The organism is Streptococcus sp. CSL10205-OR2 (assembly GCF_025660655.1).
Lineage (GTDB): Bacteria > Bacillota > Bacilli > Lactobacillales > Streptococcaceae > Streptococcus.
Map to the genome: position 1 here is coordinate 1 of NZ_JAOTIN010000006.1, position 57,671 is coordinate 57,671.

Below are 57,671 nucleotides of genomic sequence, written 5' to 3' on the forward strand. Positions count from 1 at the left end.
GGCAATAAGGGTGTTTTGTGGTAGAATAGTTAATGGACATGTTCATCTTTCCTTTATACTGTGTTTTGCGACTTTAGTATAACAGATGAATATGTCTTTTTTGTTGCACTTCATTTTACAACTGGGCGAAATAAGAAAAATCACCTATAAGGTGATTTTTTTGATGGAACAAAGTTTTAATAATAAAATATTACAAAACGTTACAGAAACATTACATAATTATTTGAATTAGATGACAAAGAGGTGTATAATAATGATAGAAAAAAGATTAGGAGATTTATCATGAAAAAAACAGGTATTATTTTTAGTGTAATCTTAGGATTAATTATTTTAGTCGTTTTTACTCTCTTTTTGTTAACACCCTCTAAAACAAAGAAACAAGAGGCAAAAAAAGTGACTGATAACACCGTTCAGACAACTAAACAAAAGGATAAAGCATCAAAAGTGACAACAAAAGAGTCTAAGACTACTAATAAAGAAACGAATTTAGACACTGAAAAAAATCCTGTGACAATAAAAGAAGAAGCAAAAGTAGAAAACCCAACTAATACAGATAAAAGTCTTTCTAATATTAATTTAGAAGCTATTTCAAATGGTGATTTTTCAAGTATTGCAGGAACTTGGGAAAATTATAGTGGTCAAGCTATTATCTTTGATAACAAGGGTGTAGTGGCAATCATATATTATAATGATGATGGTAAGAAAATTGTTAATGATACTTACGACATTCAAATTTCTAGAATAGAAAATAATATATTAAAAGCTGGTATTTATTCAAGAGAGTCACTGATAGGAGGGGCTAGTTTAGCCATTGTTCCTACTGGCACAAAGACATCTGGTGAAAAACTTATTTATGAACAGGATGCTATTCTCATTGGTCAAAGTAGTAAGGCTGAGTATGAGCCTTATTACAAAGTCTCTGATGATACCACAGCTCCTGAATCAGTGGTGACGATTGAGGAGTTTGATCAAGAAGACGAATAAAAAAGTTAAAGTCGTTTATTCCCTCATTATTAGACTCTTTCTGAAAGTATTTTGTTATAATACGATTAAAGAAGTCAGATGAAAGGAGAAAAGAAATGACAATCTTGTTGCTTAGAAAAAAAGAAGATGTCAGATCAGAAGCGCCCTTAGATGTGATTATTAATGGTCAGTCTGTAGAGGAATTCAAAGAATATCATCGCAAACAATCTTATGAGTTACCTGCAAAAGAGGTAACACTACAAGTTAGAGATTTTAAAACAGGTTTAAAAAGTTCTACCATTACGGTTTTTGATGGGGAAACCATTAAAATAAAAGAAAGTTTTTATTTAAAATATAATTGGCTATTCATGCTACTGATGTTTTTGATGCTATATTATCCTTTTGCTAGTGTTGCGCAAAACCTAGCTTTTCCAATCAGACTTTTTTGTGGTTTACTTTTGGTTATTCTTGCTTATGTCATTGATATCTTTTTAAAGAAATTTCCTCATTATAGTTTTGAAAAAATAGAGAATCAATAACATAGTAATTGTCTTTATAATCATAATCAAAGTTAATTATTTATTTTTGTTAATAAAAAGTTACAAAATATTACTAAAATGTTACAAAATTATTTGCATTAGATGACAAATAGGTATATAATAACGGTATAAAAGATATTAAGGAGATCAATTATGAAAAAATCACGTCTTTTATTAGCATCCGTTATTATGTTAGGATTGCTATCCAGTGTTTTATTCATTTTTTTAACTCGTAGCAATCAAAAAGAATCATTATCAAACTCTTTTAATCATAGTGTGAAACAAACGACAAAAACAAGCTCAACAGATAATAAAAAAATTAAAACTAGTCCATCTGAGGTGAAAAACAATTTTGACAAACCAAAAGAAACAGTCAATGAAAATGCTAAACAAGTCCCTCAAGAAAATAGTGTGGCTCAAACCACAACAAGCGTTTTTCCAGAAGCCTTATTAGGCCAGTGGGAAATAAATGATCCTTTCTTAAACTATATCGTCACCTTTAATCCTGATGGGACTGTGACTAGGGAATTTGATGGCAAGGTTTACACGACCAAAATTGATAAGTTGATTTCATTGGGAAATCAGTTATATCGCTATGAAATCGCTTCTGGTACTGATACTACAGCACTTCATTATTCTGGATACGGCGGTCATTACGTTAAATATGATATTGGTATCTTAATTGATGGTGATGCGATTTACCCTCAAGTATGGTCAGTTAGAGCTGATAAAGAGTTTGATTATGCACCAAGTTATTATATGAAGGCAACAAGACCAAACAAAACACCTTCTTTAAAAGATGATACAGTAATAGACACAGATTTATTAGAAAAAACTAGTTTAACAGCAGAAAAAACGATTAGCTGGATAAAAACATTATACTTGTCAGAAATCGTTGATAATAGCGCTTTTGAAGAAAATTATTTAAATTCATTCTATGAAGGGGATGACGGTCTAGTTTACGTGGACATACGTCAAAATGATGATTCAGCTTCTAACAGTGATTCATTGACTGGTCTTTATAGAATTAATGATTCAGATTATCTAGAAAAAAAAGATGATACTTCTGGGACATGGCAAGTCATCAGCAAAACCTATTTTGAATAGTAACAAGACATAAGGCTAGAGAGAAAATATCTAGCCTTTTTAGTATGATATAATAAAGAAGAATGGTAATTATCATCTTTCATTTTTTAACAGGGAGGGGAAAATGGCAATAACACTTACTAGAAAAAAGATGAGTCTGACTATTATAGATACAGCATTTAAAATCTATATAGATGGTGATATTGTCGCAAAGGTTTACGAAGAGGAAACCGTAACAATCCTCCTTACTAAGTCACAAGCAACCCTGACAGTCAAGCCATTTCTTGCGAGAAAAGTTTCTATTAATGTTACAGATGGTGATGATTTAGTTTTGGTCGCCAATCGTTTTAATCGAATGGTTTACCGATCTTTAATTTTTTATTCGATTATTGTTATATTATCTTTTTTTGTCCCAAAACCTAATTTTATTTCAATTATTTTGTTAGTCCTTTTGTTATCAGCTTTTTTATTTCCTGTTTTTGAAATTAAAAAAATAGAAGCCCTTGAAGAATCATAAAAACTTCTTCTCATTTAATGAAATAAAGTCACTTTTTATTTTAATATCATTTAGTAATAATGTAAAATAGTATTTAAATAATTAAGAAAAGGAGACTATCGTGGCAATAACACTGACTCGAAAAAAAATTCAACTGACTAATAATGATATAGCATTTAAAGTTTATCTAGATGGTGATATTGTCGCAAAGATTTATGAAGAGGAAACCGTAACAATTCCCCTTTCTAAATCACAAGCAATCCTGACAGTCAAACCATTTCTTGCGAGAAAAGTTTCTATTAATGTTACAGATGGTGATGATCTAGTTTTGGTCGCCAATCATTTTAATCAATTTGTTTTTCGATATTTTCGATTTTATTGGATGTTTTTAATATTATCTATTTTTATTCCAATACCTAAATTTATTTTAACTATTTTTATTCTGATGTTATTATCCGCTTTTTTATTCCCTATTTTTGATATTAAAAAAATAGAAGCCTCTCAAGAAAATAATCCTATCAAAATAGAGTAAGACAGTTGTCTTACTCTATTTTTTATGCTTTTATTTTTTAGAAAAGCTACGTTTAAGATTTTTAATAAAGCCTAAGTCATCTGTTTGAAGAATGAGACCTGAGTAGGATTTACCAATATAAATAATTAATCCGACAACAGAAGCTAGTAATATTATTAAGGAAATAATACTTTCAGTTGTTGTTGCATAGCCATTGATTAATCTAATCGGCATGAAGAATGAAGATAAAAATGGAATATAAGAACCAATCTTTAAAAGAATGTGATCATAACCTTGTTGTCCTAAAGATAATGCCCCAAAAAATCCTAAGATAACAAGATAAATGGCAGGTTGGACAGCTTTTGAAGCATCTTCAACACGGACAATAAGAGAGCCACAAAGTGCTGCTAATATTACGTAAATAAAGATACCCAACACAACAAATAAAATCGTACTCCAATCAAGATGTTCAAAAACACTTGATAGCAGTGGTTGAATCGATGCCACCATTTCCTTGGTGCCAGAAAATTGAGATAAGCCAAGAAAGCTAAGGTAACCACCTAGAGCGTAAATACCAACGTGAGTGACAATAACGCCTAAAAATCCAATGATACGTCCATAAAAATAAAGGTCTGCAGGAATACTAGAAAAGATAACTTCCATAATTTTGGTTCCTTTTTCATTGGCAATTTCTTGAGCAGTCGTACTAGCATAGGTAATAATGATAATATACATCAGCATGACTAGTCCAAAAAAGGCAATTTGTTTACCACTATTTTCAAGTTGTGCCCCTTCTTTAATGTCTTCTTGTAATTGTGGTTCAGTTGCTAAAAGAGACATTTGTTCCTGTGATAGCTGGGCAGACAAGGTATTTCTAGTTTGCTGAAAACTATTTAAAAGTTGTGTGACAAACCCTTTGTCATAGTCAGATAAGGGATTATCACCGTGATAAACGGCTTTCAATTGTGTTTCACTTGTGTCAACCTCTAAATAGCCAGCAATTTCTTCCTCATCAAGTGCTTTTTGTGCTTTCTGAGTGTCTGGGTAGTCATTACTATAATCTAGTTGACTCATAAAAGCTTCTTCAATCAATTTATCTTCAGTAACAATAGCAACCTGAGTGCCTCTCATCGCAGTACTAGCACCGATATACCCCATGACTGAGGAAAAGAAAATAAAGATAAATGGTGAAATCACCATGAAAAAGAAGGCCCAGGATTTGACTTGTCTAAAATAAGATTCTTTGGCAACTAATAGTAACTGTTTCATAGTGCAACCCCCGATTTCATTTTAAAGATTTCATCAATAGTAGGGGCTTGTTGGTCAAATGTTGTGACATATTGACCATTTGTGATTAATTGGAATAATTCTTGTCCTGCTTTTTCGTCATCTAAGACTAAACGCCAAGTTCCTTGATTAGTGTGATTAACAGAGACAACATGTGGTAATTCTTCCAGTTTCTTTTTATCAAGTTCATCTGAAACAAAGAGACGTGTTTTACCAAATTGATTTCGAATAGCTTGTATACTACCGTTTAAAACAAGACGTCCTTCACTAATCATAATGAGTTCATCACATAGTTCTTCAACATTCGTCATGACATGATCAGAAAAGATAATACTGGCACCACGTTTTTTCTCTTCAAGAATAACTTTTTTAAGTAATGCTGTATTGACCGGATCAAGCCCTGAAAAAGGTTCGTCTAGGATGATGAAGTCTGGTTCATGAATTAAGGTGATAATCAATTGAATTTTTTGTTGATTCCCTTTTGAGAGACTCTTAATTTTATCCGTTAATTTTCCTTTAACCTCTAAACGCTCCATCCACACAGGTAATTTTTTAGCAATGTCTTTTGTCGACATTCCTTTTAAAGTCGCCAGATAACGCACTTGTTCAAAAACTGTTAGCTTGGGCATAAGACTTCTTTCTTCTGGCAGATAGCCAATGTGTTTATAATCTTTTGTCGACAAGGCATGATTTTCCAAAAGGATATTGCCCTCATAAGTGACAAAATTTAAAATGGAATGAAAGAGTGTTGTTTTCCCTGATCCATTTTTACCAATCAAACCACAAATGCTACCAGAAGGGATATCAAACGAGATATCTTTTAAAACCTGGTTGTCACCGTAGCTTTTTGATAACCGTGAAATAGTAATCATTTCTAATCCTCCTAACCATTACTAAAAAAATTTTCTTGTTAGTCATTAAAACTAACATAAAATGTATAGCTCGCTTTACAAAATAAGTATAGTTCACTTTACATTTTTTGTCAAGAAATTTAGTATTTTTTTTATTTGCATATTCCCATTTGATTTAGTTTTTGTTAAAATAGTTTTATTAAAAAAGAATATAAAACTGTTAACTTATTTATGCTGTGAATTGGCGCAGCGTCTCTACAAGACACCGTAATGTCTAACAATAAGTGGGCTTTGAGCTTGCTGAGATTTTTCATTAACCAATGAAACTCAAAAAGACTGATAACTCTTATAGAGATTATCAGATCTTGGCAAGCTCTTTTTTTATCTAAAAAGGAGAAGCAATGAAATTATTAGAAGAGCGTATTTTAAAAGATGGTCACGTCATCGGAGAAGGGATTTTAAAAGTGGATAGCTTTTTAACCCATCAAGTTGACTATGAGCTCATGCAAGAAATCGGTAAGTGTTTTGCTAAGCATTATGAGACTTCTGGCATCACAAAAGTAGTGACCATTGAGGCCTCAGGTATTGTACCTGCTATATACACCGCTCAAGCACTTGGTGTTCCAATGATTTTTGCTAAAAAAGCTAAGAATATTACTATGAATGAGGGTGTTTTAACAGCTGAAGTTTTCTCATTCACCAAACAAGTTAAAAGCACAGTGTCAATAGCTAGTAAGTTTTTGAATGCTGATGACGTTGTTTTAGTTGTTGATGACTTCTTAGCCCATGGTCAAGCTGCAAAAGGTTTACTTGATATTATTGGTCAGACAGGAGCAAAAGTAGCAGGTGTTGGAATTGTCATTGAAAAATCTTTTCAAGACGGTCGTTCTTTACTAGAGAATTTGGGAGTTCCAGTGACGTCTTTAGCTCGCATCAAAGCTTTTGAAAATGGTAAAGTTATTTTTGGGGAGGCAGATATTTAAGATGGAATTAAACGAACAAAAACACTCACAAGCAGCTATTTTAGGATTGCAACATCTCTTAGCTATGTATGCAGGTTCAATTTTAGTGCCGATTATGATTGCTAGTGCTCTTGGCTATTCTTCTGAGCAACTGACTTATCTCATCTCAACTGACATCTTTATGTGTGGGGTTGCAACTTTTTTACAATTGCAGTTAAGAAAACAGTTCGGTGTGGGTCTACCGGTTGTTTTGGGTTGTGCCTTTCAATCCGTTGCACCACTATCAATTATCGGTGCAAAACAAGGAACGGGCTATATGTTTGGAGCCCTCATTGTTTCAGGGATTTATGTGATTCTTGTGGCAGGTATTTTCTCAAAAATTGCTAATTTCTTTCCACCAATTGTCACTGGCTCTGTTATAACAACGATTGGTTTGACTTTAATTCCAGTTGCGATGGGTAACATGGGTGATAATTCTCCTCAACCAACTGCTCAATCAATGATTTTGGCTTTAGTGACAATTGCTATTATTTTAGTGATAAATACCTTTGCTAAAGGGTTTATCAAATCCATTTCCATTTTAATCGGTTTAATTGGTGGAACAATCATTGCAGCTTTTATGGGAATTGTTGATGCTTCTGTAGTAGGACAAGCCCCTTTCATTCATGTGCCGCAACCCTTTTACTTTGGGGCACCTCAGTTTGAAATCACCTCAATCATTATGATGTGTATTATTGCTACGGTTTCAATGGTTGAATCAACAGGTGTTTACCTGGCCCTTTCTGATTTAACTAATGATAAGTTAGACAGTCAACGTTTAAGAAATGGTTACCGTTCTGAAGGATTCGCTGTTTTACTTGGAGGTATTTTTAATACCTTCCCTTACACAGGCTTTTCACAAAATGTAGGCTTAGTTCAACTATCAGGCATCAAAACGAGACGTCCTATCTATTACACAGCTCTCTTTCTAGTCATTTTAGGTCTTGTTCCTAAGTTTGGAGCGATGGCACAAATGATTCCAAGCCCAGTCTTGGGTGGTGCTATGCTAGTTTTATTTGGTATGGTTGCCCTACAAGGGATGCAGATGCTAAATGCAGTTGACTTTAAAAACAATGAAAATAACTTTATTATCGCTGCGGTATCCATTGCAGCAGGTGTTGGCTTTAACGGGACAAATATCTTCCATAGCTTACCCAATACACTTCAAATGTTTTTAACCAATGGGATTGTTATCGTTACAATTTTTGCAGTCGTTTTAAATCTTATCTTAAATGGTAAACAGTCAAAATAATGCTATCTTTCGTCTAAGAAAGCTTTTCACATCGGAAAAGCTTTTTTTGTTGGTTTACCACTTTCTTTTTTGTTAGTTTCTATAGCCGTTTTAATAACCATTATCATTGTTAAACATCATCAAAACAGAAAGTGGTAAAAAAAGAACAAAATCTGACAATAAGTATAGAAAAAAATGAGATAATATGTTAATATAACAATGATAAAACGCTTACAGTGATTATTGTTTTATTAGAAAGTAAAAATAGAATGCCAATAATATTTTAGGGAGGTAGTTATGGCGTATCACAGACAAAACAAGGGTGAGAAAAAATATCATTTTTCCATACGTAAAACATCTATCGGGGTTGGATCAGTTGTTGTTGGGATGTTATTTTTTGGCGTATCACCTGTTACAGTTTTAGCAGAAGCTAATCAAGAAACAGTAGTAACGACTACTGATGTGACAGCTGATCAAGCAATAAGTTCTGGGACTGAAACTATTGCTAAACAAGAAAACAGCCAAGTAGAAGCAACAACTAATGTTGAGCTTAATGAAGAAAATGCTATTGAAGCACCGATCATACCAACAGCCACTACAGATAATAATGCTTCAGAAGAGGCTGTGGCAACCGATGTCGAAGTAGCTCCTGATGGTACAGTAGCCTTAGAAAATCAATACACAGCGACACCAGATTTCTCAAAAGAAGAGGTTGATACAGCGGTTACTGATCAAGCCTATCTTGAAAAAGAGTATGTCATTTATCCTACACCTCAAAAAATAACATATGGTGATGGCATTTTACGTCTTGATCAAGGTGTTCATTTGGTGGTTGGTCAAGATGTTGACATCTACACCAGTAATCGTGCGAAAGAAATTCTTCAAGCCAACCAGATTTCTTATACCACATCAAGTACACTAGAGACAACAACACCAAATATCTTATTGGGTATTCGAGGAAAAGACACTTTAGCCAGTCAACACCAAGCTTCGTCACAAATTGATGCCGCTTTATTTGATAAAATCGATGCTTACTCCATTGTGATTAAAGACAATGCCATTTCAGTCCTTGGTAAAGATACAGATGCTGTGTTTTATGGTTTAACCAGTTTGAAACACATGCTAAAAGATAGTGATGTGCCTGTGCTTCGTGAACTCGTTGTTGAAGATTATGCTGATATTAAAAATCGTAGCTTCATTGAAGGCTATTATGGTAATCCATGGTCAAATGAAGATAGAGCAGAATTGATGCGCTATGGTGGCGACCTTAAAATGACACAATATGTCTTTGCGCCAAAAGACGATCCTTATCATAATAGCAAGTGGAGAGAACTTTATCCAGATGATAAGCTAGAAGAAATCAAAATGTTAGCGCGTGTAGGGAATCAATCGAAAACACGTTATGTATGGACCATCCATCCTTTCATGTCAAACCCAGTTCGTTTTGATAAAGATACACAAGGCAACTATCGTTTCTACGAGGATGATTTAAATATTATCAAGGCTAAATTCACACAATTATTAGATGTTGGTGTTCGTGAATTTGGTATTTTAGCTGACGATGCAGCCACTCCAGTTGGAGGCGCAGCAAGTTATAACAAATTAATGACTGATTTAACGCAGTGGTTAACTGAAAAACAAACAGAGTATGCCGGCTTAAGAAAAGAAATGATTTTTGTTCCTCATGAATATTGGGGAAATGGAACAGAAGCTGAATTACGAGCTTTAAATAGCGGTTTACCAGAAACCTCATCGTTAACTTTGACTGGTGGACGTATCTGGGGACAAGTAACCAATCAGTTCCTTAATAATTTAAAAACAAACCTATCAGCAAACGGTGCCACTTACCGTCCTGTTCAACTCTGGATTAACTGGCCAACAACAGATAACTCGAAACAACATCTCATTTTAGGTGGTGGTGAGCAATTCTTACAACCTAATGTTGATCCAAGTCTTATTGCTGGGATTATGTTAAACCCAATGCAACAATCAGAACCTTCTAAAATTGCATTATTCTCAGCAGCAGAATACACATGGAAACTCTGGAAGTCAGTGGCACAAGCAAAAAGTGTTAATGACATGGCCTTTAATTTTGCTGAAAACGGCACTTTTAAAGAATCAGAAACAGCTAATGCCTTTAGAGAATTAGGAAAACACATGATTAACCAAAATATGGATACTCGTGTTGTTAAACTAGAAGAGTCTATTGAACTAGCACCAAAACTCACACGTTTCATCACCAAATTAAAAGCTGGCGAAGATATTTCAGCAGAAAGAGATGAATTGCGCCAAGAGTTCACCAAGCTAAAAACTGCTGCTGAAACATATAAAGCTAATGGCTATAGTCGTATGAAAGATCAGATTATCTATTGGTTAGATAATACTATCGATCAAATGAATGCCTTAGATAAATTGCTGACAGCTACCCAATACATTAAAACAGACAATACAACTCAACTTTGGGAAAATTATAAGTCAGGTTTAGATTTTTATAACACCTCAAAAACTCATCGCTTCTGGTATGTTAGTGGTTACCAAAATGCAGAACTAGGTGTTCAACATATTAGACCATTTATTTTGACACTTTTAGATGAATTATCAAAAGAAGTCGAAAATTCATTAGATCCTAGTCAAGTGCAACAATCATTTATGACAAATCGTGCGATTGCAAGTGGTGACCTCAATAGTATTTTAGATGGTGATTTGTCTACTAAGATTCTCAGCACAACACCAAATAGTATTGCTGTTGGTGATTATGTTGGCCTTGAATTTAGTAAAGCTCAAGCAATCAACTCTCTTATCTTTGCGATGGGAACAAAAGAAAATCTGCGTGATACCTTTAGTCAAGCTAAAGTAGAGTATCTTAATGAAGCAGATGAATGGGTTCAAATTGAAAAAGAAGGACTTGTTGGTAATGAAGCCCTTATCCAATTGGAAGGTCTAGATATCACTGCAAAAGCAGTACGCTTAATCGCCACTGCCGCTAAAGGAAATACATGGTTAGGTGTTCGTGAGATTGCTGTTAATCGTCCATTAGAAGCTAATAAAAATAATAGTGATTTAGCATTAACAGTAACCCACAGCAATAATCTTGTCTATAAACTTGGAAGAAACCAAAATAATATTTTAGATAATGATCCAAACACCGAAGCAATGCTTGCCAATGCCAATAATCAAGATAATACACCTCAAGGTGCATGGGTCCAAGTAAGTGTTGAAAATCCAACAGAAATCACCAAAGTAACAATTACTCAAGGGCAAGGTGACAAGATTGCTAGAGGAGTGATTGAGTACTCTGATGATTTTGTGACCTGGCATAAACTAAGAGATGTTAATGGTGAGAGAAAAATTGAAATAAACACTGGCATTGTTGCGAAAGCTATTCGCATCACTAATCATCAGGCTATGAACAAGTGGTGGCGTATCTCACAATTTATGCTAGAAAGTCATTCAGGAACTCTTGACTATACTGATACCAACGTTGAGTCATTAAAAAATAGCAAAACTTATGTAGAAGACAATCAATACAAACTGATTCTTGAAGGAGCACATCAACTAGCTTCTGGTGACTATATTGGTTTACGTTTAGAACGTCTTCATGAATTGCAAGACATTGCCTTAGAAACATCTGGCGGTGAAACGATTAATACGCCGTTAAGTCTTCTTTATTCACCAAACAATGTTGAGTGGTTTACTAAAGATCAAATCGCAGATCACAATCTAGTCAGATACCTTCGTCTCGTCAACCAAACAAATGAGACACAATCACTTGAAGATTACCACTTGATTTTAGAAACAGTTGAAGTTTTGCCTAATAGTTTAGAATCTACCACAATGGGAATTAATAGCTATTATGGGGCAAATGATGTTCGTAATATCAATAATCTATCAGATCTTTTTGACGGTAAGTTAGATCGCCATGTGGAATTCAGTGATTTCCAAAGACGTGACGGTGAGGTTGTTATCAAACTTGGAACAACAAGAAATATCAAGAAGATAAGAGGCTACATCCAAGATGGTACTCAAAACTACTTGCGTGATGGTAAAATTCAAGTTAGTGAAGATGGTACTAACTGGACTGATGTGGTAACGGTTGGTGATGGTGTCACAAATCCTACTCGAGATAGTTCACTTGATGATGGCTGGACACATGATTCAGAAAATCCTGGAAATCGTTTCATCGAAGGAACTCTTGCATCACCTGTGGCAGCTAATTATTTGAGAATTCTCTTCACAGCTGATTATTTACAACGTTTCATGGCATTTACTGAACTTGTGATAAACGATGGTGAATTTGTTAAGACAGTTAATGATCCAACGGTTGAAACAAAAAATATTGAAACAAGAGCGTCGCTAGCTAATCACATTGTTGATGGCAAAATTTTGACGACCTATCAGTTAGATAACGAAGCAGGTAAGTTAGTCTATCATCTTTCTGAAAATACAAATCACAACCATATCACTATTTTGTCAACAGCGACTTCTCAAGCACCAATAAGAGTACGTGCTAGAGTTGCTGAAAATAGTGAAAACTATGATCAAAATGTTGCAAGTCGCTGGATAAATCTAGATAATCTTCAGTCAAGCTTTAGCAAAGTGATACTTCCAAGTAGTGTTAAACACCTGCTTGATTTAGAATTATCATGGGACAACCATCCTGTTGAAATTTATGAAGTGAAGACTTACTATGATGACATTACTAATGATCGTCTTGTTAAAAATGGTAAGGGAGTCTTTGCAGAAGAATTACCAGAATTTATGGGTAAACTGGAGGAAAAAGTTCCAGATAGAGCACCAAGCTATGAATTACCAGAGTCAGATTTTGTTCCTGAAACAAAAGTTCCAGACACAGCACCAAGTTATGAGTTGCCAGAGTCAGACTTTGTCCCAGAAACTAAGGTGCCAGACACAGCACCAAGCTATGAGTTACCTGAGTCAGATTTTGTCTTAGAAACTAAAGTGCCAAAAACTGCTCCTACTACTGAAGATTTGCCAAGCATTGTTTTTGAAACAGGAAAAGGGACAAGTCATCAATTAGAAGAAGTGACCTTCTTAGAAGAAGCAAAAGAAATTGTTGATTTGAAAACAGGGGTTCGTATTCAGCTGGAAAAAGGTGAACTTTCTCTGATTACAGGTGCTAATGTGGCACATAAAGAAACCTTGGACAAAGAAACGCCTCAAGTTCTTAAAGGATTAGACTATGATCTCTATGATATTGAATTAACAGATGATTCTGGACAAGTCATTAGTCCCCTAAAAAATAGTCTTGTCATTTTACCAATAGACGCAGGAAAAGAAGTTGCTCAAGTCATTTATCTACCAAACAGTGATCAGGCCGAAGCATTAGAATTTGCACCGACAACATTTATCGATGAAAAAGGACAAACTCAGTTTGGAATTATCTTTGTGGCTAAGCATTTTAGTGATTATGGAGTGGTTTATAAAACTCTTCCAAACACAAAAGAGCCATCATCTGAAAAAGGTGCCACTAATGAGCAGGCAATGACAAAAGAGCAAACCAAACAAATGTCTTATGGTTCTTCTTCTGACTCAAGAAAAGAATTACCAAAAACAGGCGATTCTAATGTGACAAGTGTTGTAGGTGGTTTAGCTTTATTATCAGCTCTAAGCTTGTACGGATATGGTAAAAAGAAAAGAGAAATCGACTAATTTTTAATAAAGGACAATTGTTGGTTTATCTGTAGAAGAAACAGCTTAAAAAGAGGGAATTATTTATTTCCTCTTTTTTATTTGCGAGTTCGTTTAAAGCAAGTATTATCAAGCTCAAAGAAAAGATATAATTAAAAATTATAGTCCTATTAAAATAAAATAGTCTAAAAGAGATTGTTTTTTCTACTCTTTATCTATATAATCATAATTAGAAATATGGTTTTATTAATAATAGGACAATTTTATGCTGTTAGAAAAACTAATATGACTACTATAAATAGAACAATTCATTGAATAGTCTGACTAGTCGGCTAATTAAAAAGAATTGTTAATTATTGTTATCAAGGTTGTTAACTACTATTAAGCAATTTAATAGTAAGAAATGAATTCATAAGGAGGCAAAAATGAAACTGATTTTATTTAGCGCAAGAGAAGATGAAAAGGTTGCACTAGAAACCTATCAAGAAATGCACCCAGATATTGAACTGGATATCTATACAGAAGCAATTGATGAAAACACCATGTCTTATATTAAAAAAGGTTACGATGGGTTAATTGCTTCACAAGTTAAAGCTATCCCTGAAAAAGCTTATCATTTGATGAAAGAATCAGGCGTTAAAGTATTTGCTACTCGTTCAGCTGGCTTTGACATGTACAATCTTAAATTATTAAAAGAATTGGGCATTCGTTTTACTAGAGTACCTGTTTATTCTCCATTTGCCATTGCTGAATTTGCTTTTACCAGCGCGATGTATTTTTCACGTGATTTCGATATTATTCATAGAAATGTTCAAGAAGGTGATTTTCGTTGGCAAAATTCTATCACTAGTACTGAAATTCGCCATAAAACAGTTGGAATTGTTGGAACAGGTAATATTGGTCGCCGTGCAGCCAAGTTATTTAAAGAGGCTGGGGCCACTGTTATAGGCTACGATCTTTATCCAAATAAAGCATTAGAAGATATTTTGACTTATGTGTCGACTGTTGAAGAATTAGTTGAGAAATCGGATATTATTTCCTTGCATGCTCCAGCAACTGAAGAAAACTATCATTTGTTTAATGCTGATTTATTGAAACATGCCAAGAAAAATCTTATTTTGGTTAATGCGGCGCGAGGTAGTCTAGTTGATACAAAAGCTCTCTTAGATGCTCTTGACAATAATCAAATTCGTGCAGCTGCTATTGATACCTATGAACATGAAGGACCATTCGTTAATCGCAAAGTGTCTTTAGATGAAGTGACTGATGAACTCTTCTTGAGACTCCTCAAACATCCTAAAGTTCTTTATTCTCCACATGTAGCCTTTCACACACACACAGCTATTGAAAATTTAGTTCATATCGCTATTGATGGTGCTAAAGGCATTCTTCTTGGTGAAGAAGTCAAAGAAGAATTGAAACTGGACTAATTTTAAAACATCGGTAGATATCTACCGATGTTTTTTATTGTTTGGGTAAAACTTAATAAAATACATTGAAAATAGTAGTGATAAAATGACAGAAAAAAAGAAGTAGGATATAATGAGAGGAAGATTATTTTGAGGAGTTTTACATGTTTGAACGATTAAAACTATGGTACTACAACCATAAAGCTTGGATATATAACACACAGTATATTTTATACTCTATTGTCTTGGTCAACATTGTGATGTTGGTTGATTTAGGGTATTTTGATGTCAAAGATTATATTCCTTCCATCTTTTACACAAAAGTGTCTCTTGCAAAAACGATTCTAGCAACACTTGCAGGTGCACAATTGACCATCACAACCTTTACTTTTTCTACCATTTTATCTGTCATGTCTAACTACATGTCCAATTTTTCACCGCGCGTGGTTGAAAATTTTGTAGATACTAAAATCACGATGAAAGTGTTAGGCATTTTCTTTGGTGGGTTCTTCTACAGTATCACAGCACTAGTCTTTATGCGCGATGTTTTAGAGGATCAACAAGTCATTGCGGGCTTTGTGTCAGTGGTTTATGCCATTGTTTCTATGATTTATTTCATCATTTTTGTTCAAAATGTTATCAGAAGTTCAAAAAGTGAAAATCTTTTATCCGATATTTACACTGTGACTTTATCCGTTATCGAAAAAGAACTCGATAAACGAGAAGAATATCAAGGCTTCTTTAGTGATATTGAAACACAAGCCATTCAACTATATCCTAATGCTAACGGTTTTTTAAGTGTTATCAACTTTGGTGAAATCTCTGATTTACTAAAAGACCATAATGCAGAGCTCATTGTTGATTGTAAGATTGGAGATTTTATCAATGAAGAAAAACCTCTTGCTCATATTAATAAGGCTGAAAGCACCACTTTTGATGATGATTTAATGTCAAAAATTGCTGATTGCTTTATCTTATCTGAAAATAAAGTTTATGAAAACGACTATAGACACGGTATTGATAAAATAGAAGAAATTGCTGTTCGAGCGCTATCACCAGGTGTTAATGACCCAAACACTGCTATTCAGTGTATTCATAAGATAAGTCTCTTATTAGTGCCAATATCAAAAACAGTCAACAATCATATCATCGTTCAAGAAAATGCTAATGCTAAAATCGCCTACACGGCTTATACATTTGAAGAAGATCTTTATCATTCCTTTAATCAAATTATAAACTATGGTAAAGAAGATATTGATGTCATGTATACAGTTTTAGAAGGACTTGAGACACTTTATTATTCTGCCGTTGCAGCCAATAAAAAGGCTGTTCTTGATCTGGTCAAAGATATGTATGAACATATTATCCCCAAACCAAGTGGTCAACTTAATAAAGAGCGATTAGATTATATCTATCAAAGAATTTTAACGAAAAGTCAAGAAATAGCAGAAGCTTAATTTCATTTCTATTGAATAGCAATGAAAACTATCCCAAATTGTTACTAGTTAGGTAGGAACAGTCTATGAAAATTGTGTTTGCCTCCGATTCTTTTAAAGGGTCTTTATCCTCTGAAAAAATTTCAGAATTATTAGAAGAAGTCACTCCAAAAGTGTTTCCTCACGCACAGATGGTCTCTCTTGCAGTTGCTGATGGGGGAGAAGGAACAATGTCTGTTCTTGTTAAAGCATTAGATGGTAGGGAAAGAAAAATTATTACAGAAAATCCCTTAGGACAACCAATAGAGGCAAGTTATGGACTGCTGTCTAATCAAACTGCCATTATCGAAATGGCAAGAGCGTCAGGATTGCCCTTAATAAATAATGAGGAGCGTCATCCTATGAAAACCAGTTCTTATGGAACAGGACTGTTAATACGTGATGCACTTGACAATAAGGTTAATCATATCCTAATCGCTTTAGGTGGTAGTGCCACAAATGATGGTGGTATGGGAGCTATGTCAGCTCTAGGTTTTCGTTTTTTTGATAAAAATGGTCATCAGCTAAAAGGATCTGGACAAGACTTGTGGCAAGTTAGTGAGATTGATGTCTCTCATGCTCATCAAAGATTAAAAGAAGTCACTATAACGATTTTATCAGACGTCACCAATCCACTTCTAGGTGATAAGGGTGCCACTTATACCTATAGTAAACAAAAAGGTGCAACCAGTAGCATGCAGGAATTATTAGAAGCAGGAATGACTCATTTTGCTAAAATAGTTGAAAAAAAGACCAATAAACAACTAAAAAATAAACCAGGTGCAGGTGCTGCTGGAGGACTTGCCTTTTCACTCATGGCATTTCTTAATGCAGAAATAGCCTCAGGCATTGATACGATTTTAGATATCTTATCTTTTGATAATCTGATTAAAGATGCTGACCTCATCATCACTGGTGAAGGAAGATTAGACAACCAATCTTCTTTAGGAAAAGTTGTTTCTGGTGTTGCTAAAAGAGGACAAAAACAAGGAATCCCTGTTGTTGCTATTGTTGGTGGCTTATCAGAGGATTATGAAACTATTTATGATGACGGCTTATCAAGTATTATAACAACAATAAATAAAATAATGCCTCTTGAAGTTGCTCTAAAAAGCAGTGAACAACTGTATCAAGATGCGGCTTATCGTATGTTATGTGCCATTAAAGTTGGGATGACTATTAGTCAAAAAAATAAGAACTAGAACTTATCATAAGTTCTTTCATTGCTATCATTTTTAGTTTAGTGTAAAATAATAATCAAAAGGAAAAAGGAGTCCAATATGATTTTAATAACAGGAAGTAGGGGACAATTAGGAACTGAATTACGTCACCTACTAGATGAGAGAAATGTTGATTATGTTGCTGCAGATGTTAGTGAAATGGATATTACTAACGAAGAACAAGTAGAGTCCGTTTTTGCTCGAGTAAAACCAACACTAGTCTATCATTGTGCGGCCTATACAGCTGTTGATGCAGCTGAAGACGAGGGAAAAGAATTAGACTATGCTATTAATGTGACAGGAACAGAAATTATTGCAAAGGCTTCTGAAAAATATGGCGCAACCCTTGTTTATATTTCAACAGACTATGTTTTTGATGGTGACAAACCATTAGGAGAAGAATGGCTAGAAACAGATACACCAAATCCAAAAACAGAGTACGGTCGTACTAAACGTCTTGGAGAAGAAGCCGTCGAAAAATTCTCAAGCCAATACTATATTATTAGAACAGCTTGGGTTTTTGGTAACTACGGTAAAAACTTTGTCTTTACGATGCAAGACCTCGCCAAAAAACATTCTCGCTTAACAGTAGTTAACGACCAATTTGGACGTCCAACTTGGACAAGAACACTTGCAGAATTCATGACATATCTAACGGATAATAGAAAAGCATTTGGCTATTATCATTTATCAAATGATGCTGATAAAGAAACGTCATGGTATGATTTTGCTGTCGAAATCTTAAAAGAGACAGACGTTGAAATAGTACCAGTAGACTCTAGCCAATTCCCAGCAAAAGCTAAACGTCCATTCAACTCAACGATGAGCTTAGAAAAAACAAAAGCAACAGGTTTTGTTATTCCTAGTTGGCAAGATGCTTTAAAAGAATTTTATCGCCAAGAAAAAAAATAAAAATACTAACAAAAACAGGCTTTTGCCTGTTTTTTTCTAATCGCCAAAGAAATGAAAATATGATATAATAAAATGATTGTATTGTATAGAATGAGGTTAATTACTTTAATTTTAAAAATCCACATAAATTTTTATAGAAATTTATATACAATACAAATATAATCTTTAATACACAGTCAATAGGAAATTTTAAAATGCAAAAAAATAATAAAAATGTTTTGATAATGATTCCTGCATATAATGAAGAAGAATCGATTGAAAAGGTTATCAATAATCTTATAAAAAATTATCCTCAATATGATTATGTTATCATCAATGATGGTTCAAAGGATAACACATCAAGTATCTCCCATGCAAATGGATATAATATTATTGATTTACCAGAGAACCTTGGACTCTCCGGTGCTCTTCAAACTGGCTTTAAATATGCCTTTAATCATGGTTATAAAAAAGCTATTCAATTTGATGCTGATGGACAACATTTGCCAGAGTATATTGAACAATTAAGCAAAGCTATTGATGAAGGAAATGATTGTGTTATTGGATCTCGTTTTGTTTCCGCTTCAAAACATAAAAGTTTACGAATGTTAGGAAATACATTAATTAGTTTTATTATTAGACTAACAACGGGAAAAAAGATTACTGATCCAACTTCTGGAATGAGAATGTTTAATCAATATTTGATTAAGACTTTTGCTACAAATATAAACTATACTCCTGAACCAGATACCATATCATATTTAATTAGACAAGGATTGAAAGTCAAAGAAGTTCAAGTCAAAATGCTAGATAGGCAAGCAGGTCAATCATACTTAACATTATCAAGGTCAATAAAATATATGTTTCATATGTTTGTATCAATTATTTTAATTCAAAACTTTAGAGAAAGAGGCATTAAATGATTATTGGATTACAAATATTATTAGCTTTAGTTGCCATAACAACGGCTTCACTTATTTTAATAAGCATTAGAAAATCCAACATTCAAATTGAAGATAGTTTTTTTTGGCTAGTTTTCTCTGTCGTGTTGTTAGCTCTATCAATTATTCCTAGTTTATTTGTCTGGATTTCTAATTTTGTTGGATTTGAATCCCCTTCAAACTTTATTTTTCTTCTTATTATTTTTTTACTAATCGTTAATCAGTATCGTTTGACTAAGAAATTATCATTACAATCAATAAAGTTAACGAAACTTATTCAGCATATTGCTTTGGCAGAGAAAGAGAACAAAGATGATGATTTCAAGTAGTAAGAATGTTGCTTCCAATAAAATGAAATTTATTTGGAATATGTTAGGAACGACTTCAACTGCAGCGGTCTCTATTTTATTGCTTATGATTGTTTCCAGATTTCTTACTAAGATTGAAGCGGATATTTTTAGCTTTGCTTATGCGGTTGGTAATCAATTGATAACTATTGCTTTATTTCAAGTAAGAAATCTACAATCAACAGATATTAACCAAAAATATAAGTTTAAAGATTATTTATATACGAGAATAATCACCTGTATTGCTATGCTTGCCATATCAGGAGGCTATATTTATTTTACTGATTATGATATATATAAAGATGTAATTATTTGGATTATTTGTTTATACCGTTGTCTAGATGCTCTCTCTGATGTATTTCAGGGATTTTTTCAGCAAAAAGAACGATTAGATTTTGCTGGAAAATCATTGTTTTATCGAAATAGTTTTGTTTTAATTACTTTTACGTTAACTTTGATTTTTTCAAAAAATCTTATTTTATCCCTGATTCTAATTTGTTTGGTTTCTATTTTTAGTCTCTTTTTATTTGATGTTAAACCTTTACATTATTTTAAAATAGATTCATCTTTAAAGAGTAACAAAAATATTAAAATTTTAAAATTATTGCAAGATAGTTTTCCATTATTTATTAATGGTTTTTTGCTAATTTTTATTTATAATCAATCAAAATTTTCTTTAGATAAATTATTGGAGTTAGGGAAACTTGAACCTGGTATTCAGACACAGTTTAATATTTTATTTATGCCAATTTTTGTTATTAATCTTATTTTTTTATTTTTGAGATCTTATATAACCACTATGGCAGTTCATTTTGTAAAAAAAGAAATTGCTCAATTTAATCGTATTGAAAAAACATTATTTAAGTACTTAACAGGTATTAGTATTATTGTTTTATTTCTTAGTTATTTGATAGGTATTCCAGTGTTATCAGCAGTATATCGAGTAGATTTATCACAATATAAAACGGTTTTTATCATGCTTATCTTTGGTGGAATATTAAGTACTTTTGCTACAATGATTGATAATTTTTTAACGGTTATGCGTTATCAAAAGTTTTTAATCATTCCATATTTTTTAGCTTTTATTGTTTCTTTTTTTACATCAGATTGGCTCGCAGGAAAATATGATGTTTGGGGGGTTACAATAAGTTTTAATATAGCTATGGCTGTATGGTTGATTTTATCATTAATTATTTATAAAATTTTAAAGCATAGGATGGAGACAGAAAATGTTGTTTAAGCGTTACATATTAAATTATAAAAATCTAATACAATCTAACATGAAAAGTTTAATAATTTTATTATTAGTTTTTATTATAACGATGATATTTTACTCTCAAAGCTCTGATCTTCCTAAAAAATTATTAGTTTTTCTATTTATTATCAGTAGCCATCTAATCATGTTTCTTCCTAAAAAAATAGAAGTTGCAACAGTTAGTATTATTTTAACATTGGGTATATTTTCAGCAACAATAACTCCAATAAACGATATACCAGATGAAACTGTACATTATGCTCGATCATTTTTTCTGTCAGAGGGAAATTTGAATCTAAGTAATGATTTAGAAAATTTACAAGTTTCTGAAGATGTCTCAGCCATTATTGACCATAATTATCAGTCGATTTTGAGAATAGAAGATGATATCGAACATAGTAATGAAAAAGTTGCTATCAAAGATATTAATTCTACAAATGGTTATTATAATTTTTCTTATATTCCTCAATCACTGGGGATAACAATTGGAAATATTTTAAACCTTGAAATTATAGAAACTTATATACTCGGACGTGTTTTTAATGTTCTTGCTTATGCAGGATTAGTATTTATTGCATTATCAATTCTTGTTGTTGGCAAGCAACTATTTGCAGTTGCTAGTTTAGTTCCAATGAACATTTATTTATCAGGATCATATAATCAAGACAGTGTATCGTTAGGACTTATTTTTTTAATCTCTGCTCTTTTTATAAAATTTTTAACTGACAAAAATAAAATATCAAATAAACAAATTGTCATCTATACATTGTTGTGTAGTATTGTTGCATTTACAAAACTGCCCTATATTCTACTAATTTTTTTACTATTATTTATTCCTTCTAACAGATTCAATGATAGTCGTAAAAAAATAATTATTTATAAATTTTTGGCTATCATTTTGGTACTTACAGTAACTCTCTTCTGGTTAAAAACTTATCGTCAGATAATATCTCCACAAATTGAAGTGGCTGATTTTTTACAAAAAGTTGACGTGAAAAACCAATTTATAAGTATTATGTCAAAACCTTTTACATATGGAACTTTATTGTTAAGGCACCTTTTAATTCATTTATTTAATCCTCAAGGAATAACTGTTTTTGGACCATTAACCTATGGAATGTCCGAACTATTTTCGTTAAATATGATTTTTTATGCATTAACAATTTTTAATAATGCTAATGAACTCAAAATATCAAAATGGTCAAAAACAGGTATTTTCTTTATAGTTATGGGAATTATTGGGAGCATTGTTTTGACTTTTTATCTCACCTATACTCCTGTAGGAGAAGTAAATGTCTTAGGAGTACAAGATAGATACTTTTTAGGTATTATCCCTTTAATGTTTATCCTTTTAGCTAGTAATAATAAATTATTTGAACGTTGTTATAAGATGCTTTCAGATAAATTTATTTTAAATAGTTCTATTTTCTTTATTGTAATCATGATTATACGTGTTTTATTAAATTATTATCTTTAGTACATAAGTTTAGAGAGGGTTTACATGTCAGTTAAGACAATAGCAATTTTTACGGCATTTATATATCCACATTTAGGTGGTGTAGAAAGATTCACTGTTAAAATAGCTGAAACATTAGTAAAAAAAGGATTCAAGGTTATTATTGTAACAACTAATAGTCATAATCTTTCTAGTCAGGAGGAAAATGGTGATATTAAAATTTACCGTTTTCCTTCTAAAAAACAGTTTAAATCAAGATATCCTATTTTTGAAAAAAATAATATCTATAAAGAATTATTAATGCAATTGTCAAACGAAAATATTGATTTTGTTATTTGTAATACAAGATTTTATTTAACAACGTTAATGGGATTAAAACTAGCAAAAAAAAGATCTATACCATCCATTGTTATTGAACACGGAGGAGGTTATGTCCAAGTTGGGACATCTATAAAAGGTCATTCAATTTTAGATTTTTTAGCAAAAATATATGAACATTGGATTACTTTTTTAGTGAAATCTTATCAACCAAAATTTGCTGCTGTATCTTTAAATGGAATTGAATGGTTAAAAAGATTTCATATAACAGCCAATGAAGTTCTGCACAATTCAGTTGATTCAACTCTACTGAAAGAATTTGAAAAATTAGAATATCTTCCAAATCCTTCTAATCAGATACTTATTCTTTTTGCTGGAAGAATTGTTGAAGAAAAAGGAATTGTTTTGCTGTTAGAAGCATTCTCTAATATCAAAAATTCTAAAAACGCAAAATTAGTAATAGCTGGAGAAGGCCCTTTATTAAATTATTTAAAACAATCTTATCAAGCTGAAAACATATTATATTTAGGAAAACTAGATTATGATTCTACAATGACATTAATGAAACAATCCGATATTTTTGTTGCTCCTTCCATATATGCTGAAGGAGGACCAACTGCAGTTATTGAAGCCGGCATGATGAAGTGTGCAGTTATTGCAACAAATAGAGGTGTTGTTCCAGAGGTTATTTCTGATGAAAAAACTGGTGTTATTGTTAATGATAATGTCGACTCTATAAAAATTGCTTTAGAAGAGTTAATTATCAATCATGAGAAACGAAAATTATTACAAGAAACAATTCATCAAAAAATTAAAACTGGTTTTACTTGGGATGCTACAGTAAAACATCTTATTGATGATATCATTTATAAATAATTTATATAGGAGTAAAACATGTCTACAATTTTAGTGACTGGTGGTGCAGGGTATATTGGCTCACACACTTGTATTGAATTACTTAACCAAGGATATGACATTATTGTTATTGATAATCTTTATAATGCTAATGCTAAAAGTCTAGAGATTGTACAAGAAATTACTGGAAAACAATTAACTTTTTATCAAAGTGATATTCGTAATGAGCAACATTTGCAACATATTTTTGAAAAACATGAGATTTCAGCAGTTATTCATTTTGCTGGTTTAAAGGCAGTTGGTGAGTCAAGTGAGATTCCACTCGAATATTATGATAATAATATAAATGGTACTTTGACTCTACTTCGAGTGATGAAAAAAAATAATTGTCAAAATATTATTTTCAGCTCATCAGCAACTGTCTATGGTAATCCTAAGACAGTTCCTATAAAAGAAGATTTTCCTCTCTCAGTTACCAATCCTTATGGTCGAACTAAACTAATGTTGGAAGATATTTTTAAAGATTTATATGCTTCTGATACGACATGGAATATTGTTTTATTACGCTATTTTAATCCTATCGGTGCGCATTCATCAGGTGATTTAGGTGAATATCCAGCAGGTATTCCAAATAATCTATTACCTTATGTTTCTCAAGTGGCAGTTGGGAAATTACAGTTTGTTGGAGTCTTTGGTGATGATTATGATACTACTGATGGTACTGGGGTTCGTGATTATATACATGTCGTTGACTTAGCAAAGGGACATGTTGCAGCTTTACAAAAATTAGAACCCAAATCAGGTTTAAATATTTATAATCTTGGAACAGGCAAAGGTTACTCAGTTTTAGAAATTATCAGAACCATGTCTAAGGTAGTTGGAAAAGACATTCCTTATCAAATATTGCCAAGACGTAAAGGAGATATTGCTACTTGCTATGCTGATAGTTCAAAGGCAAAAAAAGAATTGAACTGGCAAGCACAATACGATATCATTCGTATGTGCGAAGATAGTTGGAGATGGCAAAGTAAGCATCCGAATGGTTTTTCTGATTAATTAAGTAAGATAATTTTTTAAACCCATAAAAAACAGGCTTTTGCCTGTTTTTTTCTAATCGCCAAAGAAATGAAAATATGATATAATAAAATGATTGTATTGTATAGAATGAGGTTATTATGCGACACGTTTTTATCCTTGGTAGTAGAGGCCTCCCAGCTAGTTATGGCGGTTTTGAAACATTTGTTGAAGAATTAATTAAACATCAAGTGTCTCCTGATATTAAATATCATGTGGCTTGTCTTTCAGATGAGAAACAAGGAGAACATTTTGATTATTTAGGAGCTGATTGTTTCACAATAAAGCCACCTAAAATTGGTTCTGCGCGTGTTATCGCCTATGATATGATGGCCATTAACTACTCTTTGTCATTGATTCAAAAACAACAGATAAAAGAACCCATTTTTTATTTATTAGGCAATACCATTGGAGGTTTTATTCCTCCTTTTGCTAAAAAAATAAAAGCTATTGGAGGGAAGCTATTTGTCAACCCGGATGGGTTAGAATGGAAACGGTCTAAGTGGCCAAAACCAGTTCAAATGTATCTGAAATACTCAGAAAAAATGATGACAAAGTATGCTAATCTTATTATTACAGATAACCTTGGGATTGATAATTATATTGAAACATCTTACCCATGGTCTAAAACCTCATTTATCGCTTATGGCACTGATACAAGAATGTCAAATTTAAACGCAAATGATGCTAATGTGATTGGTTTTTATCAAAAATGGCATATCATAGAAAAACAATATTATCTTATTTTAGGACGTTTTATTCCAGAAAATAACTATGAAAGCATCATTAGAGAATTTATGACCAGTCAAACCAAAAGAGATTTAGTAATCATCAGTAATCATGAAGGCAATCCTTATTTTGAAAGTCTTCGTCAAAAAACTCATTTTGATCTAGATAAGCGGATTAAATTTGTTGGCACTGTCTATGATAAGGAATTGGTTTCATATATTCGTGAGAATGCCTTTGCTTACATTCATGGGCATTCTGTTGGTGGCACTAATCCAGGTCTCCTTGAATCACTAGCTCATACTAATCTTAGTTTAGTGTTGGATGTTTCTTTTAATCGACAAACGGCTAAAGACGTTGTTTATTACTGGAAAAATCAAGAAAATGATTTAAAAGAATTACTAAATGAAGTGGATAAAAAATCTGATTTCAAAGAACTTGGAATAGCAGCCAAAAATCACATCAAAGAAAACTATACTTGGGCAAAAATTGTCAAAGAATATGAGGAATTATTTTTAAGTGAACGTTAATATTTTAATGGCTACTTATAACGGTGAGAAATTTCTTGCTGAGCAAATTGAAAGTATCCAAAAACAAACCTTTAAAGATTGGACTCTTTTAATAAGAGATGATGGTTCAAGTGATACAACAAGAGATATCATCAATGATTTTATCAAAACTGATTCACGAATTCGTTTCATTCATCCAGATAAATTTGATAATATTGGGGTAATTAAAAGCTTTTATACTCTTGTTAAACATGAAGCCGCAGATTTTTATTTTTTTAGTGATCAAGATGATGTCTGGTTGGAAGATAAGTTAGAAAAGACCTTAGCCAAAGCTAAAACTTATCCAACAAACAAACCATTATTAGTTTATACCGATTTATCGGTAGTTAATCAAAATCTTGAAATGATGACTGAAAGCATGATAAAAAAACAATCACATCATGCAAACACAACGCTTCATCAAGAATTAACGGAAAACACTGTAACAGGTGGCACCATGTTGATTAATCATGAGTTGGCTGAAAAATGGACAGTTTCTGATGACATCTTGATGCATGATTGGTATCTAGCTTTAATAGCGAGTGCTACGGGGAATCTTATTTACTTAGACCAAGCAACTCAGTTGTATCGTCAACACGACAATAATGTTCTTGGAGCAAGAACATGGACAAAAAGAATGAAAAAGTGGTTAAAACCACACTTACTACTTAAAAAATATTGGTGGCTTGTCACAGAAAGTCAAAAGCAAGCCCATCATCTCTTGAATTTTAATTTGTCTAAAGAAAAAAGAGAGATGATTATCGCATATACTTCTTTACTTGAACAATCGTTTGTAAAAAGATATGCTATTTTAAAAAAGTTTGATTTTAAAAAGAATCGACTTTTTCATACCCTCGTTTTTAGAGGACTTATTCTTACAAAAATAGGCTATAGGAGAAAATAAAATGTTGTTATTTCGAAAAGAAAATTGGATTCTTTTGCAAGAAATGGTAAAAACGAATGAGACTATTTATTTTTTAAAATCTCATTTTAAAAAAGTAGAAAAAGGAGATAATAATGTATAACTTTTCGACAAACAATCTTATTATATTAAAAGAAATGATTAAGACAGATTTTAAACTGCGTTATCAAGGAAGTTTGATAGGTCACTTATGGTCTATTTTAAAACCAATGCTATTATTTACTATAATGTATTTGGTATTTGTTCGTTTTTTAAGATTTGATGACGGTACCCCGCATTATGCTGTAAGTTTACTCTTAGGAATGGTGACATGGAATTTCTTCACAGAAGCAACAAGTATGGGAATGTTATCAATTGTATCTAGAGGAGATTTACTTAGAAAAATAAATTTTCCTAAGGAAATAATTGTTATATCTTCAGTTTTAGGGGCGACAATAAATTATTTTATCAATCTTTTAGTTGTACTTGTTTTTGCTTTTATAAATGGTGTTGATATAGGTATTGGGATTTTTATTTTACTACCTCTCTTCTTTGAATTATTTTTGTTTGCTACAGGTATTGCTTTTATCTTATCAACTTTATTTATTAAATATAGAGATATGGGACCTATATGGGAAGTTATTCTCCAAGCTGGAATGTATAGCACCCCTATTATCTATTCAATTACTTACATTATTCAAAGAGGACATACTTTAGTTGCAAAAATAATGATGTTGAATCCTTTAGCTCAGATAATTCAAGAATTACGTCATTTTATTGTTTATTCTGGTGCTGAAATTAATTGGGATCTTTTCGAAAATAAAATTTTTACGGTTATTCCAATTGTTATATCTATTAGTTCATTCTTTATAGGTTATTATATATTTAAGAAAAATTCAAAGAAATTTGCGGAGATTCTCTAATGTTAAGAAAAAAAGTTGTTTTATCTGTTAATTCAATAAGTAAATCTTTTAAGTTACCAACAGAAGCAAGTCATAGCTTAAGAACTAGTTTGGTAAATTACTTTAAAGGAGTAAAAGGTTATACTGAACAACACGTTCTTGATGATATTTCATTTCAAGTAGAAGAAGGAGATTTTTTCGGAATTGTTGGAAGAAATGGTTCAGGAAAATCTACTTTACTTAAAATTATTTCTAAAATCTATACACCGGAAAGTGGTACAGTTGAAGTAAATGGGAAACTAGTTCCTTTTATTGAGCTAGGGGTTGGCTTTAATCCTGAATTAACTGGCAGAGAAAATGTTTTTATGAATGGAGCTTTACTAGGTTTTTCAAGAAGTGAAGTTGATTCAATGTATGAAGAAATTGTTTCTTTTGCTGAACTTAATGATTTTATGGATCAAAAGTTAAAAAATTATTCTAGTGGAATGCAAGTTCGATTAGCATTTTCAATTGCAATTAAAGCAAAAGGAGATATCTTAATACTCGATGAAGTATTAGCTGTTGGTGATGAAGCTTTTCAAAGAAAATGCTTTGATTATTTTGCTCAATTAAAACGAGAAAATAAAACGGTAATTTTAGTAACTCACTCAATGGAACAAGTTCAACGCTTTTGCAATAAAGCCATGTTAATTGATAAAGGACATAAAATGAAGGTAGGGAGTCCACTTGAAATTGCTCAAATTTATAAAGAACTTAATGGGATAGGTGTTGAAACTGAGTCAAATAATAATACAAAGAAAAATAATATCGCTTTGTCTTCTTATTTTAAAAATATAAATCAAGAAAATTTAGAGTTTAACTTTAATTTGGAAATAAAGCAAAATATTGACGATCCTGTGTTGACTTTTACAATTCATAAAGATAGTGGTGAACTACTTTATAGATGGGTTTCGGATGAAGAAGTTGATGATCCAATATCAATTGCTGATTCTAAAATTAATATTAAATTTTTAGTTCAAAATATTTTCCCAAATGGGAAATTTACAACTCAGTTTGGTGTCAAATCTCGAGATAGATCAAAAGAATATGCTATTTTTAATAATGTTTGTAATTTTGAGTTGATTAACAGAGGTAAATCAGGAAATAACATATATTGGAAGCCTAACGTATCATTTAGATTAAAAAAGTGAGGTTGAAATGTAGATATGTTTAAAGAAAAGAAATTTTTATTAACTCACATTTGGTTACGAGGTTTTAGTGGTGCTGAGATTAATATTTTAGAATTAGCTTTATATCTTCAATCTCAAGGAGCAGTTGTTGAAGTTTTTACTTACTTATCTCAATCACCGTTGAAGAATAAATTTGAGGAAAAGAATATTAAAATTATTGATGATATTAATCATAAATTTGAAATAACAAATTATGATATGGTTTTTGTATCACAAAATATTATTCCACCTCAAATAATTAGAGAACTTGGGCAAAATCATGAAAAATATCCTAGATTTGTTTTTTTGCATATGGCAGCTTTACCTAGCCATGTTTTAGAACAACCATTTATTCATGATTTAGAACAAAAAATTTCATCTGCTAGTTTAGTAGTTTCAAAAGAAATAGTTAAAAAAAACTTATCTCGTTTTTTTAAACAAATTCCTAACTTACATTATTATCCCAACCCTGTTCCTAAATCTTATACTAATTTAGAACATAGAAAGAAAACTTCAATAAAATCCATATTGGTTATATCGAATCATCCTCCTAAAGAAATTCTGGAAATTGAAAAATTATTAATCGAAAGAAAAATAAAAATTGATTATTTTGGAGTTTGGTCTCAAAATTACCAACTAGTAAACCCAGAATTAATTAATAAATACGATTGTGTTATAGGAATAGGTAAAAATGTTCAATACTGTTTGGTAATGGGAAAACCAATATATGTATATGATCATTTTAAAGGTCCAGGATATTTAAATGAAGATAATTTTATTTTAGCAAAAGAAAATAATTTTTCGGGTAGAGGATTTGAAAAAAATATTAAAACTTCTGAGGAAATAGTCAAAGAGATATTAAGCAATTATGAAGAAGCTCAAATTTTTCATAATAAAATAAGAAATCAATCGATTAATAAGTATCTAATTTCTAACGTTTTTTCCAAAATTTATAAGAGTGTAAATAATTTTAATAAAAAAATAGAACCATTTGATTCAAATTATATTGAATATGTAAATGCCATTAATTTATTATTAAAAAATACAGTGGTACGTTTAGAGAATGATAGTGTTAATTTATGGCAGTCTATTCATAAATTAGAAAATGTTGAAAAAGAAAAAGAAAAAGAAATTGATTCTCTGAAGTTGCAAATTAATTTGCAAGCGGACGAATTGAAAAATATTAAGAAAGCATACTATTATAAAATAAATCAATTTTTCATAAAATTTTATAGCTTGTTTATCAATAATAAGTTAATTCGATTATTAAGGAGAAAAAAATGATATATAAACTTTTAAAAAGTTTTAAAGAATATGGTATATATGTGACTATTAGAAAAATTCTTCACAAATTAACTGGTAAGCCTTTAATGAAAAAAATACATAAGATAGACTTATCTAAATTACCAATTATGCCTAAATTTGAAGACATAGTTTCAGCAGATTATATTAATAATCGTTATAAAAAGCCATCTAAAATTGATAAAGAAATTTTAAATATAGCATGGGTTTCTCCCCCTATAGGAAAAGGAGGAGGGGGACATACGACTATTTCGAGATTTGTTAAATATCTACAATCTCATGGTCATCGTATAACTTTTTACATATACGATAATAATACAATTCATCAAACTTCAAAAGAAGCTTACAAAATTTTATTACAGTCTTATCACATTGATGTTTCTGTAGAAGAACTTGAAAATTTTAAAAATCAAGATGTTGTATTTGCTACAAGTTGGGAAACTGCTTACGCTGTATTTAATTTAAAAGATCAAAAGCTTCATAAATTTTATTTTGTTCAGGATTTTGAACCTATGTTTTATGGAGTAGGTTCTAGGTACAAATTGGCTGAAGCAACATATAAATTTGGTTTCTATGGTATTACAGCCGGTAAATGGTTAACAAAAAAACTAAAAAGCTATGGAATGGAATCTGATTATTTTGATTTTGGTGCTGATATAGAAATTTATCAGCCTACGGCTCCAATTAAGAAGAAGAAAAAGATTGCTTTTTATGCTAGAGCTCACACTGAGCGAAGAGGATTTGAACTTGGAATCATGGCTCTTCAAATATTTAAAGAGAGATATCCCGATTATGATATTGAATTTTTTGGTCAAGATATGAGTGATTATAACATACCTTTTGAATTTATTAATAGAGGAATTTTGGGTAAAGAAGAACTTGCAACAATTTATCAAGATAGTGTTGCTTGTTTATTACTATCATTAACAAATGTCTCTTTATTACCACTGGAATTATTGGCTTCTGGATGCGTTCCAGTTATGAACTCGGGAGAGAATAATACCACTGTTCTTGGAGAAATTGATGATATTGCTTATGCGGAAGCATATCCTATTTCTCTAGCTAATAAATTATGTGAGATAGTTGAGAAAACTAATATTAATGATTATGCAAGTGAGATCAGCAAGAAATATAATGATTTTTCTTGGGAAAAAAGTTATAAAAAAGTAGAACAAATAATTATTAGAGAGGTTATTAATGAAAAATAAACTCAAAGCGACTGTTTTCATTCCTGTATTCAATGGGGAAAATAATCATCTAAAGGAGACTTTAGTTGCATTATATAAACAAAAGACTGATTTTCCTTGGGATGTTATCATTACTGATTCAGAATCTCAAGACTCTTCTTTATCAATAATCAAAGAGTTTTTGTCTAAATATGATAATTTAAGATTAATTAAAATTAAAAAATCAGAATTTTCTCATGGTAGAACTAGGCAAATGGTAGCTGAAATATCAGAGGCGCAGTATATTGTTTATTTAACCCAAGATGCCATACCTATAAATAGTAACTGGTTATCAGAAATGATTTCACCATTTAGTCTAAATGAAAAGATTGTGGCAGTATTAGGAAAACAGAAACCTAGAGATAATTGTTTTCCTGCCATGAAATATGATATTAATTTAGTTTTTGAAGAACAAGGTGTTCCTGATGCTATTACACTTTGGACTCGAGATAATAAAGAATTTTTTGGTAAGTATACAAAAGAGTCTTTTTACAGTGATGTTTGTTCAGCAGCCCCCAGAGATTTTCTACTTAATAATATAGGATATAGGACTGTTGATTATTCTGAAGATTATGAATATGGTAAAGATATTTTAGATGCTGGTTATATTAAGGCATACAATAGTAGAGCAGTTGTTGAGCATTCTAATGATGTTAAGTTATCTGATTATAAAAAACGTATTTTTGACGAAAATTATAATATTCGTCTAAATAGTGGTAATACTACAAAAATTTCATTTCTGAATGTTATAATTAACACCATTAAATTTTCATTTAAAGATAGTATAAAAATTTTAAAAGATACAGATTATACTCTTAGAAAAAAAATTTATTGGTCATTTATAAATCCTTTATTTCATTTCGAAAAATGGAGAGGAATTAGGTTGGCAAATAGTATCGATTTAAATTCAAATATTTCAAAATATTCTTTGGAAAAAAGAGAGAAATGATATTAAAATTTGAATAATAAAAAAATTTATCTAATTTTAAATTAGTTGGTTTTTAGATTTTGTTTCTATAATTAATACAACTATCAATAATCAAAGATACAAGACCAAAAGTTAAGAGAATAAAAACACGAGCTCATTGAACTGCACCCCAAAAGTTAGGCTCTTTGTCAACTGTAGTGGGTGACTAGTCATCAAGTTCGGGAGAGAATCACATTGATTCTCTCCCTTTTAATGTTCAAAGCGATGAGAATTTTTGTTTTAAAGTTGTTAAAGTTTCTAAACCCAAAGGCTTGTCTCTTGATATCCTTGATTAACTTATTTGTCGCTTCTAGTTTGGCGTTCGAATAAGGAAGTTCAAGTGCATTTGCGATAGATGCCTTATATTTTTTAAACGTTCTAAAGACCGTTTTGAAGGCATGATTGACTAAGTGGTAGTTATCTTCTATCAATGCCATAAACTGATGAGTATTCTTCTGTTGGAAATGAAAGAGTAAGAGTTGATAGAGATTGTAGTAATAGCGAAGTTCATCAGAGAACTGCAATGTTTTTCTCACGATTTCTTTAGGGGTTAAGGTTTGTCTAAAGGTTCTTGAGTAAAACAGTTTAAGAGACAGTTTTCTGCTGTCTTTATGAAGGATACGCCAATGATTTTTCATGGCACGATAAGGTAGAGACTTCTTGTCAAATCTCTTCATGATGGCAATTCTCGTTGACATCATAGCACGGTTGAGGTGTTGGATGATATGAAAGCGATCCAAGACAATTCTAGCCTTTGGAAAGAGTTGTTTGATAAGTGGAATATAACTTCCCGACATATCCACAGTCACTACCTTGACTAATTCCCGGACCTTTCTAGGGTATTTGTAGAAATAGTTCTTGATAGTTGTTTGTCTATTGTTTTCAAGAATAGTGACAATTTTCTTAGTGTTATAGTCCTGCGCAATAAAAGCTAGTTTGCCTTTGTTTCGGGAAAATTCGTCCCAAGATAAGACTTGAGGCAGATGGTGATATCTTTCTTTGAAAGTAAACTGAGATAGTTTTCTTTGTACAGTAGAGACAGAGATGTGAAGTTGATTAGCGATATCAGAATTGGTTAGTTTTTGGGTATGAGCATGAGTTATTTTTTTCCAGACCGGTTCAGAGATTTGACAGTTTTTCTTAACGAGAGATGTTTTAGCCACTGCTACTCTATGACAATCTTTACATTGAAAACGTCTCTTTTTTAATTTAAGAAGAGTAGGCATTCCTTGGACATCAAGGATTGGGATAGTGGAAGTTCTTTGGAAATCATACTTGATAGTCTTTCCATGACAATGAGGACATAAAGGAGGCTTATGATCGAGTTTAGCTTTTATTTCAATATGAGCTTGGTGTTTGAGAACAAGTAAAATAATGATATTTGGGTCTTTTATTCCTAATAAATTTGTGGTATTCTTAAGATGTTCCATATGATTCTTTCTAATGAGTGGTTTTGTCGCTTTTCATTATAAGTCATATGGGACTTTTTGTCTGCATTGAAAAAGCCCTATAACTTCTGTGGCGGAGTTACCCACTACAGATATTATAGAGCCACTTTTTGTCTGCATTGAAAAAGCCCTATAACTTCTGTGGCGGAGTTACCCACTACAGATATTATAGAGCCAAAAGTTAGACACAAAATCTAACAATTGGGGTGTTTTTTTGAGTAGAATTGAGACAATTTTCGAAGTAAATTATTTGGAAGTTTGAGATATTTTTTATTCTTCAGGATTACTTTTTTAGGTTGAATAAATTCTTGTAGTCTATTAAAGTATTTCATAAGTATGTTGTTAAACAGAATTTTTTTATTATATATTTGTTATGAGAATATTATTTTTTATTGGAAGTTAAGTTAATTATAGAAAAGTGTTTTTGCAGTAGCATAGCAAAAGTAAAACTAAAAAATTTTTAAATAGCAGCATATAATTGTTTGATCTTTCACAAACATAATGCTATACTTTCTGTGAAAAGGAGGAATAAAGCAATATGATTATGAAAAAGAAAAAAATATTGTTTATTTTATGTTTATCTATAGGTTTAATTGCTACATCCACTGAAGTGTTTGCTGACACGGAAAATGGAATAACTCAAAATCAAATATCAGAGTTTGATAATTTGACGAATAGTCAAGATAAAAATTTCGTTGAAATTATTAAAAATGATGAATCAAACGAAGATGATAATGTATTATCTGATCATCATGATTTGGAAGTTCCAAATAATTCTAATAATGTAGAAAACAATGATTTCAAGAATTTAGATAAAAATACTATTCAAGAGGATAATTTATTAAATGAAGAAGATGTTGATTTAGAAAATAATGAATTTTCAGAAGAAATTACTTCAGAAAAATTAATAGAAACTCCTCATCTAAAGAATTCATTTAGAAACTCTTCTGAGAATGCAAATAATTTATCTGTTACAGAAATTTCAGAAGGTTCAACAGCACTTCGTATTCAATACAATCGAGAAATATCCAAAAACTCCACTATAATGTTTGCAGTTTGGTCTGACAAAAATGGTCAAGATGATTTAAAATGGTATAAAGCTGATAATGGAGGAGTTGCATACGTAAGCTATAGTAATCATAAAGCCTATGATCTTTATCATATTCATACATATGCTAATGAAAATGGGAAAATGCGAGGACTTAATGCAACAACTTTCAGTATAGAAGAGCCTAACATTAATTATCAAATAGATAAAATTTCTAAAAATGAATATAAAATTGTAATCAGTGATATTCCAAAAACAATAACAGAAATTAAAGTACCAACTTGGTCTGATAAAGGTGGTCAAGATGATATAAAATGGTATGTGGCTAAAAAAATATCGCCTACAAAATATGAAACTATTGTAAATGTGAATAATCATAAGAATGATTTTGGGCAATATCATATCCATCTATATGGTTATAGTCAAATTACACAGTCTCTAATTCCTTTAATTGGAACAACAGGATTTAATCATGAAAAAGAACCCGAAACTTATGCAAAAATAAATATTGAAGATTATAGTGAGAATAAAACCACATTCAATGTTACAATAGATAAATCAAATGCTAATCAGGTAATAAATGGTATTAGAATAGCAGTTTGGTCAGAGACCAATGGTCAAGATGATTTGAAGTGGTACACATATAATAATACTTCAAATAATAAAGATAAGTTCAAAATTGATGTTACTAATCATAGTAATAAAAGCGACTTTTTTATAGTTCACGTATATACTGATTATGCAAATGGTAAAACTATCGGAACAGATTTAGGAAAATATTATTTTAAAATAGAGGCTAAAAATGAATTGCAAACAGATTTAACTCAAAGTGGTATTTCTTTGAGATTTAAATCTAATATTATTCATGATTTAAATAACATCTACTTTGCTGTATGGTCTGATGAAAAAGGTCAAGATGATATAAAATGGTATAATGCTAACAATATGGGAATTGCACTTGCTAAATATACTAATCATCGCAACTATGGTATATATAATATACATACATATTTAAAAAAATCAGGGAAAATGGAAGGGATTATGGCAAGTCAAATAAATATTCCTATTCCAACTGTTAATCATAATATTTCAAAAATTAGTGATACAGATTTTGAAATTATTGTAACAAATGTTCCCAAATACATTAATTCAATTGTCATTCCTGTATGGTCTGATAAAGATGGTCAAGATGATTTGAAATGGTATAGGACACAAAAAATTTCTAATGGAACTTATAAAGTTAATGTTAAACTGAAAAATCATAAATACGTACTAGGGAAATATCAAGCACACATATATGCTGATGGACCTTTATCTGATGGAATTATTGGATTAACAAGTACAAACGGTTTTCAAGTAAACAGTATTTCAAATTACAAAGATCCTAAGATAGAAATTGTTAATTATACTCCTAATAGTCATAGTTTTAGCGTCAGAGTAACTGAAAACGATGATTCCAAATTCATTAAATTGGTTAGAGTAGCAGTTTGGTCTAAGGGTAATCAAAGTAATATAAAATGGTATGAAACAAGTGTTAAACGAGGAAATGCTTTAAGTATTAATGGTGATGTCACACAACATGGTAATATTACTGGTAAATATCATGTCCACGTTTATGTAACGTATATGGATAATGATGTTAAGTTTTCTCAATTACCTCAGATTAATTTAATTAAAAAAGCAACACCAAAAGTGACCCCCTCAAATAATACTTATCCAGTTGGACAATGTACATGGGGCGTTAAAGAATTAGCTCCTTGGGTAGGTAATTATTGGGGCTATGCAAGGCAATGGGTTGAAAGCGCAAAAGCTGCAGGATTTTCAATTGGTACAGAACCAGTTATTGGAGCAGTTGCTGTTTTTCCTAACGATGGTGGTGGGGATGGGCACGTTGCTTATGTAATAGCTGTTGAAAACTCAAAGAAAATTCAAGTAAAAGAAGCTAACTATGCTGGCAACCAATTAATTGCTAACTATCGAGGCTGGTTTAATCCAACAACACAAGCTGTTTATTACATATACCCATATTAATAACGAGCATATGAAATCAAATGTTTTTTGTCAAATGGGTAGTAGTTAACTAGTCATTAACATCCAGAGAGAATCAATTTAAAATACTCCCCTTATAGTGGACAGTGAAAAAAGCAAAGATTCACTAGAAATGATAAGGGGAGTTTTTGTATGTTCAAAAAATGGAGAATATCTTCAGAAAATAAAGTGGTAGTTGTACAGTTATATCTTATGTCTAAATAATCTGTCTATCAATCAATTATCGAGAAAACAATATCAACACTTCAACAATTAAAAGATGAATATGGGGATACTAAATAAAGAGAAAAGTTGAACTTGAAGAAACAAGAATGGGTGTACAATGATAAAGAGATAAAAGAGACTTCTGTATAGGCTTGTTAGAAAATGGAAGTGTTAATGCAAAAACATAGAAACTTATGCTTAATCATAACTAGGTTCTTTTGATAAGATAAGGTTATATTATTTATAAGAGTTTCCTTTAAGACAAATGTTGTGTTTTACCTAAATTTAATATAAATGGTATTTCTTATCTAATTCATTTTAAAATTGGTTATATCCCTAAAATCTGTTTCTGAAATTAACTATTTTACATTGTGTAGAAAGGATGTTAGAATATAAATCATAGCTTAAAGACTACGATTTTTTAATTTCTAAAAATCCTTTGGTTTTACCTCCTTTTGTAGACATCAATGTACTAAATAAAAAAGATAATTTGCGATTTAGTCCGGGTTCTATTATTGACTTTACTTATTATGGTGGAATAAAAGGAGCAATAAAATATTTTGTAAGTGCAAACATTCAAATTTTAAAATATATTGTAAAAAAAATATTGAGTAAATTCAAAGGTAACCCATGAAAATTTTAGAATTTGAAATATTTAAGAATTTAAGGTGGATTTATTAATGAAAATATTAACTTCTTATAATATTAATAATATAAAAAAAATATTTTTGAATAATATTATTAGTATTATAGTTCAAGTCCTATTTTTTGGAATCATTTTTCTAAAATTTTTGTTTATTAATTCTTCTCAATTTTCCTTTAATTTTACTTCAAAAATCATTATATTTTATAGTTTATTATTAATTTTAATTGGTTTTTTTGTTCACAAAGTCTTTAATTTAAAATTGTTGATATCAACCATTGTATCGTATTATTTATTTTTAATAAGCTCTTATTTTTTCAAAATGACCTTATTACTTAATGATGAGAATTTTGAGTGGGATAAGTATAATGATTTTTATGAAACAAATTTCTTAGAGTCGTTATTTTTAATTGGATTAAGTATTTTGTTTTGTAAATTAATTTCAAAAATATATGAACAACTACAGAAAAAAGGTTTTTTCAATACAGTACATGATAGATATGAATTACTAAAGACAAATTTAAACTCTTCAAACATTAGATTTATATTCATTGGTCAAACACTAACGGCATTAATAATAACTGGTTCACAGTTTTTAGATCGTTTTTATTCTAATAATCTTTTGCCAATTGAATCTAGTTCTTCAATTTTTAGTAATAATTTAATCATTTATTTTTTAATTTCATACATCTCTTACTCAGTATTAAGTATTATTTTGGTAATTGGTTTTTATAATTTAAAAAATAATAAATCAACCTTTTTTCTTTCTTTAACAACAAGTATTATTCTTGCTACTGTTTTTAATTATTATATTCAATCTGGTATAACAGTTACTGGAATGTGGTATGACTATTATATTGTTTCTGGAGCAACTATTTTTCAAATTTTTGTTTTAGCAGCTCTTTTCATGTTGTTCTATTCAATAGTTAATAGATTTTTACCTGCTACTTTAATTTCAATTATTTTCGGTTTCATTATTTCATTTGCAAATGCTAAAAAATTTGAATTAAGAAATGAGCCATTACTATTGTCAGATTTGTCTTGGATTAGAGAATTTACTTTCTTTTTTGATTTTATTGATTGGAATATAGTTATAACTTTTATTATTGTTCTGCTAATTGTTATATTGTTGTTAATTGTTTATAGAAATAAAATTCTTTCTGGGCCAATTTTTCAATCTAAACTAACAAGGTTAATGTTAATTTCAAGCGTTTTAGCTTCTTTTATAAGTATTAAAATAATATTTGAAAATTCCGAGAATGGATTAATTAATCCAAATATTCCTGTCCTTTCTTCTGTCTATAATGTTTATGATATTGATTGGCAAGGTTTGAATGCAAATTCTCGATTTCAGTCTCTTAGCTTTGTATGGTTTAAACAACTAACAACGAAAAGTATGGAAAAGCCAGATAATTATAGTAAAAAAACAATTGATTCTCTTTATGAAAAATATCAAAAAGTAGCAACTACTATTAATGAATCTCGTACAGACAATATTAATGATCAAACAATAATCTATATTTTAAGTGAAAGTTTAGCAGATCCAAAACGTCTTGAACAAGTAAATGTTTCTCAAGAGTTGCTTCCCAATATTAAGTCAATTCAAAGTAAGACTACGAGTGGACTAATGCATGCAGATGGTTATGGTGGTGGAACTGCAAATATGGAATTTCAATCACTATCTGGCTTACCAAAATACAATCTTAATGGCACCATATCAATTTTATATACTGATGTTGTCCCTAAGATGAGCTATGTTCCTTTGATAAGTAATTTTTTTGATGAAAATAACAGAATTGTAATCCATTTAGCAAATGCTAATAATTATTCTCGAAAAGCTATTTACCAAAAATTTAAATATGATAAATTTATTGCGACTGAAGGCACTAAAGATGAACCAAGTTTTATCGAAAATAGAAGTTCTAGTTATAGTGATAAATCCAGTTACCAAAACATTTTATCCGAATTAGATGAGTCAAAGAGTCAATTTTTTTCAGTTATGACTATGCAGAATCATTCACCTTGGTTTTCTGAAACCCCAGAAGATATTCAAGCTGAAGGTGATGATTTTAATGATAAGGAAAATAATGATCTACTTAGTTATGCTAGACTATTAACTTATACTGATAAGGATACATTAGAATTTTTGGAAAAACTTAGAACTTTTAATAAGAAAATAACAGTTGTTTTTTATGGTGATCATTTACCAGGATTATATCCCCAAAGAATATTTGAAAATCAACCTGAAAATCAATATTTAACTGATTATTTTATTTGGAGTAATTATGATGTCGAGAGAAAGCTTGATTATCCTCTGGTTAATTCTAGTGATTTTGGAGCAGAACTATTAGCACACACCAATTCAAAAGTTAGTCCCTATTATGCTTTGTTAACTGAAGTTTTAAATAATGCTAGTATTGATAAAAAAGATTTAAGCGAAGAACAAAAAATTATAGCAGATGATTTAAAATTGATACAGTATGATTTAATGGAAGGTAACAATTATATCCTTGAACATCCAGATTTTTTTGAAATGACAAAGTAAGATTTAATTCTATTTATAGAATTAAATCTTTTTTACTATGTTTAAGTGAAATAAATTTAAAATGTTCACTTTATTATTTGAAAGATTAGAGACTATTTTCGAATAAATAGTATGTAATCTATTTTGGAAAAATAATTTTTTTCAAAATTAGATTCTAAAAATTTTTTAAGGAGAATATATTGAAAAAAATTCTGCACCGTTTACTTAGTTATACCATGTTATTTCTTATTTCAATGTTAATCATTTATAGAGTAGAGGCAACTGATGTTGCTGAATCAGAGGTAACAATAAAAAATTTCAATCAATATGAAGGGACATTTGATGTTATAGCAAATGAAGTTGAAAATAGTAAAACAATTTCTTATATTGACATCGCTGTCTGGTCAGAAAAAGATTGGCAAGATGATTTAAAATGGTATAGTACAGACAAAGTATCTAACAATAGCATTCAATATCACTTTAATATTAAAGAACATGGAGGTAAAAGTGGAAATTATATTGTTCATGCATACATAACATATAATGATGGAAGTAAAAAAGGATTTGATTTAGGTAAGAAAAGCATAAAATTATCGAAACCAGAATTAACAACAACTGGAGAAGGTATTAAAATAAAATCTAAAATAGTTCCAGAAGAAGGAAGATTAGTAACAGCAGTTTGGTCTGAGGAAAATGGTCAGGATGATCTTAAATGGTATTATTCTAATTCAGATGGTATTGCTTTAGCGAAATATATGTATCATAAAAGTTATGGTAAATACAATATTCATACATACCTACAGAAACCAGGTGAGATGAAAGGTGTTTCAATACAAACTCTCCAAATTGAAAAACCAAATCTCAACTACCAAATCACTAAGGTAAAAGACACAGCTTATCAAGTGACGATAAATGATGTGCCTGAACATATGACCTCTATTCTTGTTCCGATTTGGTCTGACAATAATGGTCAAGATGATCTTAAATGGTATCAAGCGACAAAAATTGATGCAACCACTTATCAGGTTATGGTTCCTCTTAAGAATCATCACTTTGATTTAGGACATTATAGTGTTCATCTCTATGGAAGAAGTGATCTAACAACTGGGCTAATGGGGCTACAAAGTACAGCTGGTTTTTCTGTGGATGCCATTACCAGTTATGATAGTCCTCAAATGGGGAGTTCTATGACTAATAGTAATCAATTTTCAGTGATAGTGAATGAAACTGAGCATTCAAAAGTCATTAAACAGATAAGTGTTGCTGTATGGTCAGATGCCAATCAAGGGAATCTCAAATGGTATCAGAGTCAACAGTCAAATAATGGCTCGTTTTCAATTAACGCAGATGTTAAAAATCATGCTAATAAAAGTGGTCTTTATCATGTCCATGTCTATATCACTTATAATGACGGTGAAACGAGAGGATATCCCTTATCTCAGGTCTCTTTATCGGCAAGGATTGAAACGAGTTATACTTACTTTTCACAATATTATATGCCATCAAATTATCAAAACCTTTTAACGTATAAAGCACCGACTTCAAGAACAATATATGGAGGATATGACAATATCGGAACAAGCTATAGTCAAGGGCAGTGTACGTTTTACGTCTATAACCGGATTAGAGAAACACACGGAATTTCTGTTTATCGTTGGTTGGGTAATGGTCAAGATTGGGTGAATAGTTTGACTAGTCAAGGTTGGCATCGCAGCAATCAACCAAGTGTAGGAGCTGTTTTATCAGTTAAGGGAGGTCATGATTACACTTTACCACAGTATGGTCATGTTGCCTTTGTTGAACATGTTAATCCAGATGGCAGTTTTCTTATTAGTGAATTAAACTATAATGAGGTTCAAACAAAGGTTCATTGGCGAGTATTGAAGCCACAATTTTACTATAGTTTTGCGAGCTATCAATAACGACAACAAAAAGTCTCTTTAAGAGGCTTTTTTATTTATTATTTAGTTAATATCATTGGCATTAATCTTTATGAACCGCCCTAAAAATGCTAAAATAAAGAAAAATTTGAAGATAAGAGGTCAAATGATGTTATTCTCTAAAAAGAAATGGACAGTCATTCTACCTATTGCTACGAGTATCTTGCTATTTCCTTCAACGGTTTTAGCAGAAGATACCACTACTCAGGTAGACGTCCCGAAAGTAGAAGAAGTTGCTAGTATAGAACCATCAACTGATACAACCACTACTGAATTAAGTTCAGCCACAACGAATGATTTAAATTCTTCTCAAGAAAACTTATCATCAGAAGAACCAATTTCCTCTGAGAAACTTTTACTAGAAGAATCTGTTTCTGTTGATGAAACACAAAATTTTGTTTCTGATGGTAAAGAAGTGGATTCTTCCAAAGAAAATCAAGAATCAGTCCACAATGATGGTAATGTTAAAAATGAAGAAGAAATTGCCGGACAAGAAAAGGAAGCACCTAACACAAGTGGTTTCAGAGCAAAAACTGGCTCAGCAAATTCTCAAGCTGTGACGGATGTTTCAGAAGGAACAACTGGACTACGTCTCCAATATCAAAGAGAGATTCCACAACAAACCAGTATTTTGTTTGCGGTTTGGTCTGATAAAAATGGTCAAGATGATCTGAGATGGTACCAAGCACAAACAGGCGGTGTCGCTTATGCTAGTTATGATAATCATAAATCCTATGGTCTTTATCATGTCCATACTTACGCCAATCAAAATGGCCGTATGATTGGCTTAAATGCAACAACAATCACAATAAAAGAGCCAAATCCAAAGACACAAATAACAAAAGTTGATGACAATCACTATCGTGTTAATGTAAGTGATGTACCACAAACTATTAAAGATATTTTGATACCAGTGTGGTCTGATAAAAATGGTCAAGATGATTTGAGATGGTATCAAGCCAAGAAATTATCCCCTACTCAATATGAGACCTTAATTGATATCAAAGATCATAGAAACGATTTTGGACATTATCATGTCCATCTTTATGGATATAGTGAGATAACCAAATCACGTATTGGATTGCTGGCTACTCCGGGTTTCAATCATGAGAAGAAATCAGCAGATACCTATGCCAAAGTTAGTCTACAAGATTATGATAAAAATAATAGTACTTTTAATGTCGCAGTTGATGCCAGTCAATCAAGCAAGACCCTTCGCTATGTTCGAGTGGCGGTTTGGTCAGAAGCTAAAGGTTAAGATGATTTAAAATCGTATACTCCAACTATTGCAAATAAAAAAGCGATTGCGAAAGTAGATATTGCTAATCACAGTAATACGAGCGATTATTATATTGTCCATGTTTATACTGATTATAGTGATGGTAAAACCATTGGAACAGATCTTGGCAAACATTATATTAGCCAAATGTCAGTAAATACTCATTTAACGACAAGTGGCATTGAAATGGCATTTCAATCCGACCATGTCAAAGATTTAAGTCAAATTCGTTTTGCTGTTTGGTCAGACGAAAAAGGTCAAGATGATTTAAGATGGTATGCAGCTAATGCTAATGGTCTTGCAACAGCTAACTATACTAATCACAAAGGATTTGGCACCTATCATATTCACACTTACCTTAATCAAAGTGGTCAATTAAAAGGATTAAAAGCCAATCAGATAACAATAAATAAACCATCAATAAAAGTAGCCATTAACAAAGTATCTAACACTAACTATGAAGTTGTTGTTAGCGATGTACCGTTATACATCAGTGGCATTGTCACACCTGTTTGGTCTGACAACAAAGGTCAGGATGATTTGAAATGGGTAGGGGCTGTTAAATTATCTCAAACGAGTTATCGATCAACTATTGATGTGAGAAATCACAATTTTGATAGCGGTCATTACAGTGTTCATATATATGGTTATAATCAACTAGAAGCTAATCGTTTGATTGGTCTAGCTGGTAGTCCAGGCTTTGATGTTAAAAAAGTAGAACAAGGTAAGATAACAGCAGTTGTTACCAATCATAAACCAAATGAGGGTACTTTAAATGTGCTTATCTCTGAAACACCACAATCTCCTAAGATAAAATCAGTTCGAGTAGCAGCGTGGTCAGAAAGTAAGCAAGAAAATCTTTCTTGGTATGTTTCTGATGCAGTGACAAATGGAACAATTCTTATTAACATCAACCAAGCTAATCACCAACATAAAAAAGGTAATTACACCGTTCATGCTTATGTGACAAACACCAGTGGTCAAGAAATAGGCTTTAATTTAGGTAGCTATGCTTTAAATTCTAATAGTAAAGGGTCAGCATCACAGGGAAATTATAATGTGGTTAACCGTGTTGTTTACTTAGATGCTGGTCATGGTGGTAAAGACCCAGGTGCTGCATACTTTGGTCATTCAGAAAAAGAATTAACAACCATCATGCAAAACCTGGTTAGACAACGCTTAGAAAAAGATGGCTATAAAGTGGTTACGACACGTGAATCTGAAAATGTCTTTGTTGATTTATTAGATCGTTCGAAAAAAGCAAATGCTTCCAATTCTGATTTATTCCTAAGCATGCATTTCAATGCCTCAGTTAATAGTAATATTAGTGGGATTGAAACTTATTGGTATCAATATTATGAAGAATACCCTTCACGCATCAATAAAACTTACCACAACAATCCAGAAAGATTAGCAAGAAGTCAAGTATTGGCAAATGCTATCCATTCAGAAACCATTAAAAGAACAGGTGCCCCAGATCGGGGAGTGAGACGAGAAACTTTTGCTGTTTTGAGAGAGATTACAGCACCGGCTGTTTTAGTTGAACTTGGTTTCTTATCAAATCGTTCAGAAAATAATAAGGTCAGTCAATCGGCTTACCAAGAAAAATTAGCAGATGGTATTGTTGCTGGTATTAAGAAATATTACCGTACTTATCCATAAGTGATAAATTAAAAGCATAAATAAAAAACCTTTCTTTGTAAAAAATCAGCAAAGAAAGGTTTTTTCGCTTAATATTAAGTAATATCAATGCGGTTTTATGATATAATAGTAAGGAAATTAGACAAAGAGGTAAAGCAATGACTGACGATAAATTATTAGACCGATTTTTAACATATGTTAAGATTAATACACGTAGTAATCCAGAAAACACAACAACACCAACAACTGAATCACAAAAAGAATTTGTTTTAAATGTCTTGAAGCCTGAAATGGAGAACATTGGTTTAGAAAATGTTCATTATCTTGAACATAATGGTTACCTTATTGGTACTTTGCCAGCCAATGATGAAACCATGACTAGAAAGATTGGTTTTATTTCTCATGTTGACACTGCTGATTTTAATGCAGAAGGTGTCAATCCTCAAGTCATTACTAATTATGATGGTGGTGTTATTCAACTTGGTGATACTAATTACCAATTAAATCCAAAAGATTTTCCAAATCTTAATAATTATCATGGTCAAACACTCATTACAACGGATGGGACAACCCTTTTAGGTGCTGATGACAAATCAGGTATTGCTGAGATTATGACAGCAATGGCATATCTTATTGGCCACCCAGAAATTAAACACGGTGAAATACGTGTTGGTTTTGGTCCAGATGAAGAAATCGGTATTGGTGCAAATAAATTTGATGTTGCTGATTTTGATGTTGATTTTGCCTATACAGTAGATGGTGGACCACTTGGTGAATTACAATATGAAACATTCAGTGCAGCTGGTGCAAGCATTCAATTTTTAGGAAGAAATGTTCATCCTGGTACAGCTAAGGGCCAAATGATTAATGCCCTTCAATTAGCCATGGATTATCATAAAGAACTACCTGAAACAGATCGTCCAGAATTAACCGAAGGTTATGAAGGTTTTTTCCATCTCTTAAGTTTAAGTGGAACAGTTGAGGAAGCTTCAGCAGATTACATTATTCGTGATTTTGAAGATGATAATTTTATCAAACGTAAAGAGCTGATGGAAGAAATTGCAAAGCGCATGAATAATGAATTCGGTGAAGAACGTGTAAAAATCACCTTATCTGATCGTTATTACAATATGAAAAAAGTCATTGAAAAAGATATGACTAGCGTTGAGATTGCAAAACATGTCATGGAAAGTTTAGATATCAAGCCAGTTATCGAACCTATTCGTGGTGGAACTGATGGCTCTAAAATATCATTTATGGGTATTCCAACACCAAACATTTTTGCTGGTGGTGAAAACATGCATGGTCGATTTGAATTTGTCAGTCTAGAAACCATGGAAAAAGCCGTTGATGTGATTGTTGGTATTGCTAGTTTCAAAGACTAACCCCCTATCCTTAATATGATACAATAGAGAGGAGATTAACAGTGATTAAGATATTTGGAAAGATTAGATACCACTTTCAACCAGAGTTGTCTTGGCTGATTAGCTACTGGTCTTTAGCGATGACACCAATCTTTATAGCTTTATCTTTGTTGTATGAACGAACAAGCTTCTCATTTCATGTCTTTATCTTATTTGGTGTTTTTATCCTTTTAACAGGATTTGGACTTCATCGCTATTTTATCATCGAAGAAACTGGTTACCTTAGAATTGTCACGTTAAACTTTTTTTCTAAACAACGTCTTTTGATTTCAGATATTGCAAAAATTAATGTCACAAAATCGACCATAACAATCATTTTGACGAATGGTGATAAACGATTGTTTTACATGAGAAAGTGGCCTAAGAAATACTTTTTAGATGCCTTAGTGATTTGTGAATCCTTCAAAGGTGAAGTTGAGTTGCTTGATAATTTCATTCAGCTTGACTATTTTGAAATATATAAGGATGATAAAAAAGCTCCTACGGTGTCGTAAGAGCCTTTGTTGGACATGATTTGACAGCTAAGAGTGTCTCATCGGAGTATGGGACTTCTTGAATTAACTCCTCACTGTTTGAAAACTTAACAATGCCATTGTCATAGTAATCAAAAACATCGGAGTAAGTTTGGCAAAGTCCGCAAGCAATACATTTTTCTGGAATTATCGTTACTTTCATAGTATTATTGTAATACTAATTTCAAGAATTAACAAGGGAGAAGGTATGGTAAAGAAACCATGGGAGATGAAAGTTTTTGCTGAAAGAAGGCAAAATAACTCTCGAAAACATAAAGTGAGTACTGTTATCAGTACACCATTTTTAACTATTTTATTAGTTGTCTTCTTTGCTATTATTGTTGGTATTTTATTAATTGTTGTTTACACTTCAAATGGTGGTTCTGAAAAACAATCCCTTGAAGAAGCGTTTTATAACCCAAATCGAACAACACAAAGTGTCGAGCAAGAAACCACTCAAGTAGAAGAAACAACAGAAGTTGAAACAACAGTAGAAACACCAAAAGAAAATAGAAAAACAATTATCGTAGAAGCTGGAGAGGGTCCCTCACGTATCGCTGAACGTGGAGGCATTTCACTTGAAAAATTATATGAATTAAACCCAGATAAAATGAGTACAGGTTCTTGGTTAGCTCATCCAGGAGATGAGGTTTTTGTTGAATAAAGAGGAAAAAATGACACCAATTCAAATTGCTATAGATGGTCCTGCTTCAAGTGGGAAAAGTACCGTTGCAAAGATTATTGCAAAAAAATTAAATTATACCTATTTAGATACCGGTGCGATGTATCGTTCAATGACTTATTTGATATTAAGACACCAATTGACAGACGAACAAATTCCTGAAATTATTGCTTTATTAGATCAATTTCCTTTGTCTTTTGGTCACGACAATTATGGGAATCCCAAAGTTTTTGTCAGTGACGTTGATATTACTGATATTATTCGCCAAAACGAAGTGACAAAAAATGTCTCTTGGGTTGCAGCTATTCCTGAAGTGCGAGAAAAATTGGTCGACCTTCAAAAAAGCATTGCGCTTGAAGGTGGCATTGTCATGGATGGTCGAGACATCGGTACAGTTGTTTTACCAAAGGCTGAATTAAAAATCTTTTTAATTGCTTCGGTTGAAGAAAGAGCCAATCGTCGTTACAAGGAAAACCTTGAAAAAGGTATTCCGACTGATTTAGAAACCCTAAAAGAAGAAATTGCTCAAAGAGACTATAAAGATAGTCATCGTGAAGTATCTCCGTTAAAAGCGGCAGAAGATGCGATTACTTTAGACACAACTGGTTTAAGCATTGACGAAGTTGTCGACTTTATTTTACAAAAAGCAAATAAAATCATTGACAGTGAAAATAAAATGTAGTATTATAGTACTAATGGGAAAAGCAGAAGTGAGAACTTCTCGCCTTGCAATTAACGTTGTCTGGCTCTACATAACACATTTCAATGATGAAATATAATGTAGTGCGGGCTTGTTAATCAGGCCCGCTTTCGTTTTTCTCTAAAAAATAAAAGAGGTGAAGAACATAGCTAAGAAGGATTTGTTCATTAACGATGAAATTCGCGTTCGCGAAGTGCGTCTTGTTGGTCTTGAAGGCGAACAATTAGGAATCAAAATGCTCAACGAAGCCCAAGCACTTGCTGATGAGGCTAATGTTGACTTGGTACTTATTCAACCACAGGCAACACCGCCTGTTGCCAAAATCATGGATTATGGCAAGTTTAAGTTTGAGTATCAGAAAAAACAAAAGGAACAACGCAAGAAACAAAGCGTTGTGACTGTTAAAGAAATACGCCTTAGTCCAGTCATCGATAAGGGTGACTTTGAGACCAAACTTCGTAATGGCCGTAAATTCCTTGAAAAAGGAAATAAGGTTAAAGTTTCAGTTCGTTTCAAAGGACGTATGATTACCCATAAAGAAATTGGTGCAAAAGTTCTTTCAGATTTTGCTGAAGCAACACAAGATATTGCGATCATCGAGCAAAGAGCTAAAATGGATGGTCGTCAAATGTTTATGCAACTTGCCCCTATTTCTGAGAAGAAATAAATGTAACACATTATTATTTATTTAGGAGAGTATTAAAAATGCCAAAACAAAAAACACATCGCGCATCAGCTAAACGTTTTAAACGTACAGGTTCAGGTGGCTTAAAACGTTTCCGTGCCTATACTTCACACCGTTTCCATGGTAAGACTAAGAAACAACGTCGTCATCTTCGTAAAGCTTCAATGGTAAGCAGTGGAGATTTCAAACGTATTAAAGCAATGCTTACTGGTCTTAAATAAGCAAACATAGAATATTAATAGAATTATTTGGAGGATTATTATAAATGGCACGTGTTAAAGGTGGCGTTGTTGCACGCAAACGTCGTAAACGTATTTTAAAATTAGCAAAAGGTTACTATGGCTCAAAACATATCTTGTTCCGTACTGCAAAAGAACAAGTAATGAACTCTTATTACTATGCCTACCGTGATCGTCGTCAAAAGAAACGTGACTTCCGTAAATTATGGATTACTCGTATCAATGCGGCAGCTCGTATGAATGGTTTATCATATTCACAATTGATGCATGGTTTGAAATTAGCTGAAGTTGAAGTTAACCGTAAAATGTTAGCTGATTTAGCAGTTAACGATGCAGCAGCATTTACAGCTCTTGCTGACGCTGCTAAAGCAAAATTAGGAAAATAATCTTGATTGTGTCACTACTAATTAACTTAGTAGTGATTTTTTAGTTTTTTCAATCTAGCTTAATTTAGCGATTTAATATATAATAGTAATGCTGACTAAATCTGATAGGAAAGACATATGAATATAAAAGAACTAAAAGAACGGCAGAAAAAAATTAGAAATTTCTCGATTATTGCTCATATTGACCACGGGAAATCAACTTTGGCTGATCGTATCTTAGAAAAAACAGAAACGGTATCAAGTCGTGAAATGCAAAATCAACTACTTGATAGTATGGATCTTGAGCGTGAGCGTGGTATTACCATTAAACTGAATGCTATTGAATTAAACTATACGGCAAAAGATGGTGAAACCTATATTTTCCATTTGATAGACACTCCAGGTCACGTTGACTTCACTTATGAAGTATCACGTAGTTTGGCTGCCTGTGAGGGAGCTATTTTAGTCGTTGATGCCGCTCAGGGTATTGAGGCACAAACCTTGGCTAATGTTTATCTAGCGCTAGATAATGATTTAGAAATTTTACCTGTGATCAATAAAATTGATTTACCAGCTGCTGAACCTGAAAGAGTACGACATGAAATAGAAGATGTTATTGGAATTGATGCCAGTGAGGCTGTTTTAGCATCTGCCAAAGCAGGAATTGGGATTGAAGAGATTTTAGAGCAAATTGTAGAATACGTCCCAGAACCAACAGGAGATGTTGAAGCACCTCTTAAAGCTCTTATTTTCGACTCTGCTTATGATGCTTATCGTGGTGTCATTCTTCAAGTCAGAATTATGGATGGTATCGTTAAACCAGGTGATAAAATCCAAATGATGAGTAATGGTAAAACATTTGATGTCACAGAAGTTGGTATTTTTACACCTAAGGCTGTCGGTCGTGAGTTTTTAGCAACTGGAGATGTTGGCTATATTGCAGCAGCCATTAAAACGGTTGCTGATACGCGTGTAGGTGATACTGTGACACTTGCTAATAACCCTGCCACAGAAGCTCTAGAGGGCTATAAGCAATTAAATCCAATGGTTTTTGCTGGGATTTACCCAATTGATTCTAATAAATACAATGACCTTCGTGAAGCACTTGAAAAATTGCAATTAAACGACGCTAGTCTTCAGTTTGAACCAGAAACCTCACAAGCACTTGGTTTTGGTTTTCGTTGTGGATTCTTGGGTCTTCTACACATGGATGTTATCCAAGAGCGTTTGGAACGTGAATTTAATATTGATCTCATCATGACGGCACCGTCAGTGGTTTATCATGTGAATACCACTGATGGTGAGATAGTGGAAGTATCAAACCCTAGTGAATTTCCAGAGCCAACTAGAATTGACAGTATTGAGGAACCTTACGTTAAAGCGCAAATCATGGTACCGCAAGAATTTGTCGGGGCTGTAATGGAATTGGCACAAAGAAAACGTGGTGATTTTGTAACCATGGATTACATCGATGATAATCGTGTTAACGTTATTTATCAGATTCCTCTAGCTGAAATTGTCTTTGATTTCTTTGATAAATTAAAATCATCGACACGTGGCTATGCCAGCTTTGATTATGAGATTTCTGAGTACCGTCATTCTAAATTGGTGAAAATGGATATCCTCTTAAATGGTGATAAAGTAGATGCATTAAGCTTTATTGTTCATAAAGAATTTGCTTATGAGCGTGGTAAAATTATTGTTGAGAAATTAAAGAAAATCATTCCTCGTCAACAGTTTGAAGTGCCTATTCAAGCAGCTATTGGACAAAAAATTGTTGCCAGATCTGATATTAAAGCATTACGTAAAAACGTTCTTGCCAAGTGTTATGGTGGGGATGTCTCACGTAAACGTAAACTCTTAGAAAAGCAAAAAGCAGGTAAAAAACGAATGAAATCTATTGGTTCTGTTGAAGTGCCACAAGAAGCATTTCTATCTGTCCTTAGCATGGATGATGATAATAAAAAATCATAATCAAAAACCACTAGAAAATTGTTTCTAGTGGTTTTTAGTGTTATTTTATTTTTTAACAACTAAATCAATGGCTGCTTTTAGTTTTTCTTCCTGTTTTTCAGGGTCACTGTCTGGATGTTCGATACATTCTATGACTTTATTAGCAATTGCAAGTCCCATAATCCTGTTTATACTAGATCTAACAGCACTTAATTGCGTCACAATATCAATACATTCCTTGTCTTCTTCAACCATTTTATGAATGCCTCTTAGTTGTCCTTCAGTACGTTTGAGACGATTTAAAATATCTTTTTTTGATGTCATTACTGATTCACTCCTTGTATAACTAATATACTATTTGTCTTTATTTTCGTCAAATCACAAAAATGTGATTTCTTTTGACAATCATTTTCCGATATGGTAATATACCGGTAGGGGTATATAAAGGAGGTCTTTATGACATTTATTGAAAATATAAAAGCATTATTTTCAGAACCATTTGAGTCGATATCAACAAATGAATTAGAAAATCTATTAGCATCTAAGAATATTCAGTTAATTGATGTCAGAACACCTGAAGAATTTAAACAATCACACATTTCTAAGGCAAGAAATGTTCCCTTAAGTCAAATCAATAGTTTTGTTGCACCAAAAGATAAAAAAGTGTATGTCATTTGTCAGTCAGGCATGCGAAGTAAAAAAGCGGCTCATCATCTCACTAAAAAAGGCTATCAGGTCATTAATGTTCGCGGTGGCATGAGTCAATGGCAAGGTAAAGTAATAGGAGGTCAAAAATGACAAAAGTTATTATTGTAGGTGGTGTTGCTGGTGGTATGTCAGCTGCAACGCGTTTAAGACGTTTGATGGAAGATGCTGAGATTATTGTTTTTGAAAAGGGACCATTTGTTTCTTTTGCCAACTGTGGTCTTCCTTATTATGTTTCAGGAGAAATTAGTGACCGTGATCAATTGTTGGTTCAGACACCTGAGCGTTTACAAGCACGTTTTAATTTAGATGTTCGACCATTCCATGAAGTGACCAACATTGATGCTACCAATCAAACTGTAACAGTCAAACATGATGGTGAAGAATTTGTTGAAAGCTATGATAAACTCATTTTATCACCGGGTGCTAAGCCTTTTGTTCCAACTATCGAAAATCTTAAACAAGCAACAAACGTTTTTCATCTTAGAAATGTTCCAGATCTTGATAAGATTATGACGCATATTGAAAGCCTTCACCCACAACATGCTGTTGTTGTTGGTGCAGGATTTATCGGTCTTGAAATGGCAGAAAACCTCACCAAAAAAGGGATAGCTGTTACAGTTGTTGAAAAAGCACCCCATGTTTTACCTGCTTTAGATGAGGAAATGGCAATCTTTGTTCAAAATGCACTTGAAAGAAATGGTGTTAAGGTCATTACTAGCCAGTCAGTGATTCGTTTTGAAGAAGAAGGCAAAAATCTAGTGTTAGAAGATGGCCAAATTCTTACGTCTGATTTGACCATTCTATCAGTTGGTATTCAGCCTGAAACAACATTAGCAAAACAAGCTGGCATTACTTTAGGATTTAGAAATGGTATTGTTGTTGATGAGCATTATGAAACTAATCTCAAAAACATCTATGCTGTTGGCGATGCTATCGTTGTGAAGCATCAAATCTCTCAAGAAGACGCTCTTGTTTCTCTTGCGTCACCAGCTAACCGTCAAGGTAGACAAGTGGCAGATGTGATTGCAGGACTAAAGAGAGAAAATAAAGGATCAATTGGAACAGCTATTGTTCGCATTTTTGATCAATCTGCAGCAATCACTGGTCTTAGTGAGCGTATTGCTAGAAATTTAGGTTATGATGTCTCAGTCGTTCACACATCAGGAAAAGACCATGCCAGTTATTATCCAGGGGCGACTGATATCACTCTCAAATTGATTTTTAATGCTAAAACTGGTCAAATCTATGGTGCCCAAGGTGTTGGACAAAAAGGTGTAGATAAACGCATTGACATATTAGCTACTGCCATTAAAGGCAATCTTACGATTTTTGATTTACCAGAATTAGAGTTGACCTACGCACCACCATTTGGCTCAGCAAAAGACCCTGTTAATATGATAGGATATGCTGCTATTAATATTTCTGAAGGTCTTAGTCAAAACATTCAGTGGCATGAATTATCACAAGCATTAGAAAATGGTGCTAAACTTTTAGACGTAAGAACAAGTCCAGAGGTTAAAAGAGGTCATTTCAAAGACTTCATCCACATTCCTCTAGATCAGTTACGCTCTCGTTTGAATGAGCTAGATAAGTCTAAAACTTACATCGTTAGTTGCCATAGTGGTCTAAGAAGTTATATTGCAGAACGTTTGCTACAACAAGAAGGATTCAATGTTAAGAACTTAGATGGTGCTTATTCACTTTATAATATTGTTAGACCAAAGGAGATTAGTCATGATTAAAAGTATATCAATGAAAGATTTTCAAGAATTATATCACCAAAATCCATTAAATCTTGTAGATGTTCGTGAGCCTGATGAATACGATAGTGGTCATATCCCAGGTGCTCAAAATTTACCGCTTAGTGATTTTCAGTCAACCTACCAAACACTTGATCCCAAAAAGGACTATTATATCGTTTGTCAATCAGGAAGTCGTTCACAAATGGCTAGTCAATTTTTAACAGCAAAAGGCTATCACGTTACGAATGTTGAAGGTGGCACAAGTGCCTGGCCAGAAAATTTAGAATAATAAAGAGATGCTCTTATAGAGCATCTTTTGACGTTATAGACCCTATTTACAACAAATTATGTTATGATTAAAGATAGTCAAAGAGATTGGAAGAAAACAGATGTCAAATTTTATTGATTACATCAAAAAAAATCGCAACAAACATTTCAAAGAATTGCCCTTGAATGAAGTTGATATTGCAAGCATTAATGAATTAAGTTACTTACCTATCGGTGAGGCCTTGTCTAATACAGAAAAAAAACAGTTTATCCCTATAAAGCAACTAGAAAAAGAAAACCATCTCTTTTTTAAACAAACTAACTATAATTTCATGACGACTAAAGAAAGAGTCATATTGTATCAAAATATACTTGATTCAAAGCGTTTTGGCGATATAGAAATTGGTTACTATGTGAATGATATCAATTTAGACATTGAAAAACAGTTTTCCGCCATGATTTTTAGGTTACCATCCATCAATCACACTCAAGTGGTTTTTCGAGGGACTGATGATAGTTTGATTGGTTGGAAAGAAGATGCCAAGATGACCTATATGAAAACCATCCCCTCTCATCAATCAGCTTTAAATTACCTCACATCATTTTTAAATGATTGGCAAGGACAAGTTGTTGTTTCTGGACATTCAAAAGGAGGCAATCTTGCTTTATATGCTACCAGCATGATTAAAGAAATTCTTCAAGAAAAAGTTACGGCTATCTACACTTTTGATTCACCAGGCCACTATCAGTCTTTACTTGATGCTTCTAGCTATCATAATATTAAGGATAAAATTATCTCTATCATGCCCAAGGAATCAATTGTTGGTGTTATGTTAAAACCTGATCTCGATAGTAAAATAGTTGAAAGTAAATCCTTTGCCTTTTTCCAACATAATATCTCACAATGGCAGGTTAAAGAGAATCAATTTTTACCAGCTAAGGATGCCACAATTATTAGTAAAGCATTAGAAGACACATTCAAATTGTGGCAAAAAGAATTATCAAGAAAGGAATTAGAAACCTTTTTTAATATCTTTTTTGATTTGTTTTTTGATATTGGTGTTGAAAGTTTAGATGATATTAAAAACAACAAGCGAAAAACTTTAGCACACCTGCTTAAAGAAATTGTCAACCTAAGACCAAAAGAAAAAAAGATTATGCGTAAATCTCTTAGAACGATGATTATTATTTTTAATCATAAGGCGATAGAAAAAGCTTTAGACTATCGACCAGAAATTGGTAAAGAATTTCTAGAGTGGATTCTCTCAGACAAAGAAGACTAAATGACAAACAAAAGCTAGGATAAGTGTTTTTCCTTAGAAGCTTTTTACTACATCTATCGTCTTTAAATTTGCGTGTTTTTAGGAATCGTGTTAAGATAGATAAAGAGAAAATCAGAAGAAGAGGTATAACATAGTGGCTTTTGGAGAAAATGGACCACGTAAGAAAACATTATTTGAAAAAATAACTATTGTTGTTGTTTTGTTAATGGCTTTTATTACAGTGGGATCAATTATATTAAGTGCACTTAGTGCAATCATGTAGAAAAACGCTTTTTAGCGTTTTTTTCTACTAAGAAAGAAGTAGGAAAAGTTATGAGTATGTTTTTAGACACTGCTAAAATCCAAGTAAAAGCAGGACGAGGTGGTGATGGGATGGTCGCGTTTAGACGTGAAAAATATGTCCCAAATGGTGGTCCCTGGGGTGGTGATGGTGGTCGTGGTGGCAATGTCATTTTTGTTGTCGATGAAGGTTTAAGAACTTTAATGGACTTTAGATACAATCGCCATTTTAAAGCTAAACCAGGTGAAAATGGCATGTCAAAAGGGATGCACGGTAAAGGTGCAGAAGATTTGTATGTGAATGTTCCCCAAGGAACAACTGTTAAAGATGCCCAAACAGGCAAGGTTATATCAGACCTCGTTGAACACGGTCAAGAATTTATAGTGGCAAGAGGTGGCCGTGGAGGTCGAGGCAATATTCGTTTTGCCACACCAAGAAATCCTGCACCAGAAATTTCTGAAAATGGTGAACCAGGTGAAGAAAGAGAACTAGAGTTAGAATTAAAAATTTTGGCTGATGTTGGTTTAGTAGGTTTCCCATCTGTTGGTAAATCAACACTTTTGAGCGTAGTCTCTGCAGCTAAGCCAAAAATCGGTGCCTATCACTTTACAACCATTGTTCCAAATATTGGAATGGTGAGAACTAAATCTGGGGAATCTTTTGCCATGGCTGATCTTCCTGGTTTAATCGAAGGTGCTCACCAAGGTGTTGGGCTTGGAACACAATTTCTACGCCATATTGAACGTACTAGAGTTATCTTACATGTCATTGATATGAGTGGTAGTGAGGGACGTGACCCTTATGAAGATTACTTGGCTATCAATAAAGAATTAGAAAGCTATAACCTTCGTTTAATGGAACGTCCACAAATCATTGTGGCAAACAAGATGGACATGCCTGAAAGTCAGGAAAATCTAAAACAGTTTAAAGAAAAATTACAACAAAACTATGATGAGTTTGATCAACCACCAATGATTTTTGCTGTTTCTGGCATTGCGCATCAAGGTCTGGAAGCTTTATTAGACGCTACAGCTGACTTATTGTCTAAAACAGAAAGCTTTCCTCTTTATGAAGAAAGTCAGATGCTTGATGAAGCTTATTATGGGTTTGATGAAGAAGAAAAACCCTTTACTATTAGTCGTGATGATGATGCCACTTGGGTATTATCAGGTGAAAAGATTGAAAAACTTTTTGTCATGACAAATATGGAGCGTGATGAATCAATCATGAAATTTGCTCGCCAATTGCGTGGCTTAGGTGTTGACCAAGCCCTTCGTGAACGTGGTGCCAAAGATGGTGATATCGTAAGAATTGGCAACTTTGAGTTTGAATTTGTAGATTAGGGAGTGATAAGTATGGGAGATAAACCAATATCATTCAAGGATAAAGATGGTCGTTTCGTTTCAGCTGCTGATATTTG

Annotated in this window: 50 protein-coding genes, 1 riboswitch and 1 other annotated feature (1 of these 52 running past the window's edge); of the genes, 45 read left to right on the forward strand and 5 right to left on the reverse strand. The window is 32.2% G+C overall.

Annotated features, from left to right (window positions below):
• Nucleotides 1–282 precede the first annotated feature (282 nt).
• From N7659_RS04165 to N7659_RS04185, 5 genes are all read left to right on the forward strand, one after another.
• The gene (locus N7659_RS04165; RefSeq protein ID WP_263275971.1) at nucleotides 283–984 is read left to right on the forward strand and encodes a DUF6287 domain-containing protein; all 702 of its coding nucleotides are present in this window, start codon (nucleotides 283–285) and stop codon (nucleotides 982–984) included.
• Nucleotides 985–1,079: 95 nt separating this feature from the next.
• Nucleotides 1,080–1,502, forward strand: coding sequence for a hypothetical protein (locus N7659_RS04170; RefSeq protein ID WP_263275972.1), 423 nt, complete (start codon nucleotides 1,080–1,082; stop codon nucleotides 1,500–1,502).
• Between the two features lie 153 nt (nucleotides 1,503–1,655).
• Nucleotides 1,656–2,609, forward strand: coding sequence for a hypothetical protein (locus N7659_RS04175; protein WP_263275973.1), 954 nt, complete (start codon nucleotides 1,656–1,658; stop codon nucleotides 2,607–2,609).
• Between the two features lie 103 nt (nucleotides 2,610–2,712).
• Nucleotides 2,713–3,105 (forward strand): hypothetical protein, encoded by a 393-nt coding sequence (locus N7659_RS04180; protein ID WP_263275974.1) that lies wholly within the window; start codon nucleotides 2,713–2,715, stop codon nucleotides 3,103–3,105.
• Nucleotides 3,106–3,205: 100 nt separating this feature from the next.
• The gene (locus tag N7659_RS04185; protein WP_263275975.1) at nucleotides 3,206–3,616 is read left to right on the forward strand and encodes a hypothetical protein; all 411 of its coding nucleotides are present in this window, start codon (nucleotides 3,206–3,208) and stop codon (nucleotides 3,614–3,616) included.
• 30 nt (nucleotides 3,617–3,646) lie between these two features.
• On the opposite strand, the gene N7659_RS04190 is transcribed toward N7659_RS04185, so the two are convergent.
• Together N7659_RS04190 and N7659_RS04195 are read right to left on the reverse strand one after the other, a co-directional pair.
• A complete protein-coding gene (locus N7659_RS04190) occupies nucleotides 3,647–4,864 on the reverse strand; it encodes an ABC transporter permease (protein WP_263275976.1) in 1,218 nt (405 codons plus the stop codon).
• Nucleotides 4,861–5,754 carry an ABC transporter ATP-binding protein gene (locus N7659_RS04195; RefSeq protein ID WP_263275977.1) on the reverse strand — a complete coding sequence of 298 codons (894 nt, stop codon included), beginning with the start codon at nucleotides 5,752–5,754 and terminating at the stop codon, nucleotides 4,861–4,863. The genes N7659_RS04190 and N7659_RS04195 overlap by 4 nt, the downstream gene beginning before the upstream one ends.
• Before the next feature lie 184 nt (nucleotides 5,755–5,938).
• A riboswitch (purine riboswitch) is annotated at nucleotides 5,939–6,034 on the forward strand.
• Nucleotides 6,035–6,134: 100 nt separating this feature from the next.
• Between N7659_RS04195 and N7659_RS04200 the strand changes: the two genes are divergently transcribed.
• The 20 genes from N7659_RS04200 to N7659_RS04295 all read left to right on the forward strand — a co-directional run bounded on the left by N7659_RS04200 (nucleotide 6,135) and on the right by N7659_RS04295 (nucleotide 32,617).
• On the forward strand, nucleotides 6,135–6,716 hold the full coding sequence (locus tag N7659_RS04200) for a xanthine phosphoribosyltransferase (protein WP_263275978.1): 582 nt from the start codon (nucleotides 6,135–6,137) through the stop codon (nucleotides 6,714–6,716).
• 1 nt (nucleotide 6,717) lies between these two features.
• Nucleotides 6,718–7,986 (forward strand): nucleobase:cation symporter-2 family protein, encoded by a 1,269-nt coding sequence (locus N7659_RS04205; RefSeq protein WP_263275979.1) that lies wholly within the window; start codon nucleotides 6,718–6,720, stop codon nucleotides 7,984–7,986.
• A gap of 276 nt (nucleotides 7,987–8,262) precedes the next feature.
• Nucleotides 8,263–13,635, forward strand: a complete 5,373-nt coding sequence (locus N7659_RS04210) for a beta-N-acetylglucosaminidase domain-containing protein (protein ID WP_263275980.1) — start codon at nucleotides 8,263–8,265, stop codon at nucleotides 13,633–13,635.
• Between the two features lie 404 nt (nucleotides 13,636–14,039).
• A complete protein-coding gene (locus N7659_RS04215; RefSeq protein ID WP_263275981.1) occupies nucleotides 14,040–15,044 on the forward strand; it encodes a D-2-hydroxyacid dehydrogenase in 1,005 nt (334 codons plus the stop codon).
• Between the two features lie 143 nt (nucleotides 15,045–15,187).
• Nucleotides 15,188–16,480 carry a DUF2254 domain-containing protein gene (locus N7659_RS04220; protein WP_263275982.1) on the forward strand — a complete coding sequence of 431 codons (1,293 nt, stop codon included), beginning with the start codon at nucleotides 15,188–15,190 and terminating at the stop codon, nucleotides 16,478–16,480.
• A gap of 65 nt (nucleotides 16,481–16,545) precedes the next feature.
• Nucleotides 16,546–17,700 carry a glycerate kinase gene (locus tag N7659_RS04225; RefSeq protein ID WP_263275983.1) on the forward strand — a complete coding sequence of 385 codons (1,155 nt, stop codon included), beginning with the start codon at nucleotides 16,546–16,548 and terminating at the stop codon, nucleotides 17,698–17,700.
• 78 nt (nucleotides 17,701–17,778) lie between these two features.
• Entirely contained in the window at nucleotides 17,779–18,630 is an 852-nt protein-coding gene (gene rfbD, locus N7659_RS04230) for a dTDP-4-dehydrorhamnose reductase (RefSeq protein WP_263275984.1), read from the forward strand.
• 194 nt (nucleotides 18,631–18,824) lie between these two features.
• The gene (locus N7659_RS04235) at nucleotides 18,825–19,532 is read left to right on the forward strand and encodes a glycosyltransferase family 2 protein (protein ID WP_263275985.1); all 708 of its coding nucleotides are present in this window, start codon (nucleotides 18,825–18,827) and stop codon (nucleotides 19,530–19,532) included.
• A complete protein-coding gene (locus N7659_RS04240) occupies nucleotides 19,529–19,879 on the forward strand; it encodes a DUF2304 domain-containing protein (RefSeq protein WP_263275986.1) in 351 nt (116 codons plus the stop codon). Before N7659_RS04235 ends, N7659_RS04240 begins: the two co-directional genes overlap by 4 nt.
• Complete coding sequence (locus N7659_RS04245; protein ID WP_263275987.1) at nucleotides 19,863–21,137, forward strand: lipopolysaccharide biosynthesis protein; 1,275 nt, start codon at nucleotides 19,863–19,865, stop codon at nucleotides 21,135–21,137. The genes N7659_RS04240 and N7659_RS04245 overlap by 17 nt, the downstream gene beginning before the upstream one ends.
• 40 nt (nucleotides 21,138–21,177) lie before the next feature.
• Nucleotides 21,178–22,629 (forward strand): DUF2142 domain-containing protein, encoded by a 1,452-nt coding sequence (locus N7659_RS04250; RefSeq protein WP_263275988.1) that lies wholly within the window; start codon nucleotides 21,178–21,180, stop codon nucleotides 22,627–22,629.
• 24 nt (nucleotides 22,630–22,653) lie between these two features.
• Nucleotides 22,654–23,802 (forward strand): glycosyltransferase family 4 protein, encoded by a 1,149-nt coding sequence (locus N7659_RS04255; RefSeq protein WP_263275989.1) that lies wholly within the window; start codon nucleotides 22,654–22,656, stop codon nucleotides 23,800–23,802.
• Nucleotides 23,803–23,820: 18 nt separating this feature from the next.
• Nucleotides 23,821–24,837, forward strand: a complete 1,017-nt coding sequence (gene galE, locus N7659_RS04260; RefSeq protein WP_263275990.1) for a UDP-glucose 4-epimerase GalE — start codon at nucleotides 23,821–23,823, stop codon at nucleotides 24,835–24,837.
• A 119-nt stretch (nucleotides 24,838–24,956) separates the two neighbouring features.
• Complete coding sequence (gene cps2T, locus N7659_RS04265; RefSeq protein WP_263275991.1) at nucleotides 24,957–26,111, forward strand: beta 1-4 rhamnosyltransferase Cps2T; 1,155 nt, start codon at nucleotides 24,957–24,959, stop codon at nucleotides 26,109–26,111.
• Nucleotides 26,101–27,033 (forward strand): glycosyltransferase family 2 protein, encoded by a 933-nt coding sequence (locus N7659_RS04270; RefSeq protein WP_263275992.1) that lies wholly within the window; start codon nucleotides 26,101–26,103, stop codon nucleotides 27,031–27,033. The genes cps2T and N7659_RS04270 overlap by 11 nt, the downstream gene beginning before the upstream one ends.
• 113 nt (nucleotides 27,034–27,146) lie before the next feature.
• Nucleotides 27,147–27,953, forward strand: coding sequence for an ABC transporter permease (locus N7659_RS04275; RefSeq protein ID WP_018369515.1), 807 nt, complete (start codon nucleotides 27,147–27,149; stop codon nucleotides 27,951–27,953).
• Nucleotides 27,953–29,122: a polysaccharide ABC transporter ATP-binding protein gene (locus tag N7659_RS04280; RefSeq protein ID WP_263275993.1), complete on the forward strand. Its 1,170-nt coding sequence runs from the start codon at nucleotides 27,953–27,955 to the stop codon at nucleotides 29,120–29,122. The genes N7659_RS04275 and N7659_RS04280 overlap by 1 nt, the downstream gene beginning before the upstream one ends.
• A gap of 15 nt (nucleotides 29,123–29,137) precedes the next feature.
• Entirely contained in the window at nucleotides 29,138–30,424 is a 1,287-nt protein-coding gene (locus N7659_RS04285) for a glycosyltransferase (protein ID WP_263275994.1), read from the forward strand.
• Nucleotides 30,421–31,650: a glycosyltransferase family 1 protein gene (locus N7659_RS04290; protein WP_263275995.1), complete on the forward strand. Its 1,230-nt coding sequence runs from the start codon at nucleotides 30,421–30,423 to the stop codon at nucleotides 31,648–31,650. The genes N7659_RS04285 and N7659_RS04290 overlap by 4 nt, the downstream gene beginning before the upstream one ends.
• A complete protein-coding gene (locus tag N7659_RS04295; protein ID WP_263275996.1) occupies nucleotides 31,640–32,617 on the forward strand; it encodes a glycosyltransferase family A protein in 978 nt (325 codons plus the stop codon). Before N7659_RS04290 ends, N7659_RS04295 begins: the two co-directional genes overlap by 11 nt.
• A 111-nt stretch (nucleotides 32,618–32,728) precedes the next feature.
• On the opposite strand, the gene N7659_RS04300 is transcribed toward N7659_RS04295, so the two are convergent.
• A protein-coding gene (locus tag N7659_RS04300) for an ISL3 family transposase (RefSeq protein WP_411575297.1) occupies nucleotides 32,729–34,065 on the reverse strand; the annotation gives its coding sequence in 2 pieces (ribosomal slippage) (nucleotides 32,729–32,811 and nucleotides 32,811–34,065; 1,338 coding nt in all).
• Between the two features lie 562 nt (nucleotides 34,066–34,627).
• Between N7659_RS04300 and N7659_RS04305 the strand changes: the two genes are divergently transcribed.
• The 7 genes from N7659_RS04305 to N7659_RS04335 all read left to right on the forward strand — a co-directional run bounded on the left by N7659_RS04305 (nucleotide 34,628) and on the right by N7659_RS04335 (nucleotide 47,329).
• Nucleotides 34,628–37,162, forward strand: coding sequence for a GBS Bsp-like repeat-containing protein (locus N7659_RS04305; protein WP_263275998.1), 2,535 nt, complete (start codon nucleotides 34,628–34,630; stop codon nucleotides 37,160–37,162).
• A 902-nt stretch (nucleotides 37,163–38,064) separates the two neighbouring features.
• Nucleotides 38,065–40,572 (forward strand): sulfatase-like hydrolase/transferase, encoded by a 2,508-nt coding sequence (locus N7659_RS04310; RefSeq protein WP_263275999.1) that lies wholly within the window; start codon nucleotides 38,065–38,067, stop codon nucleotides 40,570–40,572.
• A gap of 179 nt (nucleotides 40,573–40,751) precedes the next feature.
• Nucleotides 40,752–42,473 carry a GBS Bsp-like repeat-containing protein gene (locus N7659_RS04315; protein ID WP_263276000.1) on the forward strand — a complete coding sequence of 574 codons (1,722 nt, stop codon included), beginning with the start codon at nucleotides 40,752–40,754 and terminating at the stop codon, nucleotides 42,471–42,473.
• A 124-nt stretch (nucleotides 42,474–42,597) separates the two neighbouring features.
• Nucleotides 42,598–43,749 (forward strand): GBS Bsp-like repeat-containing protein, encoded by a 1,152-nt coding sequence (locus N7659_RS04320; protein ID WP_263276001.1) that lies wholly within the window; start codon nucleotides 42,598–42,600, stop codon nucleotides 43,747–43,749.
• A gap of 168 nt (nucleotides 43,750–43,917) precedes the next feature.
• Complete coding sequence (locus N7659_RS04325; protein WP_263276002.1) at nucleotides 43,918–45,432, forward strand: GBS Bsp-like repeat-containing protein; 1,515 nt, start codon at nucleotides 43,918–43,920, stop codon at nucleotides 45,430–45,432.
• A gap of 137 nt (nucleotides 45,433–45,569) precedes the next feature.
• Nucleotides 45,570–46,796, forward strand: a complete 1,227-nt coding sequence (gene pepT, locus N7659_RS04330) for a peptidase T (RefSeq protein ID WP_263276003.1) — start codon at nucleotides 45,570–45,572, stop codon at nucleotides 46,794–46,796.
• A 41-nt stretch (nucleotides 46,797–46,837) separates the two neighbouring features.
• Nucleotides 46,838–47,329, forward strand: a complete 492-nt coding sequence (locus tag N7659_RS04335) for an EbsA family protein (protein ID WP_263276004.1) — start codon at nucleotides 46,838–46,840, stop codon at nucleotides 47,327–47,329.
• On the opposite strand, the gene N7659_RS04340 is transcribed toward N7659_RS04335, so the two are convergent.
• The gene (locus N7659_RS04340) at nucleotides 47,316–47,510 is read right to left on the reverse strand and encodes a ferredoxin (RefSeq protein ID WP_199566970.1); all 195 of its coding nucleotides are present in this window, start codon (nucleotides 47,508–47,510) and stop codon (nucleotides 47,316–47,318) included. The genes N7659_RS04335 and N7659_RS04340 overlap by 14 nt on opposite strands.
• Before the next feature lie 45 nt (nucleotides 47,511–47,555).
• Here N7659_RS04340 and N7659_RS04345 point away from each other — a divergent pair, with 45 nt between their 5' ends.
• The 6 genes from N7659_RS04345 (at nucleotide 47,556) to lepA (ending at nucleotide 51,992) form a co-directional block, all read left to right on the forward strand.
• Nucleotides 47,556–48,011: an SAG1386/EF1546 family surface-associated protein gene (locus N7659_RS04345; RefSeq protein WP_263276005.1), complete on the forward strand. Its 456-nt coding sequence runs from the start codon at nucleotides 47,556–47,558 to the stop codon at nucleotides 48,009–48,011.
• A 10-nt stretch (nucleotides 48,012–48,021) separates the two neighbouring features.
• Nucleotides 48,022–48,711: a (d)CMP kinase gene (gene cmk / locus N7659_RS04350; RefSeq protein ID WP_263276006.1), complete on the forward strand. Its 690-nt coding sequence runs from the start codon at nucleotides 48,022–48,024 to the stop codon at nucleotides 48,709–48,711.
• Nucleotides 48,712–48,725: 14 nt separating this feature from the next.
• Nucleotides 48,726–48,851 (forward strand) — a sequence feature (ribosomal protein L20 leader region).
• 14 nt (nucleotides 48,852–48,865) lie between these two features.
• Entirely contained in the window at nucleotides 48,866–49,396 is a 531-nt protein-coding gene (gene infC, locus N7659_RS04355; protein WP_026216725.1) for a translation initiation factor IF-3, read from the forward strand.
• Between the two features lie 38 nt (nucleotides 49,397–49,434).
• Nucleotides 49,435–49,635, forward strand: a complete 201-nt coding sequence (rpmI, locus tag N7659_RS04360) for a 50S ribosomal protein L35 (protein ID WP_018369531.1) — start codon at nucleotides 49,435–49,437, stop codon at nucleotides 49,633–49,635.
• Between the two features lie 44 nt (nucleotides 49,636–49,679).
• A complete protein-coding gene (gene rplT, locus N7659_RS04365) occupies nucleotides 49,680–50,039 on the forward strand; it encodes a 50S ribosomal protein L20 (RefSeq protein WP_263276007.1) in 360 nt (119 codons plus the stop codon).
• 117 nt (nucleotides 50,040–50,156) lie between these two features.
• Nucleotides 50,157–51,992, forward strand: coding sequence for a translation elongation factor 4 (gene lepA, locus N7659_RS04370; RefSeq protein ID WP_263276008.1), 1,836 nt, complete (start codon nucleotides 50,157–50,159; stop codon nucleotides 51,990–51,992).
• 45 nt (nucleotides 51,993–52,037) lie between these two features.
• Here lepA and N7659_RS04375 read toward each other — a convergent pair whose 3' ends face one another.
• Complete coding sequence (locus tag N7659_RS04375) at nucleotides 52,038–52,295, reverse strand: metal-sensitive transcriptional regulator (protein ID WP_263276009.1); 258 nt, start codon at nucleotides 52,293–52,295, stop codon at nucleotides 52,038–52,040.
• Between the two features lie 132 nt (nucleotides 52,296–52,427).
• On the opposite strand from N7659_RS04375, the gene N7659_RS04380 reads away from it, so the two are divergent.
• The 7 genes from N7659_RS04380 to N7659_RS04410 all read left to right on the forward strand — a co-directional run.
• A complete protein-coding gene (locus N7659_RS04380) occupies nucleotides 52,428–52,769 on the forward strand; it encodes a rhodanese-like domain-containing protein (protein ID WP_263276010.1) in 342 nt (113 codons plus the stop codon).
• Nucleotides 52,766–54,421: an FAD-dependent oxidoreductase gene (locus tag N7659_RS04385; protein ID WP_263276011.1), complete on the forward strand. Its 1,656-nt coding sequence runs from the start codon at nucleotides 52,766–52,768 to the stop codon at nucleotides 54,419–54,421. The genes N7659_RS04380 and N7659_RS04385 overlap by 4 nt, the downstream gene beginning before the upstream one ends.
• On the forward strand, nucleotides 54,414–54,710 hold the full coding sequence (locus N7659_RS04390) for a rhodanese-like domain-containing protein (RefSeq protein ID WP_263276012.1): 297 nt from the start codon (nucleotides 54,414–54,416) through the stop codon (nucleotides 54,708–54,710). Before N7659_RS04385 ends, N7659_RS04390 begins: the two co-directional genes overlap by 8 nt.
• A 100-nt stretch (nucleotides 54,711–54,810) precedes the next feature.
• Nucleotides 54,811–55,971 (forward strand): DUF2974 domain-containing protein, encoded by a 1,161-nt coding sequence (locus tag N7659_RS04395; protein WP_263276013.1) that lies wholly within the window; start codon nucleotides 54,811–54,813, stop codon nucleotides 55,969–55,971.
• Between the two features lie 133 nt (nucleotides 55,972–56,104).
• Complete coding sequence (locus tag N7659_RS04400; RefSeq protein ID WP_018369539.1) at nucleotides 56,105–56,233, forward strand: DUF4044 domain-containing protein; 129 nt, start codon at nucleotides 56,105–56,107, stop codon at nucleotides 56,231–56,233.
• Nucleotides 56,234–56,283: 50 nt separating this feature from the next.
• Nucleotides 56,284–57,594 carry a GTPase ObgE gene (gene obgE, locus N7659_RS04405; RefSeq protein ID WP_263276014.1) on the forward strand — a complete coding sequence of 437 codons (1,311 nt, stop codon included), beginning with the start codon at nucleotides 56,284–56,286 and terminating at the stop codon, nucleotides 57,592–57,594.
• 12 nt (nucleotides 57,595–57,606) lie between these two features.
• On the forward strand, nucleotides 57,607–57,671 hold the start of the coding sequence (locus tag N7659_RS04410; protein WP_199566959.1) for a hypothetical protein. 94 nt of this gene lie beyond the right edge of the window; the window shows 65 of its 159 coding nt (coding positions 1–65); the start codon lies at nucleotides 57,607–57,609; its stop codon lies beyond the right edge, outside the window.

Coding starts and splice junctions, on each gene's coding strand:
- N7659_RS04165 (WP_263275971.1), top strand. CDS start 283: ATGAAAAAAACAGGTATTATTTTTAGTGTAATCTTAGGATTAATTATT.
- N7659_RS04170 (WP_263275972.1), top strand. CDS start 1,080: ATGACAATCTTGTTGCTTAGAAAAAAAGAAGATGTCAGATCAGAAGCG.
- N7659_RS04175 (WP_263275973.1), top strand. CDS start 1,656: ATGAAAAAATCACGTCTTTTATTAGCATCCGTTATTATGTTAGGATTG.
- N7659_RS04180 (WP_263275974.1), top strand. CDS start 2,713: ATGGCAATAACACTTACTAGAAAAAAGATGAGTCTGACTATTATAGAT.
- N7659_RS04190 (WP_263275976.1), bottom strand. CDS start 4,864: ATGAAACAGTTACTATTAGTTGCCAAAGAATCTTATTTTAGACAAGTC.
- N7659_RS04195 (WP_263275977.1), bottom strand. CDS start 5,754: ATGATTACTATTTCACGGTTATCAAAAAGCTACGGTGACAACCAGGTT.
- N7659_RS04200 (WP_263275978.1), top strand. CDS start 6,135: ATGAAATTATTAGAAGAGCGTATTTTAAAAGATGGTCACGTCATCGGA.
- N7659_RS04205 (WP_263275979.1), top strand. CDS start 6,718: ATGGAATTAAACGAACAAAAACACTCACAAGCAGCTATTTTAGGATTG.
- N7659_RS04210 (WP_263275980.1), top strand. CDS start 8,263: ATGGCGTATCACAGACAAAACAAGGGTGAGAAAAAATATCATTTTTCC.
- N7659_RS04215 (WP_263275981.1), top strand. CDS start 14,040: ATGAAACTGATTTTATTTAGCGCAAGAGAAGATGAAAAGGTTGCACTA.
- N7659_RS04220 (WP_263275982.1), top strand. CDS start 15,188: ATGTTTGAACGATTAAAACTATGGTACTACAACCATAAAGCTTGGATA.
- N7659_RS04225 (WP_263275983.1), top strand. CDS start 16,546: ATGAAAATTGTGTTTGCCTCCGATTCTTTTAAAGGGTCTTTATCCTCT.
- rfbD (WP_263275984.1), top strand. CDS start 17,779: ATGATTTTAATAACAGGAAGTAGGGGACAATTAGGAACTGAATTACGT.
- N7659_RS04235 (WP_263275985.1), top strand. CDS start 18,825: ATGCAAAAAAATAATAAAAATGTTTTGATAATGATTCCTGCATATAAT.
- N7659_RS04240 (WP_263275986.1), top strand. CDS start 19,529: ATGATTATTGGATTACAAATATTATTAGCTTTAGTTGCCATAACAACG.
- N7659_RS04245 (WP_263275987.1), top strand. CDS start 19,863: ATGATGATTTCAAGTAGTAAGAATGTTGCTTCCAATAAAATGAAATTT.
- N7659_RS04250 (WP_263275988.1), top strand. CDS start 21,178: ATGAAAAGTTTAATAATTTTATTATTAGTTTTTATTATAACGATGATA.
- N7659_RS04255 (WP_263275989.1), top strand. CDS start 22,654: ATGTCAGTTAAGACAATAGCAATTTTTACGGCATTTATATATCCACAT.
- galE (WP_263275990.1), top strand. CDS start 23,821: ATGTCTACAATTTTAGTGACTGGTGGTGCAGGGTATATTGGCTCACAC.
- cps2T (WP_263275991.1), top strand. CDS start 24,957: ATGCGACACGTTTTTATCCTTGGTAGTAGAGGCCTCCCAGCTAGTTAT.
- N7659_RS04275 (WP_018369515.1), top strand. CDS start 27,147: ATGTATAACTTTTCGACAAACAATCTTATTATATTAAAAGAAATGATT.
- N7659_RS04280 (WP_263275993.1), top strand. CDS start 27,953: ATGTTAAGAAAAAAAGTTGTTTTATCTGTTAATTCAATAAGTAAATCT.
- N7659_RS04285 (WP_263275994.1), top strand. CDS start 29,138: ATGTTTAAAGAAAAGAAATTTTTATTAACTCACATTTGGTTACGAGGT.
- N7659_RS04290 (WP_263275995.1), top strand. CDS start 30,421: ATGATATATAAACTTTTAAAAAGTTTTAAAGAATATGGTATATATGTG.
- N7659_RS04295 (WP_263275996.1), top strand. CDS start 31,640: ATGAAAAATAAACTCAAAGCGACTGTTTTCATTCCTGTATTCAATGGG.
- N7659_RS04305 (WP_263275998.1), top strand. CDS start 34,628: ATGAAAAAGAAAAAAATATTGTTTATTTTATGTTTATCTATAGGTTTA.
- N7659_RS04310 (WP_263275999.1), top strand. CDS start 38,065: ATGAAAATATTAACTTCTTATAATATTAATAATATAAAAAAAATATTT.
- N7659_RS04320 (WP_263276001.1), top strand. CDS start 42,598: ATGATGTTATTCTCTAAAAAGAAATGGACAGTCATTCTACCTATTGCT.
- N7659_RS04325 (WP_263276002.1), top strand. CDS start 43,918: ATGTCAGTAAATACTCATTTAACGACAAGTGGCATTGAAATGGCATTT.
- pepT (WP_263276003.1), top strand. CDS start 45,570: ATGACTGACGATAAATTATTAGACCGATTTTTAACATATGTTAAGATT.
- N7659_RS04340 (WP_199566970.1), bottom strand. CDS start 47,510: ATGAAAGTAACGATAATTCCAGAAAAATGTATTGCTTGCGGACTTTGC.
- N7659_RS04345 (WP_263276005.1), top strand. CDS start 47,556: ATGGTAAAGAAACCATGGGAGATGAAAGTTTTTGCTGAAAGAAGGCAA.
- cmk (WP_263276006.1), top strand. CDS start 48,022: ATGACACCAATTCAAATTGCTATAGATGGTCCTGCTTCAAGTGGGAAA.
- rpmI (WP_018369531.1), top strand. CDS start 49,435: ATGCCAAAACAAAAAACACATCGCGCATCAGCTAAACGTTTTAAACGT.
- rplT (WP_263276007.1), top strand. CDS start 49,680: ATGGCACGTGTTAAAGGTGGCGTTGTTGCACGCAAACGTCGTAAACGT.
- lepA (WP_263276008.1), top strand. CDS start 50,157: ATGAATATAAAAGAACTAAAAGAACGGCAGAAAAAAATTAGAAATTTC.
- N7659_RS04375 (WP_263276009.1), bottom strand. CDS start 52,295: ATGACATCAAAAAAAGATATTTTAAATCGTCTCAAACGTACTGAAGGA.
- N7659_RS04380 (WP_263276010.1), top strand. CDS start 52,428: ATGACATTTATTGAAAATATAAAAGCATTATTTTCAGAACCATTTGAG.
- N7659_RS04385 (WP_263276011.1), top strand. CDS start 52,766: ATGACAAAAGTTATTATTGTAGGTGGTGTTGCTGGTGGTATGTCAGCT.
- N7659_RS04390 (WP_263276012.1), top strand. CDS start 54,414: ATGATTAAAAGTATATCAATGAAAGATTTTCAAGAATTATATCACCAA.
- N7659_RS04395 (WP_263276013.1), top strand. CDS start 54,811: ATGTCAAATTTTATTGATTACATCAAAAAAAATCGCAACAAACATTTC.
- obgE (WP_263276014.1), top strand. CDS start 56,284: ATGAGTATGTTTTTAGACACTGCTAAAATCCAAGTAAAAGCAGGACGA.